The organism is Paraburkholderia rhynchosiae, assembly GCF_002879865.1.
In the GTDB taxonomy this organism is placed as follows: Bacteria; Pseudomonadota; Gammaproteobacteria; order Burkholderiales; family Burkholderiaceae; genus Paraburkholderia; species Paraburkholderia rhynchosiae.
Map to the genome: position 1 here is coordinate 1 of NZ_PNXY01000013.1, position 57468 is coordinate 57468.

At 60.9% G+C, this 57468-nt stretch carries 53 protein-coding genes (1 of these 53 only partly in view); 26 read left to right on the plus strand and 27 right to left on the minus strand.

Annotated features, from left to right (window positions below):
* From C0Z16_RS18785 to C0Z16_RS18800, 4 genes are all read left to right on the plus strand, one after another.
* Positions 1-351 (plus strand): 4Fe-4S dicluster domain-containing protein (locus C0Z16_RS18785; RefSeq protein ID WP_208638633.1); only part of this gene is annotated, 351 nt, incomplete at its 5' end.
* A gap of 12 nt (positions 352-363) precedes the next feature.
* Complete coding sequence (locus C0Z16_RS18790) at positions 364-1209, plus strand: 3-hydroxybutyryl-CoA dehydrogenase (RefSeq protein WP_102633632.1); 846 nt, start codon at positions 364-366, stop codon at positions 1207-1209.
* Positions 1210-1223: 14 nt separating this feature from the next.
* Positions 1224-1973, plus strand: coding sequence for an electron transfer flavoprotein subunit beta/FixA family protein (locus C0Z16_RS18795; RefSeq protein WP_102633633.1), 750 nt, complete (start codon positions 1224-1226; stop codon positions 1971-1973).
* A 34-nt stretch (positions 1974-2007) separates the two neighbouring features.
* Positions 2008-2967 (plus strand): electron transfer flavoprotein subunit alpha/FixB family protein, encoded by a 960-nt coding sequence (locus tag C0Z16_RS18800; RefSeq protein WP_102633634.1) that lies wholly within the window; start codon positions 2008-2010, stop codon positions 2965-2967.
* A gap of 23 nt (positions 2968-2990) precedes the next feature.
* On the opposite strand, the gene C0Z16_RS18805 is transcribed toward C0Z16_RS18800, so the two are convergent.
* Positions 2991-4043 carry a LacI family DNA-binding transcriptional regulator gene (locus C0Z16_RS18805; protein WP_102633635.1) on the minus strand — a complete coding sequence of 351 codons (1053 nt, stop codon included), beginning with the start codon at positions 4041-4043 and terminating at the stop codon, positions 2991-2993.
* 660 nt (positions 4044-4703) lie between these two features.
* Here C0Z16_RS18805 and C0Z16_RS18810 point away from each other — a divergent pair.
* The 4 genes from C0Z16_RS18810 (at position 4704) to C0Z16_RS18825 (ending at position 8115) form a co-directional block, all read left to right on the plus strand.
* Positions 4704-5996, plus strand: coding sequence for an MFS transporter (locus tag C0Z16_RS18810; protein WP_102633636.1), 1293 nt, complete (start codon positions 4704-4706; stop codon positions 5994-5996).
* Positions 5997-6049: 53 nt separating this feature from the next.
* On the plus strand, positions 6050-7027 hold the full coding sequence (locus C0Z16_RS18815; RefSeq protein ID WP_244201277.1) for a fumarylacetoacetate hydrolase family protein: 978 nt from the start codon (positions 6050-6052) through the stop codon (positions 7025-7027).
* Positions 7028-7162: 135 nt separating this feature from the next.
* Positions 7163-7492, plus strand: coding sequence for a hypothetical protein (locus tag C0Z16_RS18820; RefSeq protein ID WP_244201278.1), 330 nt, complete (start codon positions 7163-7165; stop codon positions 7490-7492).
* A gap of 35 nt (positions 7493-7527) precedes the next feature.
* On the plus strand, positions 7528-8115 hold the full coding sequence (locus C0Z16_RS18825; RefSeq protein ID WP_102633639.1) for a cytochrome b: 588 nt from the start codon (positions 7528-7530) through the stop codon (positions 8113-8115).
* 223 nt (positions 8116-8338) lie between these two features.
* Here C0Z16_RS18825 and C0Z16_RS18830 read toward each other — a convergent pair whose 3' ends face one another.
* Positions 8339-9262, minus strand: coding sequence for an ATP adenylyltransferase family protein (locus C0Z16_RS18830; RefSeq protein ID WP_102633640.1), 924 nt, complete (start codon positions 9260-9262; stop codon positions 8339-8341).
* Between the two features lie 108 nt (positions 9263-9370).
* Positions 9371-10192, minus strand: a complete 822-nt coding sequence (locus C0Z16_RS18835; RefSeq protein ID WP_175130782.1) for a LysR substrate-binding domain-containing protein — start codon at positions 10190-10192, stop codon at positions 9371-9373.
* Positions 10193-10317: 125 nt separating this feature from the next.
* Here C0Z16_RS18835 and C0Z16_RS18840 point away from each other — a divergent pair, with 125 nt between their 5' ends.
* A complete protein-coding gene (locus tag C0Z16_RS18840) occupies positions 10318-11169 on the plus strand; it encodes an alpha/beta fold hydrolase (RefSeq protein ID WP_102633641.1) in 852 nt (283 codons plus the stop codon).
* A gap of 60 nt (positions 11170-11229) precedes the next feature.
* Here the strand turns inward: C0Z16_RS18840 and C0Z16_RS18845 are convergent, their stop codons facing one another.
* The 8 genes from C0Z16_RS18845 to C0Z16_RS18880 all read right to left on the minus strand — a co-directional run bounded on the left by C0Z16_RS18845 (position 11230) and on the right by C0Z16_RS18880 (position 23369).
* Positions 11230-12453, minus strand: coding sequence for an acyltransferase family protein (locus C0Z16_RS18845; protein WP_102633815.1), 1224 nt, complete (start codon positions 12451-12453; stop codon positions 11230-11232).
* A 79-nt stretch (positions 12454-12532) separates the two neighbouring features.
* Positions 12533-13534 (minus strand): glycosyltransferase, encoded by a 1002-nt coding sequence (locus C0Z16_RS18850; protein WP_102633642.1) that lies wholly within the window; start codon positions 13532-13534, stop codon positions 12533-12535.
* 260 nt (positions 13535-13794) lie between these two features.
* A complete protein-coding gene (locus C0Z16_RS18855; RefSeq protein ID WP_102633643.1) occupies positions 13795-14811 on the minus strand; it encodes an ATP-grasp fold amidoligase family protein in 1017 nt (338 codons plus the stop codon).
* Positions 14812-15014: 203 nt separating this feature from the next.
* Positions 15015-17291, minus strand: coding sequence for an ATP-binding protein (locus C0Z16_RS18860; RefSeq protein ID WP_102633644.1), 2277 nt, complete (start codon positions 17289-17291; stop codon positions 15015-15017).
* A 204-nt stretch (positions 17292-17495) separates the two neighbouring features.
* Positions 17496-18686, minus strand: a complete 1191-nt coding sequence (locus C0Z16_RS18865; RefSeq protein WP_102633645.1) for an acyltransferase family protein — start codon at positions 18684-18686, stop codon at positions 17496-17498.
* Positions 18687-18992: 306 nt separating this feature from the next.
* Entirely contained in the window at positions 18993-20882 is a 1890-nt protein-coding gene (locus tag C0Z16_RS18870) for a feruloyl-CoA synthase (protein ID WP_102633646.1), read from the minus strand.
* 107 nt (positions 20883-20989) lie between these two features.
* Positions 20990-22441: an aldehyde dehydrogenase gene (locus C0Z16_RS18875; protein ID WP_102633816.1), complete on the minus strand. Its 1452-nt coding sequence runs from the start codon at positions 22439-22441 to the stop codon at positions 20990-20992.
* Between the two features lie 91 nt (positions 22442-22532).
* Positions 22533-23369, minus strand: a complete 837-nt coding sequence (locus C0Z16_RS18880) for a p-hydroxycinnamoyl CoA hydratase/lyase (RefSeq protein WP_102633647.1) — start codon at positions 23367-23369, stop codon at positions 22533-22535.
* Positions 23370-23869: 500 nt separating this feature from the next.
* Between C0Z16_RS18880 and mhpT the strand changes: the two genes are divergently transcribed.
* The 3 genes from mhpT to C0Z16_RS18895 all read left to right on the plus strand — a co-directional run bounded on the left by mhpT (position 23870) and on the right by C0Z16_RS18895 (position 28040).
* Positions 23870-25111 carry a 3-(3-hydroxy-phenyl)propionate transporter MhpT gene (mhpT, locus tag C0Z16_RS18885; RefSeq protein ID WP_102633648.1) on the plus strand — a complete coding sequence of 414 codons (1242 nt, stop codon included), beginning with the start codon at positions 23870-23872 and terminating at the stop codon, positions 25109-25111.
* A 69-nt stretch (positions 25112-25180) separates the two neighbouring features.
* Positions 25181-26323, plus strand: a complete 1143-nt coding sequence (locus tag C0Z16_RS18890; RefSeq protein ID WP_102633649.1) for a porin — start codon at positions 25181-25183, stop codon at positions 26321-26323.
* A 10-nt stretch (positions 26324-26333) separates the two neighbouring features.
* Positions 26334-28040 (plus strand): tannase/feruloyl esterase family alpha/beta hydrolase, encoded by a 1707-nt coding sequence (locus tag C0Z16_RS18895; protein ID WP_102633650.1) that lies wholly within the window; start codon positions 26334-26336, stop codon positions 28038-28040.
* Between the two features lie 49 nt (positions 28041-28089).
* On the opposite strand, the gene C0Z16_RS18900 is transcribed toward C0Z16_RS18895, so the two are convergent.
* Positions 28090-29274, minus strand: a complete 1185-nt coding sequence (locus C0Z16_RS18900; protein WP_175130693.1) for a hypothetical protein — start codon at positions 29272-29274, stop codon at positions 28090-28092.
* 482 nt (positions 29275-29756) lie between these two features.
* Here C0Z16_RS18900 and C0Z16_RS18910 point away from each other — a divergent pair, with 482 nt between their 5' ends.
* The gene (locus C0Z16_RS18910) at positions 29757-31391 is read left to right on the plus strand and encodes a D-alanyl-D-alanine carboxypeptidase/D-alanyl-D-alanine-endopeptidase (protein WP_102633652.1); all 1635 of its coding nucleotides are present in this window, start codon (positions 29757-29759) and stop codon (positions 31389-31391) included.
* 9 nt (positions 31392-31400) lie between these two features.
* Here C0Z16_RS18910 and C0Z16_RS18915 read toward each other — a convergent pair whose 3' ends face one another.
* The gene (locus C0Z16_RS18915; RefSeq protein WP_102633653.1) at positions 31401-33026 is read right to left on the minus strand and encodes a D-alanyl-D-alanine carboxypeptidase/D-alanyl-D-alanine-endopeptidase; all 1626 of its coding nucleotides are present in this window, start codon (positions 33024-33026) and stop codon (positions 31401-31403) included.
* A 340-nt stretch (positions 33027-33366) separates the two neighbouring features.
* Here C0Z16_RS18915 and C0Z16_RS18920 point away from each other — a divergent pair, with 340 nt between their 5' ends.
* Positions 33367-34380, plus strand: coding sequence for a DUF1254 domain-containing protein (locus C0Z16_RS18920; RefSeq protein WP_102633654.1), 1014 nt, complete (start codon positions 33367-33369; stop codon positions 34378-34380).
* A gap of 63 nt (positions 34381-34443) precedes the next feature.
* Here C0Z16_RS18920 and C0Z16_RS18925 read toward each other — a convergent pair whose 3' ends face one another.
* The 4 genes from C0Z16_RS18925 to C0Z16_RS18940 all read right to left on the minus strand — a co-directional run bounded on the left by C0Z16_RS18925 (position 34444) and on the right by C0Z16_RS18940 (position 37843).
* Entirely contained in the window at positions 34444-34860 is a 417-nt protein-coding gene (locus tag C0Z16_RS18925) for a cupin domain-containing protein (RefSeq protein WP_102633655.1), read from the minus strand.
* A gap of 32 nt (positions 34861-34892) precedes the next feature.
* The gene (locus C0Z16_RS18930; RefSeq protein ID WP_102633656.1) at positions 34893-35648 is read right to left on the minus strand and encodes an SDR family oxidoreductase; all 756 of its coding nucleotides are present in this window, start codon (positions 35646-35648) and stop codon (positions 34893-34895) included.
* Positions 35649-35810: 162 nt separating this feature from the next.
* Positions 35811-36848 (minus strand): LysR family transcriptional regulator, encoded by a 1038-nt coding sequence (locus tag C0Z16_RS18935; RefSeq protein WP_102633657.1) that lies wholly within the window; start codon positions 36846-36848, stop codon positions 35811-35813.
* Positions 36849-36955: 107 nt separating this feature from the next.
* The gene (locus C0Z16_RS18940) at positions 36956-37843 is read right to left on the minus strand and encodes an RNA polymerase sigma-70 factor (protein ID WP_102633658.1); all 888 of its coding nucleotides are present in this window, start codon (positions 37841-37843) and stop codon (positions 36956-36958) included.
* A gap of 571 nt (positions 37844-38414) precedes the next feature.
* Between C0Z16_RS18940 and C0Z16_RS18950 the strand changes: the two genes are divergently transcribed.
* A complete protein-coding gene (locus C0Z16_RS18950) occupies positions 38415-39476 on the plus strand; it encodes a hypothetical protein (RefSeq protein ID WP_146014321.1) in 1062 nt (353 codons plus the stop codon).
* Complete coding sequence (locus C0Z16_RS18955) at positions 39473-39901, plus strand: type III secretion system chaperone family protein (RefSeq protein ID WP_102633661.1); 429 nt, start codon at positions 39473-39475, stop codon at positions 39899-39901. Before C0Z16_RS18950 ends, C0Z16_RS18955 begins: the two co-directional genes overlap by 4 nt.
* A 27-nt stretch (positions 39902-39928) precedes the next feature.
* On the opposite strand, the gene C0Z16_RS18960 is transcribed toward C0Z16_RS18955, so the two are convergent.
* A complete protein-coding gene (locus C0Z16_RS18960; protein WP_102633662.1) occupies positions 39929-40858 on the minus strand; it encodes a LysR family transcriptional regulator in 930 nt (309 codons plus the stop codon).
* Between the two features lie 170 nt (positions 40859-41028).
* Between C0Z16_RS18960 and C0Z16_RS18965 the strand changes: the two genes are divergently transcribed.
* Positions 41029-41721 carry an SDR family NAD(P)-dependent oxidoreductase gene (locus tag C0Z16_RS18965; protein WP_102633818.1) on the plus strand — a complete coding sequence of 231 codons (693 nt, stop codon included), beginning with the start codon at positions 41029-41031 and terminating at the stop codon, positions 41719-41721.
* 118 nt (positions 41722-41839) lie between these two features.
* Here C0Z16_RS18965 and C0Z16_RS18970 read toward each other — a convergent pair whose 3' ends face one another.
* The 6 genes from C0Z16_RS18970 to C0Z16_RS18995 form a co-directional block, all read right to left on the minus strand.
* Positions 41840-42601, minus strand: coding sequence for an IclR family transcriptional regulator (locus C0Z16_RS18970; RefSeq protein WP_102633663.1), 762 nt, complete (start codon positions 42599-42601; stop codon positions 41840-41842).
* Between the two features lie 123 nt (positions 42602-42724).
* Positions 42725-43477 (minus strand): amino acid ABC transporter ATP-binding protein, encoded by a 753-nt coding sequence (locus C0Z16_RS18975; RefSeq protein ID WP_102633664.1) that lies wholly within the window; start codon positions 43475-43477, stop codon positions 42725-42727.
* The gene (locus C0Z16_RS18980) at positions 43474-44124 is read right to left on the minus strand and encodes an amino acid ABC transporter permease (protein ID WP_102633665.1); all 651 of its coding nucleotides are present in this window, start codon (positions 44122-44124) and stop codon (positions 43474-43476) included. Before C0Z16_RS18980 ends, C0Z16_RS18975 begins: the two co-directional genes overlap by 4 nt.
* A 22-nt stretch (positions 44125-44146) precedes the next feature.
* Positions 44147-44863, minus strand: coding sequence for an amino acid ABC transporter permease (locus tag C0Z16_RS18985; RefSeq protein WP_102633666.1), 717 nt, complete (start codon positions 44861-44863; stop codon positions 44147-44149).
* 40 nt (positions 44864-44903) lie between these two features.
* Positions 44904-45737, minus strand: a complete 834-nt coding sequence (locus tag C0Z16_RS18990; protein ID WP_102633667.1) for an ABC transporter substrate-binding protein — start codon at positions 45735-45737, stop codon at positions 44904-44906.
* Between the two features lie 245 nt (positions 45738-45982).
* Entirely contained in the window at positions 45983-46885 is a 903-nt protein-coding gene (locus C0Z16_RS18995) for a LysR family transcriptional regulator (protein WP_102633668.1), read from the minus strand.
* Between the two features lie 132 nt (positions 46886-47017).
* On the opposite strand from C0Z16_RS18995, the gene C0Z16_RS19000 reads away from it, so the two are divergent.
* The 7 genes from C0Z16_RS19000 to maiA all read left to right on the plus strand — a co-directional run bounded on the left by C0Z16_RS19000 (position 47018) and on the right by maiA (position 52626).
* Positions 47018-48004: an FAD-binding oxidoreductase gene (locus C0Z16_RS19000; protein ID WP_102633669.1), complete on the plus strand. Its 987-nt coding sequence runs from the start codon at positions 47018-47020 to the stop codon at positions 48002-48004.
* Positions 48005-48058: 54 nt separating this feature from the next.
* Complete coding sequence (locus C0Z16_RS19005; protein WP_102633670.1) at positions 48059-49315, plus strand: aromatic ring-hydroxylating dioxygenase subunit alpha; 1257 nt, start codon at positions 48059-48061, stop codon at positions 49313-49315.
* Between the two features lies 1 nt (position 49316).
* A complete protein-coding gene (locus tag C0Z16_RS19010; RefSeq protein ID WP_102633671.1) occupies positions 49317-49790 on the plus strand; it encodes an aromatic-ring-hydroxylating dioxygenase subunit beta in 474 nt (157 codons plus the stop codon).
* Positions 49791-49798: 8 nt separating this feature from the next.
* The gene (locus tag C0Z16_RS19015; protein WP_102633672.1) at positions 49799-50122 is read left to right on the plus strand and encodes a non-heme iron oxygenase ferredoxin subunit; all 324 of its coding nucleotides are present in this window, start codon (positions 49799-49801) and stop codon (positions 50120-50122) included.
* Between the two features lie 9 nt (positions 50123-50131).
* Entirely contained in the window at positions 50132-51178 is a 1047-nt protein-coding gene (gene gtdA / locus C0Z16_RS19020; protein ID WP_102633673.1) for a gentisate 1,2-dioxygenase, read from the plus strand.
* 88 nt (positions 51179-51266) lie between these two features.
* Complete coding sequence (locus C0Z16_RS19025) at positions 51267-51965, plus strand: fumarylacetoacetate hydrolase family protein (RefSeq protein WP_102633819.1); 699 nt, start codon at positions 51267-51269, stop codon at positions 51963-51965.
* A gap of 16 nt (positions 51966-51981) precedes the next feature.
* Positions 51982-52626, plus strand: a complete 645-nt coding sequence (gene maiA, locus C0Z16_RS19030; protein ID WP_102633674.1) for a maleylacetoacetate isomerase — start codon at positions 51982-51984, stop codon at positions 52624-52626.
* A 102-nt stretch (positions 52627-52728) separates the two neighbouring features.
* On the opposite strand, the gene C0Z16_RS19035 is transcribed toward maiA, so the two are convergent.
* The 3 genes from C0Z16_RS19035 to C0Z16_RS19045 form a co-directional block, all read right to left on the minus strand.
* The gene (locus tag C0Z16_RS19035) at positions 52729-53955 is read right to left on the minus strand and encodes a porin (RefSeq protein ID WP_102633675.1); all 1227 of its coding nucleotides are present in this window, start codon (positions 53953-53955) and stop codon (positions 52729-52731) included.
* A gap of 107 nt (positions 53956-54062) precedes the next feature.
* Positions 54063-55400 carry an MFS transporter gene (locus C0Z16_RS19040; RefSeq protein WP_102633676.1) on the minus strand — a complete coding sequence of 446 codons (1338 nt, stop codon included), beginning with the start codon at positions 55398-55400 and terminating at the stop codon, positions 54063-54065.
* Between the two features lie 333 nt (positions 55401-55733).
* Positions 55734-56195: a MarR family winged helix-turn-helix transcriptional regulator gene (locus tag C0Z16_RS19045; RefSeq protein WP_027802460.1), complete on the minus strand. Its 462-nt coding sequence runs from the start codon at positions 56193-56195 to the stop codon at positions 55734-55736.
* Between the two features lie 139 nt (positions 56196-56334).
* Between C0Z16_RS19045 and C0Z16_RS19050 the strand changes: the two genes are divergently transcribed.
* Positions 56335-56829, plus strand: coding sequence for a flavin reductase family protein (locus tag C0Z16_RS19050; RefSeq protein ID WP_167403547.1), 495 nt, complete (start codon positions 56335-56337; stop codon positions 56827-56829).
* Between the two features lie 68 nt (positions 56830-56897).
* On the plus strand, positions 56898-57468 hold the 5' portion of the coding sequence (locus C0Z16_RS19055; RefSeq protein WP_102633677.1) for an acyl-CoA dehydrogenase family protein. Its footprint extends 659 nt past the window's final position; 571 of the gene's 1230 nt are visible here — the first part of the coding sequence; the start codon lies at positions 56898-56900; the stop codon falls past the right edge of the window.

Genomic DNA, 57468 nt, shown 5'->3' on the forward strand with positions numbered 1-57468 from the left:
CAGTGCAAGCCGATCGAGTATCCGAAGCCGGATGGCAAGCTGACGTTCGACCGTCTTTCTTCAGTGTTCATCTCGAACACGAATCATGAAGAGAACCAGCCGGCGCATCTGACGCTGAAAGATCCCATCGTGCCGGTGAACGTCAACTGGCAGACGTATGCCGGCCCCGAGTCGCGTTATTGCCCGGCCGCGGTCTATGAATTCGTGAAGAACGATGATGGCAGCGAACGGCTCGTGATCAACGCGCAGAACTGCGTGCACTGCAAGACCTGCGACATCAAGGACCCGACGCAGAACATCGTGTGGGTCACGCCTGAAGGTGGCGGCGGACCGAACTATCCGAATATGTAATTGAAGGACAACATGCAAACCATTGGAATCGTAGGCGCCGGGCAGATGGGAAGCGGCATCGCACAGGTCTGTGCAACAGCGGGCTTGAACGTAATCATCACGGATCGCGATGACCATGCGGTGAAACGCAGCATCGAAGGCATCGCGGCGAACCTCGCGCGAATGGTGTCGAAGGGCAAAACGGCTTCAGCCGATGCTGCCGAAGCGCTGCAACGAATCAACGGAAGCACTCTGTTGACTGAGCTTGCCGCATGCGATTTTGTGATCGAGGCCGCGACGGAAAACCTTCAGGTCAAAGAGGGCATTCTGCGAACGCTCGATGCCATCGTGCGGCCGGATGCGATCATCGCGACGAATACGTCTTCGGTATCCATCACGAGGCTTGGTGCAACGCTCACTGATCCGAGCCGCTTGACGGGCATGCACTTTTTCAACCCCGTTCCGTCGATGGCGCTAGTGGAAGTGATCCGCGGCCTGCAGACCAGCGACGACGCATTCGACGTAACCATCGGGCTCGCAAAGCGTATCGGCAAGACCGCGATTTGCGTGAAGAATTCGCCAGGCTTCGTGGTCAATCGCATCCTGATACCGATGATCAATGAGGCGATTTTCGTGCTGCATGAGGGCCACACAAGCGCCGAAGAGATCGATGAGGGCATGAAGCTGGGTGCCAACCATCCGATCGGACCGCTTGCGCTCGCGGACCTGGTCGGACTCGATACGATACTGGCGATCATGAACGTGTTGTACCGCGATTTCAATGATTCGAAATATCGTCCGGCGCCGTTGCTCAAGGAAATGGTGGAAGCGGGCCACCTTGGGCGAAAGAGCGGGCATGGATTTCATAGGTATCCGTAACGTTGAGGACGAAAGTGAAGATCATTGTCGCTGTGAAGAGAGTCGTGGATTACAACGTGAAGGTCCGCGTGAAGGTGGACAACACGGGCGTCGACATTGCGAACGTGAAGATGTCGATGAATCCGTTCGACGAGATCGCCGTCGAAGAAGCCGTGCGTTTGAAGGAAGCCGGCGCGGCGAGCGAGGTCATTGCGGTCTCGTGTGGCGTGGCGCAATGTCAGGAAACGCTGCGCACCGCGTTGGCGATTGGAGCGGATCGCGCCGTGCTGGTTGAAACGGCAGAGGACTTGCAGCCGCTGGCGGTAGCGAAGCTGCTGAACGCGTTGGTCGAGAGAGAGCAAGCGCAGTTGATCATCGTCGGCAAGCAGGCCATCGATGATGACTCGAATCAAACGGGGCAGATGCTCGCCGCGTTGGCCGGCTTGCCGCAGGCGACGTTCGCATCGAAGCTCATTGTGAGAGACGGCATGGCAACGGTGTCGCGTGAAGTGGATGGCGGTTCTGAACAGTTATCGCTGAAGCTGCCTGCTGTCATCACAACCGATCTGCGCCTCAATGAGCCGCGCTATGTGACGTTGCCGAACATCATGAAGGCGAAGAAGAAGCCGCTGGAAACGATCAAACCGGAAGATCTCAGTGTCGATGTCACGCCGCGTTTGAAGACGCTCAAAGTCAGCGAGCCACACACGCGCAACGCCGGAGCAAAAGTGCCGGACGTGAAGGCGCTGGTCGAGAAACTCAAGACCGAAGCCAGAGTGCTTTGATCGCGACAAGCATGGATTTTCGGAGATCAATCAAATGAAGATTCTGGTAATTGCCGAACACGACGCCGGTGCGTCGCTTAAGGCAGCAACGTTGACCACCATGGCCGCTGCTCACGCAGTGGCCAGGCTCACAGGCGGCGATATTCACGTGCTCGTCGCCGGTCACCATGCTCAAGGCGCGGCTGATGCGGCGGCGAAACTCGCCGGTGTTGCAAAAGTGCTGTTGGCCGACGCGCCGCAACTGGCGGAAGGACTCGCGGAAAACGTCGAGGCGACAGCACTGAAAATCGCGCACGGTTATTCGCACATCGTTGCGCCCGCTACGGCTTATGGCAAGAACATCGCTCCGCGCATTGCGGCAAAGCTGGATGTCGCGCAGATCAGCGACGTGATCGCTATCCAAGGCCCGGATACGTTCGATCGTCCCATCTATGCCGGCAATGCAATTGCAACGGTGCGGTCGCAGGACGCAATCAAAGTGATCACCGTCCGGACTACGGCCTTCGATCCTGTTGCCGAAGGCGGCAATGCTGCGGTCGAGAAGATCGACGCCGCACCGGATGCCGGCATCTCGCGCCTGATCGGACGTGAATTGACGAAGCTGGATCGCCCGGAACTGACGTCGGCGAATATCATCGTCTCGGGCGGCCGCGGTCTGGGTAGCGCCGCGAACTACGCGACGGTGCTCGAGCCGCTGGCGGACACACTCGGCGCCGCAATGGGCGCATCGCGCGCGGCGGTGGATGCTGGCTTCGCGCCGAATGACTATCAGGTGGGCCAGACCGGCAAGATCGTTGCGCCGCAGTTGTACGTCGCGGTCGGCATTTCCGGAGCGATCCAGCATCTTGCGGGCATGAAGGACGCGAAGGTGATTGTGGCGATTAACAAGGATGCGGAAGCGCCGATTTTCAGCGTCGCCGACTATGGCCTTGTCGACGATCTGTTCTCAGCAGTGCCGGAGCTTGTCGCGCAAATTTCCGAAGGGCAGCATTAGGCTCAATCGCGAAGGCGTTGACTTCAGGCCGTGGCTCCGCGCAGCGAACCACGTGCCGATGTTTTTGTCGGTGGTCCTGGCTTGCGTGTGCTGCCTCGCACGATGAGTGTGGCAGGCGAGATCGACGTATACGGCGAAGCGGTGGCCGAATTTTGCCGCACGTGATGCACGAACCAGAGCCCGCATGCGGTGGCCAGGTCGTGCACGGGAAGTCCCACCGTGGTCAAGCCCGGTCCCCACCAGCGGAAGCCGAGTTCGTCGCCGAATCCGACGACCGACAGATCGTCCGGAACCCGCACGCCTTGAGCCAACAGTTCTTCAAGGATGCCTTGGGTCATCTGGACTGTACCGGCCACGATTGCCGTTGGCGGCTTGGGCAACGACAGCAGCCGGCGCGTTGCGTTGGCGCCGAAATCCATCTCGCCCGGCGCACCGAGTTGCACCAGCGCGGGGTCGCCCGACTCGGCGCCGACCAGTGCGTTGTGATAACCCTTCAAGCGTGCGGAGCCGGTGGGCAGATCGTCGGTGCCGCCGATATAACCGATCCGGCGATGGCCGAGCTGCACGAGGTGGTTGACCGCCTCGAAGATTGCCTGCGTGTCGTCGATGCCAAACCACTGGTCCCCAATTGCGGCGTGCCTGCGCAGCAGTTGCACATGCGGCGACAGCTTGACCAGGCGGATCGTTTCGCGATGAGGTTTCGCGGTCGGCACAATGATTATCCCCGCGACATTCGCGCTGGCCAGTTCTCGCACGCTCTGCAATTCGACCATCCGGTCGTCGTCGGTTTCGGAGAGCGCCAACTGATAGCCGGCTGCCTGCAGGCATTTCGACAGCGCATGGGCGATGGTCGCGTAGAAGCCGTTCCTGATGTCGGGCAAAACGAGGCCGACGAGATTGCTCGATACGCCTCGCATCATGCGTGCAGCGAGATTGGCCACGTAGCCCATTTCGTCCGCGACCTGGGCCACTTTCTGTTTCGTGGCTGCGCTGATACGTGGGTCGTCGGCAAGCGCCCGTCCGACCGTCGACGGAGAAACCTGGAGGCGAGCGGCGATATCTTTGATGGTGATCATGGGTTGTCCCTGAGCCTGCTTTTTTATAACGATAGCACAACGGCTTACAGTTCATGGACCGGTGCGCGGGATTTCATCTGACGTGACCCTCGAGGCTATGCAGGAGCACAATCCGCAAGCCACTCCGCGACACTTCCATGGGCGGCGGAACGCACCGCTGCCCAATGAATAAGTCGTTTTGTCTCGCGGTTTCGCCCCCGGCGGTGCTAACGTAAGCGTCTTTGTGTAGCCAGATTTAATTTGACGCCTCGAAAAAGCGCAACTATCATCGTGCTAACGTTAGCGCGTCGATTGGGTCATGCCGCATGCGTTGGGGAGGCGGAGCGATGTTTGAAGAGGGAACGTTGCGGTTCCATGTCGAAAAGTGGTTTGGGCGAACGGCCATCCCGACATTGGAAGTGAACCGCGTAAGACCAGCCAGGCTGGGACGAAACCGCTGTGTACAAGTTGTGTCGTCAAGAGCGGATAGCCGCGTGACGATATTTTTCTTCCAGCACGGCGACGGTAGATGGAGCGTGTCCCCGCCGCCAAACCGACGCGCAACGTTGACGATTCCGAACTGCTAGCAGCATGCACAAGCCGTACGACGCGCTGGCGTCGAGTAACGCCTGCATCGACAGGACCGGCGACTTAATAAATGCAATACAAGGAGACGTAACGATGAATGCCCCTCGACATGACGTTCGCTATGAACGCGGAACACTCGCGCTTCTCGGCATTGGCTTTGGACTGGTCGGCTTCGATCGCTGGCTGCTGGCTCCGGTGTTTCCGCACATCATGCACGACCTTGGGCTCAACTATTCGCAACTGGGCAGCCTCATCGGAATACTCGGCGTCGCATGGGGGCTGTGGTCGATCGCGATGGGGCCGCTTGCTGACCGCATCGGCCGCAAGAAAATTCTTGTCACGACGATGATCGCCTTCTCGGTGTTGTCGAGCCTTTCCGGACTCGCGACGGGCTTTCTCAGTCTGCTGTTGTTGCGGGCCGCAATGGGCGTCGCTGAGGGCGCCTTCACGCCGGCCAGCATCGCCGCGAATAGCGAGGCTTCGCTGCCGGCGCGTCGCGGACTGAACCAGGGCATACAGATCAGCATGATCCCTTTGATGGGTCTCGGCTTCGCGCCTATCGTCGCCACGCAATTGCTCGAGATCGTTCCAAACTGGCATTGGGTGTTCACGCTCTCGGCCGTGCCCGGTTTCATCGTTGCAGCGCTGATCTGGCGCTACGTGCGCGATCGCGACATGCCGGCGAGCCACATGCACATGTTGTCGCGGGAATCCGTCGTTCGGCCGCGCTGGACCGAGCTCTTTGCGAGCCGTAACGTTGTCGTCGCGACCTTCGCCATTCTGTGCGCGATGAGCGGCATCTTCGTGATTGGCGCGATGGTGCCGATGTACCTTGTTTCCATCGTTCACCTCGACATGCGAAGCATGGGATTTGTCGCGTCGGCAGTCGGATTTGGCGGCTTTGTCGGTTGCTTTGCGCTTGCGGGTATCTCGGACTACATCGGTCGCCGGCCGATGGCCTTGATCGGTTTCGTTTGTGCGGCCGCGTTCCTCTATCTGTTTTCGCACACCGGTCAGAATCCGACGATGCTGTTCGTTCTGCTGTTCGGTGTCGCGTTGTTTGCGACCGGCCTGCTGAGCCTGCTCAGTGGTCCTATAGCAACGGAAGCCGCGCCTGTAGGGCTTATTGCATCGACGATCGGTTTTGTGTCGGGCGTGGGCGAGACGTTTGGCGGTGGAGTCGCGCCGGTCATCGCGGGGTTTATTGCACAGCACTTCGGCCTTGCGCACACGCTCGATTTCGCGCTGTACAGCCTGGCGGCGGGAGCAGTGGTTGCGTTCTTTCTCCTGGAAACGGCACCGCGCAAGCGGCGTCATGGCGCCGCACAGACGCAGCGCTCAGCGGAGAACATTCACGGCGTCATCGCACCTAACGGCGACGCATGAGCCTGGATTCGCAAGAGATACCGGCGCTTGTAACCACCAGAACGACTACTGTCATGCTTCCCGTACTTATCAACGTTTCATTTGCGCATTGCACGCCGTTTCCGGCGTTGTCGACTGAAACGCATGCACTCGCGTTGGCGTATTGGGCGCCCCTGGGTTTGCGCGGAACCGGATGCATCGAAACGTTCCTGCGTGAGTGGGACGCCAACGCGGCCTTGCTAAAGCAGATATCCCACGATGCCGCGACTTTCGATGCAATCGTCGAAGACGGCATGCCGCTTTCGAGCTTCCGGATGCATGCGCCAGTCGCACCGCGCCAGGTCTATTGCACGATTGGCAACTACCGTCGCCAACTCCTGGAAGCCGCTCTCGATGCCGGCGATGGACCTGATGGTCCCGGCGCATCCGCACGCCGCGCTGTTTTACTGGATTCCATTGAGCCGCGACGCAGCGACGGCGCGCCGTACATATGCCTGAAAGGTGCCGTTTGCGTTTCGGGACCGAATGACCGGCTTTCCATTTCGCGCGATCTCACGACGCTCGATTGGGAAGTGGAGATTGGCGTGGTGATCGGCAGAAGCGTCGCGCACGTCAGTGCCGAAGACGCGCTCCATTGCATTGCGGGCTACTGCGTTGTCAATGACATCACGTTGCGCGAGCGGGTATTTCGCCAGGATGTGCCCGCAGTGGGCACGGACTGGCTGCAATCGAAATCGCGGCCCGGTTGGCTTCCTGCCGGACCGTGGATGGTCCCGGCATGGAATGTCGCCGACGCGTCACAACTCAGACTGTGGCTTCGTTTGAATGGCTCCGCGATGCAGGACGGAGTGGCCAACGACATGATCTTCAGTATCGGCGAGCAGATTGCGTATCTGTCGAGCGTCACGCGGCTCGAGCCCGGCGATCTGATTTGCACCGGCACACCGGCCGGACTCGGCAGCCACTATGGACGCTATTTGCGCCCAGGCGATCTCGTCGAAGCAGGCGTCGAGGGTCTCGGCTCTCAGCGTGTGTTGTGCGTCGACGAATAAAACCGCATAAAAATTCCCGAACCCAGGGCTTCGTAGTTTGCTGAGACCAGCAATGTACATTCAATAGAGGAGATCATCGTGCATCAATGTTCACGACAATGGGCCGCAGCCTTACTCATATCGGCCATGCCGCTTATGGCGGACGCACAGACGCAAGCGGCGAGTGCGCCCGTGCAGTCGCAGTCGGGTCCAACGGCGGCTTCGGCGAGCAGGGCCGACAGTAAGGCCGACAGCAAGGCCGACAGCAAGGCCGATACCAAGGCGCAGAAGCAGGCGCTCAAGGCACAACGCAAGGCCGAAAGAAAACAGGCGCGTCAGGTGAGAAACGCCGAATTGCAGAACCTTCAACGTAACGGATATGGACCGCAGGCCGCGCCCGATCAGTATCCCGAGAACCTGCTGAATGCGGAGCGCAAGTCCACGCCGCAAAAGGCGGCGCCATCGGCGCCCGCATCCGCGAATTAACCGGCTCGACAGGACGAACCAAAAAAGGAGTTGAAATGGAACGGAGACAATACACGTCCATCGCGAAGATCCTTCACTGGACGATGGCAATAGCGATCGTCTGCGCATGGATTGCGGGGTACTACTCCAGTACGCTGAACGTTGCGCAGAAGATTCAAGCGGACAGCATCATGCTGCACAAGTCTATCGCGACAATTACGCTATTTCTGCTGGCCGCGCGTATTCCATGGCGGCTCATGCATGGCGCACCCGAGGCTTCATGCTCGGTTCCGTCGCTCGAGCGCGCCGCAGCGCGTGTGGGCCATTTGTTTCTCTACCTATGCATGCTCGCTCTGCCGTTGTCGGGATGGCTCTGGAGTTCGGCTGCGGGATACAAGATTCCGGTGGCGGGTCTGTTCTTCTTACCGCCTTTGATGGACAAGATGCCTGCACTCGCGCCCATCTTCAAAGAGGTGCATATCTGCCTCGCGTATACGATCGCTGTTCTGGTTTGCGGGCATGTCCTGATGGCGTTGAAGCACTACTTTGTCGACCACAGCGATTCGTTGGAGTCGATGCTGCCGTCCCGCCTTATCCGCAAACACGATGACGGCGAGCGCAAACAGCGATCGGCAGCAGGCTAGATGTTGGGTGCATGTTGCTCTGCACTTCGTTCATTCGCGTGCGAGAGCGCGGATTTTTGCCCGGCGAGAGCCGGGTTTTTTTATACGCGGGCTCATGCTGATAAAAGACCGCGTCTGAGAATGCAGTCAACCGTTCGGCGGTTACCTTTGCTTCACGCATAGCGGGCTCCTCGGAGTGATGGCCACGTTTGCAACGATCGCCGCATACTGCTCCCGCATAGACCTACATTGCATTCGGCCCGGCGACTCGTTGCAGCACGGTCATTGGACCGAGCTTTCTGATCGTTTCCATCTGCATCCCGTTCCGAACGAAAAGCGATCCGGCAAATCCCAGCGCGTTGACCGCGATTCCCTCGGTGCGTTCGGTGGAGCGAGGCACGAGCATCATCCATCGCGTGGTGACAAGCAGGTTATACGGCGCCGATTGCTGTGGCTCACCGTTCACATCGATAGCGTGCAAACCGGCCGCATCGAGCAACGACATATAGCGGTCGAATGCATTGCGCGCGAGGTCCAGTGGGCGAGTTGCAAGCAGCGGGTCAAGGCGGACGAACGCATGCGGAAAGTGCAGCCCAGGCACGGTGCCGATGGCGTCGTCCATGCGCGCTATTACAGCCGCAACCAGCGGCTCAATGGGTAAAAGAGGCGCGGCGTCATCGAGCGGTAACGGCACGATCTGCAAATGCTTGTGAGGCTGACTCGCGCCGGCGGCTGGGCCGCTATTGTAGAAACCGAGGCCGTCGAATTGAGTGATGCAATTGAATAGCGCGCTAAAGTCCGCCAGATTCAGAAAATTCTCCTGAAGCTCGAAGCGACGCGTGACGATCAGAAGATGGTGGTCGATCACGTTGAACTTGTTGAGCAGCACGAGATGCGTGTCCGAGATGTTGCCGACAAACAGATTTGAATCGTAGGGGAGAAAAGGGTTGACCGCGCACTTGTCCGCCGGCTTGGCCTTGCGCCGTTGCTCGTCCTTATCTTTGCGCGCAAGACTCGAGACCTGGCGAATCAGAAAACACACGCCGCTATCTTCTATCGTTGCGCGGGTTGTCTGGATTGGGCACAGCGCGCCGCAATTCAGCGCATGCGCGGTTTGGCGCAGGACAGCGGGCCACAAGGTACCGGATTGGAGAAGGGACGTGTTCATCGAAATAAACGGCTCCGGTTTTGCACGACGCGCAGCTTCCTTTATACACTTAGCGACGCGTGCATTGCGCGACGCATTTCGCCTCTGTTCCCCGCCTCGGCTGCAAAGTTAGCGCCTCAGTTCGGCGATGATCTTCTCGGCCAGAAAATCACATGGCGGCCGCTTCGATGCCGTGCTTCGTGCGAGCACGACTTCGAGCGCCGCGATTTCCGGCAAGCCCTGCGCGTGGCCGAGAAGCGCGAAGTGCGCGGGGACAGCACATTGCGCGAGCGGGACGATAGCAAGGCCGGCTTCGGCCATCGACACCAAGCCCATCAGACTCGGGCTTTCATATGACGTGCGGTAGCTGATCTTTGCCTGTTCGAGACTGCGGATCGCGTTCTCGCGCGCGACGCTGCCAGGCAAAAAGACGGCGATCGGCAACGGCCTTTCGCGCCAGATGTCATGAGCGCTCGGCGACGCGGCCCAGACCATCGGCTCGAGCCGGAGAAACTCTCCCGACAATCCCTTGACTCGCGTCGCGCAGACGAGGTCGACCGAACCGTCCTTTACCATGGGCGCGAGCGCGACGCTCGGGAGGCCGACTACCCGAATTTCCACCTTCGGATAAGTCGCGGAAAATTTCTTGAGGATCGGCGGCAGTAGCGACGACGCGTAATCGTCCGGTACGCCAATGCTCACGCGCCCGGTCACGTCGGGCCGAACCACGGCGGCCCAGGCTTCATCGCGCAGCGCCAGCATGCGGCGGGCGTAAGTCAGCAGAACCTCGCCGTCCTGGGTCGGCACGACGCTTCTCGGCTTGCGCACGAAAAGCGGCTTGCCGAGCGCGGTTTCGAGCGTCTTGATCTGCATGCTTACCGCCGACTGCGACCGATGCACGAGTTCCGCGGCGCGGCTGATATTGCCGGCATCCGCCACGGCGACGATCATCGTCATGACATCGAGGTCGAGTGCTTTCACGGTCGCGGTATCAGAAAAATAGATGGATACCATCAATATTACGCGATTTTCTTAAATATTGACGTCGGGCATAGTTCGGTCAAAGGAGCCTGTGTATGAACGCCCGAACCGATTTCTCAGTACTTGCCGTGCCGGAACTCTCGTTTGCGACCATCGCATCGGGCATTTGCGTGCCCTACGTCGAGTGCGGAGACGGGGAGCCGCTCGTGTTCGTGCACGGTTCGCTGTGCGATTACCGCTACTGGAGCGCGCAGACGGCGGCACTGTCCGAACATTTTCGCTGCATCTCCGTGAGCCTGAGCCATTACTGGCCGGCAGTCGAGGCGTGCATTCAGGGCGAATTCGGCTGGCAGACCCACGTTGCCGAATTGGCCGAGTTTATCGAGGCGCTTGACGTTGCACCTGTGCATCTGGTCGGGCATTCGCGCGGCGGCTGCGTGGCATTCCACGTGGCACGCGAGTACCCGCGGCTCGTGAAGACGCTCACGCTGGCGGACCCTGGCGGTCCGTTGCAGATCGACGGCATGCCGGACGCGTCGTTGCCGACCGCGACGAATGCGCTGCGTGCACGCGTCGCCGAACTGATCCAGGGCGGCGAGATCGACGCGGGCCTCGAACTGTTCGTCGACTCGGTGAGCGCGCCGGGTTCGTGGCGCAAGAGTTCCGTCGCATTTCGCACGATGGCCACGGACAATGCGGCCACCTTGCCGAAGCAGTTGCGCGATCCTTTGCCCGCCTATTCGCGCGAGACGGCACGCGATGTGAAATGCCGGACGCTGCTGATCGGAGGGCAAAGGAGCCCTCGCATGTTCCGCAACAACGTCGAAAAACTCGCGGACTGGATCGAATGCGCGGACAGACAGACGATCGCTGGCGCGTCACACGGGATGAATGTGTCGAATCCTGGCGCTTTTAATCGGCTCGTGCATTCGTTCGCGAGTTTTTGAGCGGCATGATTGCGGGCCTCGCGCGAGGCCGCTGGTCATGCACCTGCCGACGCAACATCCTCAAAGACTTCCCACTTTTGCCGCCGATGCACTGGACCTTCGTCCAAGGAGCCGGCCGCGAATCCAGTCCCTCAACGGGGCAACCAGCCGCTCCTGAAAATATACAGCCGCAATGACCGTCCCGATGAGATAGAGCGGATAGGTCGCCATGCTCGGTACAACGTCTTTCGAGGTGGCGACGCACTCGGAAAAGTGCGAAGCGCACCACAGCGGCGATTTGCCAATGGAAAGCAGTTTCAGCACTTTCATCAAGACGAGAAAGATCGGTACATGAATCGCAAAGAGAGAGAGCGCTGAATTGCCCAGACGTGTCGCTATTCCCGCGAACCGGGAAGGAATCGCGGCGGCGGCAAACACCATGACGAGCACTACCTCCGCAGGCATCAACGCGCCATTGTGAATGAGGTAACGTGTATAGATGGCCCCGTACGATTCAAGCCACGCAGCCAGAACAAATGAGCTTGCAGCGACGAGCAAGGCTGCGACGAGCTTCGCACGAGTGCTGTAAAGGACACTCAAACGTCCCTCGCGGAACAGGCCATACAGGACGATGCCGACCAGGAATTCGGGCAGCCGCAACAGGGGGTTGCGCGTGATGATGCCGACTGCGGCGGGACTGTACCAGTGCATCAACGTGGCAACGCCAGGCGGGATCAGATAAAGCACCCAGAAGATCAGCAAAAGCCGATATTTATTCGCAGCTTTCAGAAGCCGCGGTGCGACGAATGGAAACGAGAGATAGAAGAAAAGCAATGTGGCGAGCGACCATGAGGGCGGATTGATCGATCCATACACGGGGTTCCATACCTGCAGCAGAAGCATATTCAGTACGAAGTTGATGGCGGTCTCTGAAGAGCTTAGCGTGACGAAATTCTCGCTGTCGTCAAGCGACATGACCGCAAACTGATCGTACCCGCGCGTGCCCGCCACTGAAACGAGAAGTACCAGTACAAGCGCGATCAGATGCACAGGGTAAAGATTGGATAGACGCTTCACGAAGAACTCACGCGTGCCACCACGCAATTCCGCGGTGCGGCCAAAGTAGACGTGCGCAAGAATGAAGCCCGACAGGATGAAGAACGAGCTGGTGGCAAATCCGCCGACGTTGGCGAGTTCAATGAACGGAAGCGTCACGTACTGCGGATACTGGTGTATCGAGTGAAACACCATCAAATACACGGCAAGGGTGAAACGGAGAACGTCGAGTCCAACAAATTTGTTCATCATGAAGTCTCATGCGAGAGGGTTACTGTGAAGCGCGTCACCAGAATACCGGCAACGATTGGCATGTTGCTTCGGATGACTAAAAGCGACGCCGGGCAAGCGGGTTGGCAATATAGCGAACGGCGAAATCGGAGAGTGCCGAAAAGGGCAGGAGGCAAAGACTCGACAGAGCGAGCGTACCTATCTTTTTCTTATAGCTCCAGAATGGATTCGCGACTATCGAGCGAAAGTAACTATGTGACTGCCGGCTGACCCATCGCCAACGCTTCCTGAAAGGTGCCTGGTACACGGCAGAGCAAAAATAGGATTTCTCGAGCGAGAAGTCATAAAACGAAAGTGGGAGGTCGATGTCCAGGCGCGAGCGCGCCATTTGCCGTAGTATCGCCCAGCGGTTCGTCAGTGCCTTGGGCGCTTTGTCGCTGCTTTCGGAGTTGGCAAAATCAATTCCCAATACTTCCGTGCGATGGACTCGATATGCGCCAAGCGATTCCGGAATCGTCGCGACCGCTCCCAGCAATGCAACGCCATAAATTGCGTAGAAGTCTGCCCCATAGCGGTTAATGTGCGCCTCGGGAACAGGAAAGATTCTCTTCAGTGCGCTCGTCCGGTATGCATTTCCGGATGCAGGCGGTGATGGGTATAACCACCCCTGGCGCAACAGTGCGCCGCAGTCGCTGGGGGCGGCGGAGTGGGGCACGTAGGCCCCCGACGGCTTGCCGGCCGAGTCGATAACGTCGAGGCGAAATTGAACCTTCACGAAGTCCGCGCCTTCGAACACTCGCATGACGCTAGACACCGCATGCGGACACAGCAGATCGTCGGAATCCAGCAGCATGACGAATTCCGTTTCGATCATATTGACTGCGTCGTTATATGCTGAAACCTGGCCGCCGTTCTGCTTATAGAGCGCTTTAACGCGGTGGCCGTAGCTCTTTATGATTTCGCGCGAGTCGTCTGTCGATCCGTCGTCGATCACCAGCACGCGCGTGGCGGCATAGTCCTGAGCAAGTGCTGAGTCGACGGCTTTCGCCAGGAAGCGACCGTAGTTGTAGTTGCAGATCACGATCGTCATGTTTTGCATGTCACTTCACCACTGTCATGAACGGGTACTGGGGCGTAGGGCGACGGCCGCGCTCATTGCGCTCGCGGTCCATGGATCGCTTATTGGGCTAACACAATTGAATTTACCTTGCCGTTCGTTGCGCCGCCAACAAACGGTAATGCGATATGTGCGGTCGATAACACAATCGGCCCGGGCCTGATTTTGCGTCGGTAACGAAGAAATCAGCGCCTATGCGTGGCGCATAATACTGAATGAATTTGCCGGAAAATCGGCAAGCATTACGCGGCTGGGGGTGAAGTTTCCGGTAAAGGCGGCCTTGCCGACAGGAACGCGTCGGGTACCAGTTTTCCCCACTCGTAATCGATGCTGTCTGGCGTGAACGGCAGCACGCCGGCGCCCGGCGTGAACGTCAGTTCACCGAAGTAGACGTGGTTATCGGGCGCGTACAGGTCGACCCGAACATAGTCGAAGTCTTCGCATAGCTTGACGGCAGCGTCCACAATGGCATTCAGGTTCTCGGGACGAGGGGCCGGTACCGGACTGCGTTTGTAATAACCGATTGCTATGTCCAGGTGATTCCAGTCGACGTCGTATACGTCGCCGCGCGTGTCGGCGCCGAATCTGTCCGCAATCACCAGGATGTAGATGACGGGTTGTCCGCTTCTTCCGCCAAAGCAGTGCAGCTTGAAGTCGGCGGGGATTTTGCCGCTCTCGTCGAGCAGCAGTTTCTCGAAGAAGATGCGCGGCTTGATGTGGCGATAGTGTCTTTCGCGAGCGATCTTGTAGAAGTCGAGAGACAACCAGTAATTCGCGAGTTCCTGTAGCGCCTCGAAAGAGGTGGCCGATTTGTCTCTCACCACCTCCACGTAGCTGCTGCCGTGATTCGCCTTCATCACGAACGAGTTGGGCAAGGCATCGAATACTTCTTGTGTGAAGACATCCGGGGCGCAGATCAAAGGTATCACGTGCTTTTCGCCCAGCTTTCGCGCGACATAGGCTCTAACTGTGAGCTTGTCGGTCAACTCCACGAACCATGGGTCCGGGCGTAAGCTCTTCTGCAGGATCTTCTCGTTGAATGTCGTGGGGCGAAGCACATTCGGATAACGGCCGATACATTTGTGATGCAGCATGCTCAGAAATAGCGGCGCCGGCAGCATCGACTTGGCCGCTTCTTTCACCTTCCGCATAGTCGATTGTCTTCGCGGAGATGTAGTACTTGCAACCACTTCGACTTCCTGCTGCGGAACAGATCTGCCGGCTTCGCTCGGGAATTGCACGGAGTTGCTCGTCGTCATTTTTATGCTCCCACAAGTTATTCGCGTTTTATGGGAGGCCGGGTCAGGCCTCCCGATGTGTCACGAGAGATTAACGTATGGAAGTCGTCGCGATTTACGACGTCGCTAAACGAAGGTGTTTTGGCCCAATCCCATGAAGGCGGCCATTTGTGCCGTATGGTTCGCCGATGAGTTACTGATTCGGCATGATCAGGCTTTTAAAGCTACAGTGGGCTCTCGGAATCGTTAGAGATAACCGGCACGCCATCGATCACATCGAGGAGATCCGCGGGTCTCAAGGGTTTGACGAAATGGTGATCGAAGCCGGCCGCACGGCTGCGTTCACGATCCGCTGTCTGGCCGTAGCCTGTCAGTGCGACGAGTACGCACGGCCAACTGCCCGATCTCTCTCGCAACTGCCGCGCAAGTTCGTAGCCGTCCATCACAGGCAGTCCGATGTCGAGAACTGAAACAGCGGGCCGGAAAATGTCCGCTTCTGCGAGTGCCGCGGCAGGATCGTAGACGGTCCTCACCGAGTGGCCATAGCTTTGCAGCAGTTCCGCCAGCGCATCCGCGGCATCGACGTTGTCGTCGACAAGCAGAATGCGTCGTTGTTGCCCACGGCCGTCGAACTGTTCGCGAGGCACGATTACCGGTCTTGCTCCCGCGATGCGAATGGCTGCCGCCGCGTCGCTGGTCATCACTTCGCGCATCATCGCTTGCGACGATGCGCGGGGCAGAACGATCGTGAACTGGCTGCCAAGACCGAGCCCGTCGCTCGTCGCCTCGACGTGTCCGCCATGCAATTTCACGAAGTTCTTGACGAGCGCAAGGCCGATGCCAAGCCCGCCCTCCGCGCGATCGATTGTCTGCTTACCCTGGTAGAAGGTATCGAAGACGCGAGCCAGAACCTCCGGTGCCATGCCGATGCCGTTATCGCACACGCGTATGCGCAGATTGTCCGCATCGATGCCCGCGGCGCTGACTGCGATTTCGCCTCCCGCTTCAGTGTATTTCGCGGCGTTGATCAGGAGATTGGCGACCACCTGCGCGAGCCGCATTGGATCGGCGACACACTTGAGCGCGGGATCCACGTCGATGCTTAACCGGTGAGAGCGTTGCTCCATGAGCACGCTCGTCATTTCCACGGCCTTGGTAACGACTTCATGCACGTCGACGAGTCGCTTGTCCAGTTCCACATTGCCGCGGATGATGCGAGAAACGTCGAGCAGATCGTCGACCAGACGCACAAGATGATCGACGTGACGCTGGATGATCGTCCGCTCACGCGTGGCCGAACCATTGTCGCGCAATTCCATCAGCTCAAGCGCGCTCACAATGGGCGCGAGCGGATTGCGCAGTTCATGTCCGAGCATCGCGAGAAACTCGTCTTTTGCGCCGTTGGCCTTGCGCAGTTCCGCGAGCAGAACTTCGCGGTCGGCGCGGGACTTCTCCAGCGTTTCGCGAGCGCGCACATATCCGGTAACTTCGACTGCACTCACAATGACACCGTCGATCTTGCCGGACGCTGCACGCAGCGGCTCGAAGTGCAGCGTGTAGTCTCGCGCGGAGATCGCGTCGCCGCTGTCTTTCCGCCCGCATCGATATTCCTCGTGCACGATAGGCAGTCCATGCGCGGACACGAGTTCGAGCGCGGCGGCGATCGGCCCGTCACGCTCGCCGGGGAATGCGTCGAGATACGCACGGCCGATCAGATCGCTGCGGCTCACCATGTCGAGGTATCGCGGGTTCGCCAATTGGAACGTATGGTTGTCCCCAAGAAGAAGTGCGGACGCGACGGGCGAGCTCATCAGCACTGCGTCGCGCTGATGCTCGGCGGTTCTTCGGCGATTCATCTCGTCTTCGAGCGATCTTGCGCGCTGCTCGGCCAATGCGAGCCTGAGGTGCAACTCCTTATTGTCCGCTTCGCGCAATGGGATGCTCGGCAACACATGCCGATGTGCGTGGCAGATGTGGCGAAAGAGTTGCGTGTCCTCCGCACCTGGGAACGCGCTGCCGGGATAGGCGCAAAACAGCGAGAATCTATGGTTCTCACCGAGGCGGTTCCACAGTTCCTCGAGACGCAGCGCCGCTTCGCCCCGCCCCTGTTCGCAGAGAATCGCGACCATCTCTCCGAATGCATGCAGCGGCCGGTCCGCCCGCGCGGCGTTTGCGACAACCGCGCCAACAGTCGAGACGAACAGTGCCTCATCGGGCCAGCCGTCGACCATGAAGAGTTCGAGCGTGGCGTGCGCGTCGAGAAGAATGAGCGCATCACGAGGCTCGCATCCCACAGTCGCTGCTTGCCGTGCATCGAGCCATGACCTTAGCGACGCGAGGTGGTTGGCGGTGGCGATGGCAATCGCACTGCCGCCCGCATTGAGCGCGCTCAGCAGAAAGACGCCGACATCTTCCGTCAAACCCGTTTCGGATTCGTAGAACTGGACGAAATGGCCGCAGTGGTGCGCGGCCTCGATAGACGGGTCTTTGCTAGTGAGCATCTTCAACTGCCATGGCGAGACGTTCCACCGCGCGAAAATTACTCGCAGTTTTGTAATGCGGAACAAGCGCTGCAATAAAACCGCGACGGCGCTCGCGCAAAGGGCGAGGCCGAGGCTTGCGGCGCGAACAGTCGGTAGTTCTAGACCATGCAACGAGCTACCGACACAAGCCGCATAGCCAGCAAGGCGCGTGCCTGGCGTTCGTCATTCCGTCAAAGCCTTCTGGCGAAAACGCTCGTCGACATGAGCAAGAAGATTGCGCGACAGACGCGTCGCGCGTCCCTGAATCATTCGGTCGGATAGGCGCGAAAACGCATAGGAGGCCGCGAGTACCGCCAGCACCGTCGCGATGAACAGTACCAGCGACGTCTCGCGGCCGCTTCGCCCGAACACGCCTTCAAAAAAGTGCAACGTCGCATAAACGCAGATGAAGTGCCACAGATAGATGCCATAGCTTTCTCGGCCGAGGGCGTCGGTGCAGCGGCGAATGAACATGCCACGCTGCTGTTCTTCGCCGCTCGCCGGACGGCTGCGCGAGCAGACGAGCAACAGAAACGCGACCGCGCTGCACGCGGCAAAGACCGGCGCAAGTTCATGCGCTTTAGCGAGCCACACGCCGAGCGCGGCGGTTATCAGCGAGAAGCCTGAGGCGAGCAGCAAAAGCAGGCACGCGGTGCGCCGTGTCACGCTGGCTGCGCCCGTCAGATGCGAGCGGAACGCGTACCAGGCCCACATCCCGACAATGAAGCATGGCCCTTGCACGGGCGGCCAGAAGTAGCTGAACGAGTTGTTGCTCACATGACAAACAAACCCGTCATGGCAGCCGTTAGTCGCCAACGCGATGACCGACAGCGCCAGCAGCAATACTGTCGCGATCAGCAGGCGGACACGGTTCATTGCGACGAAAAACAGCAGCGGCGCGATCAGATAGAACAGCATCTCCACACCGATCGACCATCCTCCGGGCACCACGTTGTTGATCGCGGTGGGTGATAGCGCGTGCAGAAAGAGCACGTTGAGCAGGATATCCGTGGCGCCATGCGCGCCCAGCACCCAGGCGCGTTCGTATCCAGACTGTGCCGCGCCGTAGCTGATGAACCCATACACTGCGATCGCCGCGTAGTACATCGGGGCAATGCGAAAGAAGCGCTTGATATAAAAGCGCAATGTGACGTGCGGTGCGCCTGTGCAACGCCCGAGTTCGGCTTCGAGTGTCATGAAGATCGTGATCGCGCTGATCACGAAGAACAGTTGCACGCCGTATTGGCCCATGCGCGCCAGGATCGCGACCTGGTGCGGCAGATTGGGAAACTGGAACGACAGGTGTACTGCAACGACACCGACGATCGCGAGCGCTCGACCGACATCGAGCGCGGCAACGCGTCTTTCTTTCATCGGCTAGATCCTCCTCGGTGTTCGAGGCCGCCAATTGGCGGCCTCGAGCTTCGTGGACAGGATGCGTTTCCTCAAGTTCCTGCTTTTTTATGCTGGAAGCTGCGCGGTCCAACGGCGCACAGGCGGCTGGAGGTTGCCGTACGGGAGGCGGTCGAAGGTCCGCTTATCGCGCGTCTGAAGGCTGAGAATCCGCAACCAACCGCATCGATGCAGCGCATGATCCAGGCCGGCGTGGCCCTGCCCGCAAGCAGATAAGCAGATAGCCAGGTAAGCAGCTAAGCAGCTAAGCAGCCGCGTTGCCCGGCTTCACGCCCAGACGTGCGGCGCGTAAATCACGGCGGGGTCTCGCTGAGTTGTGTCGTGCAGCGCTTCCACCAACGGAGCGCGCTGCGTCAGCACGGCACGCTGATTGATCGAGCCTTTGTCGGTAATCTCGCCGAGGTCGAGCGACGGCGCGACGTCGAGCAGACGCAGCCGTGCGATAGCGCTCGCACTGCCTGTCGATTCGCGGTTGAGCTGATCGAGCAGTTCAACGAAGAACTGACGCACGGCGGGTGCGTTCACAACCTCGAACGCACTCGCCGACGAAGGCAGTTGCGCGAGCCGCCGGCAATCGTCGACTCTGGGAAAGACGAGCAGGCCGACGTCGTCGCGATTCAGACCCGTGACGACCACGTCCTGCACATACGGCGCTCCCGCTGAAATGACGCGAGCGCGCATCGGCCCTACGCTGACGAACGTGCCGGAGCTCAGCTTGAAGTCTTCGGCGATGCGGCCGTCGAACATCAGGCCCAACTCCGGTTGTTGCGGGTCGACAAACTTCAGTGCATCGCCGCTACAGTAGTAGCCTTCGTCGTCGAACGACTTCGCGATGGATGCATCGTCCATTCGCCAGTAGCCGCGCATGACGTGCGGTCCGCGAAAACGGGCTTCGAGCTTGCCCGATACGGGCACGAGCTTCACTTCACAGCCGGGTGCCGGCACGCCCACGTAACCCGCGCACATGGCAGGCCGCGTCGTGAACAGACACGACGGCGAAGTCTCCGTCATGCCAAGACCCGCCATGATGCGGATGCGCTCGCCGCAGAAGCGCTCGGTGACTTGCTGCAGACGGTCCCACGCTGCCTGCGACAGTCCGGCTCCCGCGAAGAAATACACCTTCACGCGCGAGAAAAACGTCTCGCGCAACTGTGCGTCGGTTTCGAGCGCGCTGGTCAGTTCTTCCCAGCCCTTGGGCACATTGAAGTAGATCGTCGGTGCGATCTCACGAAGATTGCGCAGCGTTTCGTCGAACTTCTTGCCAACGGGCTTGCCGTCGTCGATATAGAGCGTGCCCCCGTTGTAGAGCGCGATGCCGGCGTTGTGACTGCCGCCGAAGGTGTGATTCCACGGCAGCCAGTCGACCAGAACAGGCGGCTCGTGAGCGAACTCGGGAAACGTTTCGAGCAGCATCTGCTGATTGCTGCACAGCATGCGATGCGTCGTCGGCACGGCCTTCGGCAACATGGTCGAGCCTGACGTGAAGAGGAATTTGGCTATGCTGTCCGCGTCGATGGATTCGTGCGCAGCATCGACGGTGGTTGCAACGGTGCTCAATAGCACGGACAGGTTCGTCACCTCACGCGTGCAGGAGCCCGTGGCCGTAACGACTTCGACATCGGCAGCAACGGTCGCGTCGATCGCGGCGGCAAACGCATTGGCATCGGTGGCGAACACGAGCCCGGGCGTGAGCAGGTCGAGCGTGTGGCGCAGTTTGCCGAAATCGCTGGAAACGAGCGAATATGCCGGCGAAATAGGCGCATACGGCACGCCGGCCCACATTGCGCCGAGCGCGATCATCATGTGTTCCAGATCGTTGCCGGAAAGAATCGCGACTGGCCGCTCGGCCGACAGCTTGCGATCGAGCAGCGCCTGGCCGATGGCCCGCGCGTGCTGCAACATCTGCGCGTAGCTGATGCCGTGCCATTGACCATCGGCGCCGCGGCGCGCAACGAGCCAACGGTCGGGATGCGCGCGCGCGCCGCTCGCGAGCCGGTCGGTCAGGCGCTTGGGATAGGCGCCGGGCAGGGCGGCGGACTCGATGTACCAGACATCTTCCTCGCGGCGAACGCGTGCGGGCGCCGATCCGATCCGCACCTCGCGATAGCGCACGGACGTGTCACTGTCGACACTGGATTGCGTCGGCTGGAAATTCACTTGTTGTCTCCTATATGGGCTCACGCCGTGAGCGCATGAGGCGCGGCGTGCTGTCTCCGTCTTGTGCGGAAAACGCCGGATTCGAAGATTCCGCTAACGGCGCGCCTCTAGATCGGATAATGCCGCGGTCCCGTCTGGATCGTAATCCAGCGCAGATCCGTGAACTCCGCAATCGACGCCTTGCTGCCGAATCGGCCATAGCCGCTACCTTTCACACCACCGAACGGCATCTGCGCTTCGTCGTGGACGGTCGGCCCGTTGATGTGGCAAATGCCCGACTCGATGCGCTTCGCGACCTGCATTGCGCGCGCGAGATCGCGGCTGAAAACGGCTGCGGACAATCCAAACTCGCTGTCGTTCGCCACTTGTACGGCCTCGTCGTCGCTGTCCACCCGCAGCACCGTGACGACCGGTGCGAACGATTCTTCCGCGTACAGCTTCATCGCCGGACTCACGCGGTCGACAATGGTCGGCTGCATGATCGCGCCGGCGAGCGTGCCGCCGCCGAGTATCTTCGCGCCGTGATCGAGCGCGTCCTGCACAAGCGCCGCGGCGCGTTGCGCGGCCTGTGCGCTGACCATTGCGCCGAGCACGGCGCCAGCGGCAGTGGGCGCGTCAGCAATCAATGTGCGCGTTTTTGCGGCGAGCTTGTCGACCAGCGCATCGGCCACGCTTCGATGCGCGATCACGCGTTCAGTCGACATGCAGATTTGCCCCTGATTGAAAAACGCGCCGAACGCGATCGCATCCACGGCGGCGTCAAGGTCCGCGTCGTCGAGCACGAGAACGGGTGCCTTGCCGCCGAGTTCGAGCAACGCGGGCTTCAGGTACCTGGCCGCGTGCATGGCGATAATGCGCCCGACGTGCGTCGAGCCCGTGAAGTTCACACGCCGCACGGCAGGATGTGCAATCAGCCTTTCGACGATGGCAGGCGCGTCGTCGGGCGCGTTGGTCACGACGTTGATGACGCCGTCTCCGAGCCCCGCTTCATGCAACACGCTGCCGATCATTCTGTGCACGGCCGGACACGCTTCGGATGCCTTCAGCACGACCGTGTTGCCGCACGCGAGCGGCATCGCGACGGCGCGGGTGCCGAGAATCACGGGGGCATTCCACGGCGCGATGCCGAGCACCACGCCGCACGGCTGACGAACGGCAAGCGCGATGTTGTCGGGCGTATCGGTCGGAATGACGCTGCCGTCGATCTGCGTGGTCATTGCCGCTGCTTCGCGCAGCATGTTCGCCGCGAGATGCACGTTGAAGCCGTACCAGTTCGCCATCGCGCCCGTTTCCGCCATGCCGCATTCGATGAATGCGCCGGCTCGCGCGTCCATGATGTCGGCGGCTTTCAGCAGGCGCGTTCGGCGCTCCGTCGGCCGCAACGCGGACCAGGCGGGAAACGCGGCGGCGGCGGCTTCAACCGCGGCGTCGGCGTCGGCGAGTGTGGCCGCCGGCGCGCGCGAAGCCACGCTGCCGGTGACCGGGTTCGTCCGGTCGAAGGTCGCGCCGCTGGATGCCGGACGGTCCTTGCCTCCGATCAACATACTCACTTCGTTCACGATGGCTGTCTCCTTTGCATGCTTTTCCCGCGTGCCCCGCGCAGGTACGCAGGGCACGCAGGGCACGGGATGAATATTCATTCGGCGCTCATTATTCAGTGCGCTTATACGCCTGAAGGCCCGGCTTGATCGACTTCTGGTCGAGGAACTGCCGCAGTCCTTCCTCGCGCCCTTTCTCGGGATCGCGCAGTTGTGCCTGGTCCAGCTTCGCGTACAGGTAGTCTTCGTTCTGCTCCCACGTCAGTTCGCGCGAGCGCTTGAAGCCATGCTTGGCGGCGCGCAGAACCACAGGGTTCTTTTCGAGCAGCTTCGCGGCCAACGCGATGGTTTCGTCGCGGAGCTGTTCGCGCGGGACGCTCTTGTTGACGAGACCCATTGCAGCGGCTTGTGGGCCGTCGAACGTGTCGCCGGTCATGATGTAGTACAGCGCCTGCCGATGCCCGACCGTATCGGCCATTGCCTTGCTGACCAGATTGCCCGGCGGAATGCCCCAGTTGATTTCGGAGAGGCCGAACACGGCTTCGTCGGCGGCAATCGCGAGATCGCACGCGACGAGCGGCGAGAAGCCGCCGCCGAAACACCAGCCGTTGACCATGGCGATAGTCGGCTTAGAGTACATGCGCAGCAGTTTCCACTGCCACTGGCATGCGTCGCGGCGAATCTTTTCCTGCAGGATTTCCGGGCCGGCGTCGACTTCGCGGAAGTATTCCTTCAGGTCCATGCCCGCCGTCCATGCATCGCCCGCACCCGTCAGGACCAGCACCCTCGCGTCCGCGTCCAGTTCCAACGTTTCCAGTACCTGCACCATTTCGCTATTGAGCGTGGGGCTCATCGCGTTGCGCTTCTCGGGACGATTGAACGTCACCCATGCGATGCCTTCCTGAACCTTCACGTCGACCGTTTTCCAGCGACCCTCATAACTTGCCATGTTCGTAGCTCCAGCGCGACTGTGCGCGTATCAATGTATGTCGTGATGTGCAAGCACCCGATACCGTCTGCATGAGCGTTGTTGTATCAGGTAGCCTGATACAAGTCTAGTATCAAGCGGCCTGAGACACAATCGTTGTGTGATCGGGGAAAACCCTTGAGCGCGGGCCTGCCACCACCAGTGTGCGCCGCAATCGCCACGCCGGCACGGGCTCCACGAGATTGCCGCCGTTCAATGTGCGCAAGCCGCGTGTAGCACCTGGGGTATTCACCAGACATCCTTACCTTGTTTTGTCAGGGTGCCTGATATTTAATATCCTCCATCGCGATGAGTTCTGGCGCGTTCTTACGAACGCGCTTTTGTTCACCCACAGTGTCAGGCAGCCTGACATTATGGGCGCGACGAGGAAGCATGTGGCGGCCATCGACAATAAGCAGCAACCAACTTGCATGGGACCGGAGTCAGTGCTTTGCATGAACTCTGGCCGACAGGAGACAGACATGAAATCCACCAGAACAGTACTGCCAGGAGACGGCATCACGCAGACCACCGCGCGTACCGGCGCCGTCATGACGTTGAGTCTTTGTTTTGCGGTTGCCCTTCTCGAAGGGCTGGACCTTCAATCGGTGGGCGTCGCGGCGCCACGTATGGCACGCGAATTCGGCCTGAGCGTCGCGCAAATGGGCCTTGCGTTTAGCGCGGGTACGTTCGGCCTGTTACCCGGCGCGATGTTGGGCGGCCGTCTGGCGGACCGTATCGGTCGCAAGCGGATACTGATTCTGTGCGCATGCCTATTCGGCCTGCTGTCTATTGCGACCGCGCTGGTCAGCAGCTTCGGCATGCTGGTTTTCGTGCGCGTGTTGACGGGCATTGGTCTGGGCGGCGCGTTGCCGAACCTGATCGCGCTGTCGTCCGAAGCCGTGTCGCCGAAGGCGCGCAACACAGCCGTCAGCGTGATGTATTGCGGCATTCCGTTCGGCGGGGTGATCGCTTCGATTGTCGGGATCATCAGCATCGGCGATACGGAATGGCGTCATATCTTCTATGTCGGCGGCGCTGGGCCGCTCATTCTTGTGCCGCTGCTGCTTGCATTCCTGCCTGAGTCCAGCGCGTTTCAAAAAGCGTCGCACGGCATGAGCGCGAAGCCCGCGCCGATCGGCGAGGTGCTGTTCGGCGGGAGTCGCGGTCTTTCGACACTGCAGATCTGGATCAGCTACTTCTGCACGCTGATCGTTCTGTACTTCCTGCTGAACTGGCTGCCGTCGCTGATGGCAGCACGCGGACTCGCGCGCGCGGAAGTGGGCTACGTGCAGATCTTCTTCAACATTGGCGGCGGACTGGGCGCGCTTTTCATCGGCATGTTGATGGACCGGCTGCGCGGAGGCCTCGTGGTGTCCGGCATGTACATCGGGATCATCGCGTCGCTCGCGGCGTTGTCGATCGCGCCTGGCTTCGCGGCGCTGACCGTATCGGCGTTCTTTGCGGGGATGTTCGTGATCGGCGGGCAATCGGTGCTGTATGCGCTTTCCGCCGCTTTCTACCCGACGGCGATGCGCGGCACCGGCGTCGGCGCAGCGGTAGCAGTCGGCCGCGTGGGTTCGGTGGTCGGCCCGCTCGCGGCGGGCCAGTTGCTGGCAATGGGACGCAGTTCATCGACGGTGATCGGCGCGAGCATTCCCGTCACGCTGATTGCCGCGGCGGCCGCGCTGCTGCTGATCCGCCGCCCGCGCGCCACCGACTGACGAGCAACTCTCAAAAGCCGACCCTTGAAAGCGACCCTGAAAAAAACACAACGTTTGGAGACAACGACGATGCAAACCATCACGACCCGCCTTCTGATATCCGGCGCGCTCTGCGCGCTGAGCACGACGGCACTCGCCCAATCGAGCGTCACGCTGTACGGAATCATCGATACGGGCATCGAATATGTATCGCATGCAAACGCCGCAGGCGGCCATGTGTTTCGCATGCCCGCCGTGACGGGCGAGCTGCCTTCGCGCTGGGGCTTGCGCGGCGTCGAAGATCTCGGCGGCGGCTATAGCGCCGTCTTCACGCTGGAAAGCGGCTTTAACGTCCGCGACGGCAGTTCGGGCCAGGGCGGCCGGCTGTTCGGACGACAGGCGTTCGTCGGCCTCAAGGGCCCGTATGGAACGGTGGCATTCGGCCGGCAATACACGATGACGTATCTGGCCTTGCAGGGCGCCGACATCATCGGACCGGACATCTACGGCATGGGTTCGCTCGACGCGTACGTCCCCAATGCGCGCGCCGACAACGCGGTCACCTACATGGGCGCATTCAAGGGCTTCACGCTCGGCGCGAGCTATTCGTTCGGCCGCGATTCGGCGGGCACCGGCAATTCGCCGGGGCAGGGCACCTGCACGGGCTCGGTGCCGGGACATCAGACCGAATGCCGCGACTGGTCGGTGATGCTCAAGTACGACGCGCCGAACTTCGGCATTGCGGCTTCCTACGAGGAACAGCGCGGCGGCACGAGTGCGCAGGCGAATTTCTTCGACGGTGTGGCGCCCACGCGTCTCGCCAATGCCGCCGATAAGGACGCCCGCACGCATGTCAGCGCCTATGCGCAATACGCGGGCGTGAAGCTCGGCGCCGGCTGGCTTGGCCGGCGCGTCGTGACGGATTCGCCCGCCGTGCCGAACGTGCGCTCGGATCTTTTCTTCGTCGGCGCTTCGTATTTCGTGACGCCGGCGTTTCTCGTCGATGGAGAAGTTTTCCGCATCGTCAACAGTGCCCACGACTCGCGGGCGACGATGGGCACACTGCGCACCACCTATCTGCTGAGCAAGCGCTCGTCCGTGTATGCGCAGGCGGCCTATCTCGCCAATAGCGCGAAGGCGCGTTATTCGGTGAGCGGCGGCGGTGGCGGTACGACGCCCGCTGCCGGCATCGGACAAACAGGTGTGATGGTCGGCATCAAACACGCGTTCTAGGAGACATGAAATGAGAAAGTCTGTGATTGCAATGTGCGTATCGGCCACGCTTGGAGCATGCGGCGGGTCCGCGGATAACACATCGACGCTGCCCCAGCTCAGCGCGGCGACACCCGCGACGCTCGCGGGAAGCTGCGCGGCGCTGGCGGCCAAATTGTCCTTCGCGAATACGACGTTCAGTTCCGTACAGGACGTGCCCGCCGGGACATTGAAGGTAGCGGGCAAATCCATTGCCGAACATTGTGTCGTGCAGGGACAGATGAATCAGCGCGTGAGTGCCGTCGATGGAAAGACCTATGCGATCGGCTTTGAGATGCGTTTGCCGCTTGCATGGAACGGCCGGTTCTTTTATCAGGCCAACGGCGGGCTCGACGGCAACGTGGTGACGGCGACCGGCGAGATCGGCGGCGGCGGCCCGCTCAACGATGCGCTGAACATGGGGTTCGCCGTTGTCAGTTCCGACGCCGGGCACTCGTCGTCGCAGAATCCGCTGTTCGGTCTCGATCCGCAGGCGCGTATCGATTACGGCTACAACGCGGTCACGACGCTCACGCCAATGGCGAAAGAGGTGATCCGGACCGCGTACGGCAAGGCGCCGGATCGCAGTTATTTCGAAGGCTGCTCGAACGGCGGACGTCACGCGATGGTGGCGGCGGCGAGGTCGTCGGCGGAATACGACGGCATCATTGCAGGCGATCCGGGCTTCCATTTGCCGAAGGCGGCAATCGGCGAAATGTGGGGCGCGCAGCAATTCGCGAAGGTGGCGACGGCGACGACCGCGAATGGTCTGCCCGACATCAAAACCGGCTTCACGACTGCGGAACGGCAACTGGTGGCATCGCGAATCATCGCAAAGTGCGATGCGCTGGACGGTGTCGCCGACGGCATGGTGCACGACATCAAGGCGTGCCAGGCGAACTTCAACCTCGCCAACGATGTGCCCACCTGCTCGGCCAACGTGCGCGACGGCACGTGCCTCACTACCGCGCAAAAGGACGCGATCGGCAACGTGTTTTCAGGCGCGCGCAACAGTGCGGGCACAGGGCTATACGCGAGCTTTCCCTACGATGCGGGTGTGAGCGGCGCGGGCTGGGCGGCATGGAAGCAGAGCAACTCGATCACATTGGACCCCGCTGCCGCTGCCTTCACGTTCACGACGCCGCCGCAAAGCGCTTCATTGCTGAGCCAGTTGTCGTCGTATGCGCTGAACTTCAGCATGGACACCGACGCGCCGAAAATCTTTGCGACGAGCGGTGCGTACACGGAGTCGTCGTGGTCGTTCATGACGCCGCCCGACGAGACCAATCTCAAGGCGCTCAAGCAACGCGGCGCGAAGCTGATGGTGTATCACGGCACGAGCGACCCGGTGTTTTCGTCGAACGACACAACGGACTGGTATCAACGGCTGATGACAGCAAATGGCGGCGATGCGAGCAACTTCGCGCGGCTCTATACCATTGCGGGAATGAACCATTGCGCGGGCGGGCCAGCCGCCGACCAGTTCGATATGTTGACGCCGATGATCGCCTGGGTCGAGCAGGGCAAGGCGCCAGATAGTGTTATCGCAACGGCACGCGACGCGAGCAACGCGATTCCGAACAGCGAGGTGCCCGCCGATTGGGGCGCGGGTCGCACTCGGCCGCTGTGTCCGTATCCGAAAGTCGCGCGTTACAAGGGCGGCGACGTGAATTCGGCGTCAAGTTTCTCGTGCAGTTAAAGCGTCAGTGAAACGGTGGCGGGTTGCGCGCTCGCCACCATGTTTTCGGTCACTGCTGTTCGTACCAGGAATAGGTGGCCAGCGTGCTTACCGGCGTCGTGCCGATCTGCAACGTGATGTCGCGTAGCGACGTCAACTCGATGTCGCGGATATCGCCCATATAGCGGCGCGAATCGCCGTTGTCGTTGATATACGCGACCACGGGTCCCGTGATGCCCGCGACGTTCGTGCTGGTGAGCGGTTGACCCCAGATATCGAAGAACTGGCCCAGCGTAAAGGTCTTGAACGTGGGCGTCTCGATATGGATGATGCCGGTCTGGTCGTGCGTATGCATTTCATAGTTGCACTGGGACAGTATGCCTACGTTCATGGGCAGCCCGAGCCACTGGCCGTCCTTGAAAATCGCGAGGTGCGCGTGGACGTGATACAGCTCGCTCATGCCTGACGCGCAGATCAGACCGTCCACCGCCGCGCCGGTGCCGCCCGTCGATGTATTGCCGTTCGGCCAGTACGTCGTGCCCACCACGCCCCCGTACGTGAGGGTGATCGGCTTTGGATCGAATGGCGGCGGGTCGGTCCACGTATAGCTGGGGATCTGCTTCAACGGTGTGCCGGTTACGATGGTGACCTCGCCATGCGGCGGAAGCACGAGGCTCGCGGGATCGCCCTTGTATTGCGAAAGTGCGCCTCCGTCGTTCACATAGATCGTAACGGGCGACCCGCTCAAGCCGGCGACGTTCGACGCGCCGAGCGTTTCTCCCCAGATCGCGAAGAACTGGCCAAGCGTATACGACGCGCCGGTGCTGGTATCCATGCGGATCTTGCCGCTTGCATCGACCGTGTGCAGCGGATACGCACAACCGGTCTGCGCGGCCATGGTCGGCTCGACCATGCCGATGTTGGCCGGCAGCGCCAGCAGGCGGCCATCCTGGTAGATCGACAGATGCGTGTACGTATAGGCAGTGCTGCGCAATGCGCAGTTCAGGCCGCTCACGGGCTGGCCGAGTCCGCCGGACGACGTGGAGCCCGTGGGCCAGTGCGCGTCGCCGAGCGCCGTGCCGTCGATCACCGGCGTGGCGGCGGCCAATGTCGGTGTCGTGGCGCTCGTGTCCGACGCGCCGGTTGCGGATGACGCCGCTCCGGACCCGCTGCTGCCGCCTCCGCCTCCGCCACAGCCCGCAAGAATCAGGAAGACGCCAATAGCGACGAATCGCGAACCCAGCCGTTGCAACATCGCGGACTCCATGCCGTGGTTGAAGAGGGATACATAGAGGCAGACATCACGCCGGCTTGCGCGGCATTGCCTTCTTTGCGCGGCGTAGCCTCCTCTGCGCGGAGAGGCCGCAAAGGAATGCCGCTGGCTAGCTGGCGCATTGGCGTCAGATCACAGAATCGGCTGATTTAGCGTAGCAGATGCATTCCCGAAACGAACCGTATGAATCACAACGTTTTGCGACTTTTTGTGTCGCATTTTGGCGTGTCGGGGGCGAAGGGCTATCGAGGATGGGGTGATTTACCGGCGCAATCTGCCCGGTCATATTGAACCTGGATGGCAGCGGCTTTCGCCAGCAATAGAAGTTCGACATTGCCTCGCGGATGGCCGACAATCAGCGCAATCACAATGAGCCTGCCAAGCCGGCAAAAAAGCGCGGGCGGGAATGTGCCGTGATCCGAGCTTTTCGATTCGCAAAAGAGAAATCGAACTGGAGACGTGCGATGAACGCAACAATCGAACGGCCCTGCAAACGCTGGGCCGTGATTGCAAGTGCATTTCTGCTGGCGTCGTGTGGCGGGTCGATCGATTCGAACACGGCCGTCCCTGAGCCCATCATGCGGGTGATGCAAAAGCCGGCCTATCAGAATGCGGCCTGGTCGATGCAGGTTGTCGATCTCGACACAGGGCAGGTTATCTACGATCTCAATTCCAGCGGGCAGGTGTTCATTGCCTCGGTGCGCAAGGTCTTCTCGACCGGCAACGCGCTCAACGCGCTCGGCGCGCAGCACCATTTCATTACGCCGGTCTATCGGCAGGGCACCGTTGCGGCGAACGGCGCGCTCAACGGCAATCTGATTCTGGTTGCGAGCGGCGATCTGACGATGGGCGGCCGCGCCAATGCGGATGGCACCATCGCGCTGACCAACTTCGACCACAACGAAGCCAACTCGCTTGGCAATGCGGTGCTGTCGACGCCCGATCCGCTGGCGGGCTACGACTCGCTGGCGGCGCAGGTGGCTGCCGCGGGCATCAAGACGATCAACGGCGATGTCGTGATCGACGACCGTCTTTTCGAGCCGTTCAATTTTCGCGGCGAGTTCAACGTGCGGCCGATCTTCGTCAACGACGATCTGATCGACGTCACGCTCAGTCAGAGCGCGCAAGGCGCCGCCGTTCCGTTCGACTGGCGGCCAAAGTCGGCGGCATTCTCGGTGCAATCGACGCTGACGACAGGCAGCGCGACGTCGGCGCTGGACATCGAGCTCAATCCGGAATTGCCGCTGTGCATCGGCTCGGCAAATTGTGTGGGCGAAGTGAGCGGCAATGTGCCGGCCGGTCTCGTGCCCATTCTGACCAATGCGTATCCGCTGATTCGCACGTTCCGCGTGACCGAGCCGTCCAACTACACGCGCACGGTGTTTATCGAAGCGCTCGCACGCGCCGGCGTGACGGTGACGGCGGCGCCCGTCGCGCCTAACCCCGTGCAGCTGCTGCCAGCAAAAGGCTCGTATTCGAGCGCGCAGCAGGTGGCGCAGTTGACATCCGCGCCTTATGCGCAGGACATCCGGTACGTCAATAAAGTCAGCTACAACATCGGCGCGGACGTGACGCTGATGCAGTTCGGCCTCGCGCACAATGGCTCTACGACGATGGCCGGTTCGCTCGCGGCGGAACAAGGCGAGCTGTCGGCCTCCTTCAATATTTCGCCGGCCCAATATCATTTCATCGACGGCAGCGGCGGCGGCGATACGACCGCGAATGGCCGCGCCGTCATCGCGATGCTGCGCGGCATGAGCACGAAGGCTGCGTTTGCGCCGTACTTCGATTCGATGCCCGTGCTGGGCGTCGACGGATCGCTCGCCACTATCACGGACTTCGAAGCCGACTCCACGCTTGCGGGCGCGAAGGGCCAGGTGCACGCCAAAACGGGGACGTACGTCGCGGAGAATCTGTTGGTGCCGGGCAAGCCGATCCTCAAAGGGCAAGCGCTCGCTGGTTATATCGATGCGAAGAGCGGCCGGCGGATTGCGTTTTTCCTGACGGTGAATAATGTCCCGATCACGGGCATCCCTGATGTGCTGACCGTGTTCCAGGACGAAGGCACGATCGCGGCGATGCTGTGGAAGATGCAGTGACGCCGCCTTTCAGTACTTCGAATAGACGATGCCGAGTATCCGCGCTTCGTCGTCGAAGACGTCCAGCGTGTCGGTGAGCGCGGTGACGGGGCCGGCATTGTTGACGAAGAGTGCATACGCGAGCCGGCGTCCGCTTCTTGCTTCGATGTAGCCCGCCATGTTCATCGCAACCATCTGACCGTTGGCGACGGTCGCGCCGCTTTTCACGAAGATGTGCTCCTTGCCTTGCACGTCCTTGCCGACAGCCGCAAGCGAGCCGTCGACGCCGAGGATCGACAGCGCGTCGCGATACACCGGATAAAGCGGCCGGCGGCTCATCGTGGTGAGGAGGGTCGCGGTGGTGCGAGCCGTCGCGCGGCTATCGGGCGTGCCGCTGCCGTTGGTCGGAAAATCGAACCCGGAACCGTCGAGCCCAAAGTTGCCCGTCAGGTACTTTCGCTCGGTGACGAGTGCGTCGCCGACGGTTCTCACCCCTTGCGCAAGGCCCTGATACATGAGGCTCAAGTTCGCGCCCGTGTTCAGGCTCACCTTCAGGACAAGTTTCGCAAACTGCGAGTAAGGCAGGGACGTAAAGCTGGCAACTTGCGTTGCGCTCGTGTAGGTGGCCGGCGCCGGCAAGGCGGTCGTGCGGTTCGGCTGCACGGCGGGCGCCGACACGGTCACGCCCGCGCGAGTCAATGCATCGATAAACGCCGTGCGTGCGAAGGACGGCGGATCTTCGACGCGCAGCGTGCTGACATACAGATTGTTGCCGACGAGCGGCGCCACATAGCCGAGCGGAATCGCCGCCGGCATATCGAGGCTGGCCTCGCCCGACAGCGTTCCCTTGCAGCCGGGCGCGGCGAGACAGCTTAGCGGTCCCGCGTCGAGCGCGTCACCGGATACGGCGATATCGGCCGCGCTGCCCGCTGTCATGGTGACCGACGTACCTTGCATGGTCATCGCGCTGGTGCGCGGCCGCCAGTCGAGCACGCCGGCTTGTCCCACGCTCGCACCAGGCGCAAGCGTCACATCGATCACGTTCTCGTTGACCACGATCGGCGAGATCAGCACGTTGCCGTTCGGCACGCGGAACGCATCGAAAAGGCGATCGTCGACGATCACGTCGCCGCTGATCGACGTGATGCCGGAGGCCCTGACTTGCGCCGCCAGATCGTTCAATGCAGTCAATGGATCTTCGGGCGTCAGGATCGCGCCATCGAAGCCGCGCGCATCGTTGTGATCGAAGTCCGTGAAATCGACGGTGCCATCAGGCTTCTGCCGCCCGCCGAATGTCAGATCGCCGGAGGCCTTCAGGATCAGGTCGCCCGTCAGCTTGCCAGACGCGTCGACCGTGCCGTTCCGGTAGACGGGCGTCTGGAAGCGATGATCCGCGCCGATGACATCGAGCGCGGTCGCCACAGAATACAGCTTGCGCACCGAGGCCGTTAGCACGAGGGTATCGGGTCGCAAAGCGTCGAGCACCTGGCCCGTGTTGGCGTCCATCACGATCATCGACCACTGCGACTTCGCGCTCGCATAGCGCGGCTTGTTCATGATCTGCGAAATGGGATCGGCCGAGACGTCGCTGCCACAGCCGGCGACGAGCGAGCAGCAGACGACCAACGCCAGAACACTGGGGAACTGTGCGCGCATGGATATTCCTGCCGATCGACATGAGGAAACTACAGCATAGGATCACTATGACGGGAATGCCAGGCGGCGACACCATGGGAAACGATTTTCAGCGGCGAGGTAAGTCATGCCCGATTGCCGCAGAGGCCGACCGCAGATGCCAAAGACTACTAATGGATCGGATGGTAGGGCACGATGGAAATCGTGGGCTGAGAATGTTCTTCGCCATTCTTTGCACAGTTGCAGCTAAGATGCCGTACCCACGATCGTCAGGTATCCGACTCTTGAGGCGGCATAGGGGCCACGACCCTTGGCGCGAACGATCGCGGCATTGTCACACTTAGCAATGGAAAGGACCGCTATGAAAACAGTCTACATCGCAGCGCTGGTATTCACGTGCACAACGGGGCTCGCTTTTGCCAAAGACACGGTACCTGTCACCGTCGATAATTTTGTTCGCGCCGAAACCGATCTTTACTTTAATAATTCCGTGACCGGCGGTGGCTTCGGCGGATGGCATCATATTCGCGAACTTCTGCCAATCGATCATCAGCCAGTTATCCGCGGCAATCGCGATACGTTGTATTCAACGCGCGTCTTCGATCTCGACGCAGGACCGGCCACCGTTACGCTGCCGGATGCCGGGCAGCGGTTCATGTCGCTGCAGATCATCAGCGAAGATCAGTACACCACAACTGAATACGGCGCAGGGCCGCATACGCTCGACAAGGCGAAAATCGGCACGCGTTATGTGCTTGCTGGCGTGCGTACCGTGGTGGATCCGAACGATCCCAACGATCTCGGACGGGTTCATGCGCTGCAGGACGCAATCAAGGTTTCGCAACCGGGCGGGCCAGGCAAGTTCGAGATTCCCAACTGGGACAAGACAAGCCAGACGAAGCTCCGGGATGCGCTCCTCGTTCTCGCCAGTACAGTCACCGATACCCGGCGCGCCTTCGGCACGAAAAACGAAGTGGACCCGGTTCAATATCTGATTGGCGCTGCCTCGGCGTGGGGCGCAAATTCGCCACGTGACGCTATCTATCTGAACGTTGTTCCGACAAGGAACGACGGAGCTACCCAATACGCATTGAGTGTCAAGGACGTGCCTGTCGACGGCTTCTGGTCGATCAGCGTCTACAACGCCAAGGGCTACTACGAGAAGAACCGCTACGACGCATACACGCTGAACAACATCACGGCCAGAAAGGATGACGCCGGAACGATCACGATCCGCTTTGGCGGCTGCGACGGCAAAGTGCCGAACTGTCTGCCGATCGTGAAAGGGTGGAACTACATGGTGCGGCTCTATCGGCCGCGCGAGGAAGTGCTCAACGGCAAGTGGAACTTCCCGGAAGCGAAGCCGGCAACCTGACCTATCGCGGCAGCGCGCGATGCGAAGCTGCCGTTGGTCAGCCAGGCTGTGTCGGTCTCAACCTCAATTGCCCACCGGAATGGTCAATTCCGTCTCGCTCGTGTCCACCACGAAAACCGCGAGCAGTTTGGCCGGCTTCGTCTTGCTCGCATTGGCGCTGACGGCGTGGCGGTCGCCGGGCAGTTCGGAGAAGCTCTGTCCGGCCTTGTAGAGCGTCACCGGCCCGTCGTTGACCTGACTGCGGATCGCTCCCTCGAGCACAGTCGCGTAAATGAAGGCGGACTTGGGGTGCGTATGTCCGGGCGAGTCGCCACCCGGGCCATATTCGACGAGCACGCCTTTCATGCTTTTGCCTGGAACGTTCGGCAATTCGTGCTGGTAGACGAGCGTCACCTTGGCGTTCTTCGACTGAGCCGTATCCGCGAGCGGACTGCCGAACGGCAGCGCGGCCAAAAGCAGCGTACAAAGGATGCGTTTCATGGAGCACTATCCTTCCGTTGGCGGATACGCAATCACGCGGCTGCCTGTGACCGGCGCAGCCATTCGTCCGGCGCAATGCGGCCGAGGCGCGCCTCGCCCAATGGCACGAGCGAAAGCTCGTCGACGCGGCCGCCGAAGTAGCGCGCCTCCGGATCACGCACGACCTCGCGCGGGTCGCCGATCGCCTTCAGATAGCGGGCGATGATTTCATCGAAAGGCGCCCGCTCCGGACCCGCGATTTCGACAATGCCGTTGCGCGGTGCGGCAAGCGCCACATCGGCGACACTCGCTGCAACGTCGTCCGCAGCGATGGGCTGGAACAGACCGGGCGAAAGCCTGACCGTGTTGCCTTCCGCTGCCGACGCCGCGATGCCTCCGAGAAATTCCAGGAACTGTGTCGAGCGGATGATGGTGTACGGAATGCCGGAGGCTTCGATCAGTTTCTCCTGCGCAACCTTCGCGCGGAAATAGCCGTTCTCCGGCGTCCGGTCAGTGCCCACGATAGACAGCGCGACATGATGCCTGACGCCCGCCGCGGCCTCTGCCGCATGAAGATTGCGACCGGACGTCTCGAAGAATTCGAGCACTGCCGCGTCTTCGAACGACGGCGAATTGGCGAGGTCGATCACCACCTGCGCGCCGGCCAACGTCTCCTGGAGCCCCTCGCCGGTGATGGTGTTGATGCCGCTTTTCGGCGATGCAGCAACCACTTCGTGACCGGCCTCGCGCAGAATCGTGACGGTCTTCGAGCCGATCAGGCCGGTGCCGCCGATGACAACGATCTTCATGGTCCACACTCCATAGCTGATTAGCGGCAAGGCGCCGCATGAAACATCGTAGGCGGCCCCGGGGGGTTGCGGTAGGTCCGCGCACGAACTCACCGTGTTGTCTCATGGACACCAATCCGAAATCGAACAGGCACGCTTTCGCCCGACGAAAGTGCATATCGTTTAACCGACGGCCGTCGCGACCTGGGTAGTCCCTTGTCCGGCCGACTTTGCATATGGCGCCATTGCCGCCAGGCATTGCCAATCCAGCGCTCTTGTATGCTCGGTCATATAGTCGACGAACACGCGGATTCGCGCCGGAAGATGCTTGCGGCTGAGATAGCAGATGTAGTGGCCGCCGTCGTCGGGTGCATGGTGCGCGAGACAAGCGATCAATTGGCGCGCGCCAAGCAGATCGCACACCTGATAGGCCGGCAACTGCGCGATGCCGAGGCCGTCGAGCACCGCTTGCAGGATCAGATCGGCGTCATTGAACGTGTGCTGCGCGACGGGCAGGCGCCGCTGTGCTACGCCGTCGACCTTGAACTCCCACTCCTTGATGCGGCCGGACCCGGTGCGCAAGTTGATGCAGCGATGCTCCGCGAGTGCGTCGACGTGGCGCGGCAAGCCGTGAATGCGCGCATAGGCCGGCGATGCGCAGACGATCATCTGCATCGGAAGCAAGTGCCGCGCGACGATCCCGCTGTCCTCCATGCGTCCGTCGCGAAACGACACGTCGACGCGATCGGCGGTGAAGTCGGCGGGACGGTCGTTCAGCAGCAATTCAAGCGCGATGTCGGGATATTGCGAGTGAAAGCCCTGCAGCAGCGGAGCGACGATCTTGCGGCCGAAGCAGGGCGTCGACGCGATGCGCAGATGGCCGCGCGGCGGTCCGTTGCGCAGCTCGCGCATTTCATCGAGCGCCTGGACGATGCGCTCGATGCCGGGCTGGCAGTTCTCATAGAAAAGTTGGCCCTCACGCGTGAGCGACGTGCTGCGCGTGGTGCGCAGGAACAGACGCACTTCGAGCTGGGCCTCGAGTTTCTGCACGTTGCGGCTGACCGACGAACGGCCGATGCCGAGGCGATCGCCCGCGCGGGCGAAGCTGCCTTCATTGGCGACGGCCAGGAAAGAAACGACGCCGGCGTAAGTCGTCGCAAAGCTGCTCGCGAAGGGGTCGTTGCTGCCGGTGACGGGGCGACGTGATGGGTAATCTGACATGCAGGCGCGAGTCTTGAAGTCCAAACACGGCTAGACGTATCAGCAGCGGCATCTGTGACATCGTCCGCCATTTTTGTCGGCTAAGGCGTCGCGCGGAACATGCAGGGTCAACCGTTGGCGTATGCCGCGGCAATGCGCGCGAGCTTGTCGGGATTGCGCTGCACGAGGATGCGAACAATGCGCTCATTGTCCGTTTCGACTGACTGTGCCGATTCGAGCTTGCCTTCGATAAAGCGCAGCAGCGCCCACTGGTCGTTGAGCTCCACGAGCCTGACGCTGACTTCGCTGCCGTAACGCCGCGACGACGCGTAGAAAAGCTGCGCGATGCGCCGGCCGCCCACCATCGGCTTCGGGAAGCTCTGCACTTTGCCGCCGCCGTCGCCGATCAGCATGGCGTCTTCGGCCAGCAATGCGTTGATCGCCGGGAAGTCGCCGCGCTCGACCGCGTGCGCGAACATCCGCAGCAGACGATGATGCGTCTCGCGTGGCACGGCATAACGTGGGCGCTCATCGCGTAGTTGCGCTTTGGCACGGCTCACGAGTTGTCGACAGGCCGCCTCGGTCTTACCGATGATCTCGGCGACTTCGCCGTAATCCGCGTCGAAAACTTCGCGCAACAGAAAGGCTGCGCGCGCTTCGGGCGTCAGCCGTTCCAGCAGCATCAGAAACGCCACGGAAACGTCATCTGTGCGCTCTGCGGCCTCCTCGGGAGTAGGCGTGGGTGCGGAACCGGTGATCTGTGGCTCGGGCAGCCAGATGCCCGCGTAGTGTTCGCGCTGGGTTTTCGCGGCGCGCAGACGGTCGATGGATACGCGTGTCGTGACGGCGACGAGCCATGCTTCGGCGTTTTCGATGCTTTCCCGGGCCGCCGCATGCCAACGCAGCCAGACGTCCTGCACGATATCTTCGGCTTCCGCGACGGAGCCCAGCATTCGATAGGCAATCTTCTGCAATCGCGGGCGAAGCCCGTTGAAGGCGTGCACGTCGTCGTCCATGGAGAAGCTTCCTGTTGCTTTGGCACAAGGCTCACCAGAAGAGCGTGCCGGCAGTGCGATATTGCCATGGACGGACGACGCTGAAGACATTCGGCGCCGCCTGTGGTCGTCGCCGCGCCTTTCAACCTAGGTTTCGCTACCGGCGCGACGGTTTCGCTCTATCGGGGCCATGCACGCTCATCGGTCTGCGTACTATGCGTCATCCATCTCTGAGCAAGCGTGCGCCATGACCATCCGACTCCCTACTCATTTGCCGTCGTCCGAATCCGTCGACGACCGGTCTCAAACGTCTCACGGAGAGAACACCGCCGCGCGGCCGGGAGTGGGTGGCTCGCGCTCGCGCAATGGGATTTTCCAGTCGTTGAGCCAATTGCGCGGCACGTTGCGGCAGTCCGGCGCGGCGCCTCGTCGGGCAAATCCTGCGCAGATGCCGACTGCTTCATCGGCCACTGGATCGGTGGCGGACGGGCGGAGACCGGCGGGAAGCGCCGCCGCCGTGCGCGCCGATGGGAGCGCCGCGCGATTTCGCGGCGTTGCCGGGCCTCGGCGAGGACATTCGAACAGGGGTGCTGTGACGGTGCTGAACATCGACGGCACCGGCATCGCCCGCTCGATCGGCAGCGCTGGAAGGGTGGTCCGGCGTCTTGCCGGGCGGTTCATGGAGCGTCCCCGGCCAGAGGCGCGACCGGCGCCGCCGGCCGTGGAATCGCGACCGGTTGCGCTGAATGTGCCGCTCGATTATGGCTGGCCGCTTGGCCTGATGAAACGTCAACATCTTGAGTCACTGCCGCTCGATCAGGCCTATGAAGAGGCTTTCAGAACGCATAGGGCTCGCGTCGATACGGCGGTTCATGCATCGGCCACACAGCGCTTCGGGCATGCGCACATTGACGACAAGGAACTGCGAGCGCAATTGCATGCGTGGCGCGATGGCGACGGTGGAGTGGTGGAGAACGACGACGTGCCGTGGCGGCCGGAGTCGGAATCCGAGTGGGAATCGGAGCGGGAATCCGACATCGAATCCGAAGCAGGCAGCCACAGCGTGTCGCCGAAGCGCGAATCCGAAATCCAGTCGGTGCATTCCAGCGCAGCACAGTCTGCCGCGATACCCGGCGAAGCGGGGACATCCGGGATGCGTCGCGTGCGCTTCGCACCGCAAGCCGAGGCCCGCGTGATCGACGATGAGCGCTCCACACTGAAGCCGGAAATCGAGAGATTTCCGATCCATTCGCCGCAGCGCGAGTCGGTGAAGCCGAAGCGTCATGCACCTGAGAGTCCGGAGTCGCATGCGCTCTACCGGCAACGCTCGGTCAATGGGGCGGCGTGGGACACGGTGATGCGAATGAAAAGCCCACGGTTCGGACCCGAGGACAAAAGGATGACCCAGGAGATGCTCAAACAGAACAAGCTCATATTCTCGGTCAAGCGCGAGTACAAGGTCACGTCCGAAGAAGAACCGGTGGCGGTCAAGCTCGTTCACGCATTGGATCGCGAGACGCAGGGGCCATCGTTTGGCGGGAAAGTAAAAGGTCTAATGCGGCGGCTTCGAGGCAAGGACCGGCTGCCGGCCAGAATCGCGATCCCCGGTGAAGACATCCGATACGAAACCTTGCAGCGGGCCAACAATCAATGAACCATGCCAACTACACAGCGCTGATCCACGACATCTGCGAAACCGCGGGGCTCGGCGATTCTGCGGGCCTTATCGGAAGCGGGCGGCTCGCTGTTTATGGACATGCGGTAATGCTTCGCTACGACGAGCGCAAAGATCCGCTGCACGTGCGCGTTCAGGTGGATCTGGGCGAATTGCATGCAAGCGAGCGCGAAGAGGTGCACCGCTTTGCACTGGAGGCGAACTTTCATGCCGCCGCCGCGTGGGAGGGCGCGCTCGGTCTCGACCCAGAGTCGGCACGGCTCTGCTATCTGATCTTCTTCCCGCTTGATGGCTCGTGCGACGCGGCCGACCTGCTCGGCTCGATCACAGAACTGCTGGACGAGCGCGATGACGAAGCCGGTCGTCCCGAAGAAGCGACCGTTGAAGCGCAAAGAGCGCTGTAGCGGCGGCATGAATGTCTTACCGACAACTTATAGCGGCACCTGTCGGCGACATACCGATAGCACGACTTGCCTGAGCCAACGGTGAACCGGGTCGACTTCTAAACGCGGGTGCCACATCTGCGACACGATGATGTTCTCCGTCGCGACAGGCAACTCGAACGCGTAGCTTCTATCGCTTACGGCACCTTCGTGGTGTCTGGCCTCAGTGCCCAGGAAAGATGCGGGCACGAGCGCTATCAGATCTGAAGTTCGAGCTACAGCCAGTGCAGCGGGAAAGCTCGGGACCACCGCCACGATGGTTCGCTCAAGGCCTACAACGGCCAAGGCTTCATCGACAGGCCCGGTTGCCTTGCCTCTTCGTGAAGCAACCACGTGGCCGAAAGCGACGTATCGTTCAGCGGTTATCGGCCCATCGAGTTCCAGCGGATGGCCTTTCCTGACCACACCGATGAAACGATCCCGGAATAGGGCCTGCAAGCGCACTTCCGGACCCATTTCACCCAGGACACCAATCTCCAGATCAGCCGAACCGTCTCGCAGATGCGTCGCGGTCTTGTCGGGTTTCGGGGCGAAGCGCAAACATACCTGCGGCGCAACCGCCCTTACCGCAGCGATCAGCGGCGAGCCGAAAGCTTCGACAAAGCCGTCGTTGGCTCGAATGGTAAAAGTTCGCCGCAACGTCGGGAAATCGGGCTCCGTTCTCGACGGACGAAGAACGGCGCGAGCCTCATGAAGCGCGCTTCGCGTGCGTTCACGAATTTCTTCGGCATACGGCGTCAAGACCATCTGGCGTCCCGCGCGAACCAGCAGCGGGTCACCTGTTGCCGCGCGAAGTCGCGTCAGGGTTCGGCTCATTGCAGAGGCACTCAGGCCCAATCGACGGGCAGCGCCTGCCACGCTTCCATCGGCTAGCAGCATCTCGAGCGCAATTAACAGGTTCAGGTCGGGTTCGGGCATGTCCGATCGTAACACCCAGTGGCGCGACAAGGCGTTCGGTGCAGGTTATGAATGCAGGCGTTGCGTCTTCCGCCATCTTCTACGTGCCGATATATTTTCTGGACCGATCCGCTAACGGCGAGCTTTATTCCGATGTGTTCGGACAAGCCTCATTGACAGGGATAGTTCATATGCAAACCGTATCTCGGCAGAAGACCGTTCTTCTTATCGGCGCGTCGCGTGGTCTCGGATTCGCGATGACCCAGCAATACCTGAAGCGCGGCTGGTGTGTGATTGCCACCGCGCGAGCCAACTCGATGGAAGGCCTTCGCAAGCTTTCTGGCGCACTCCAAATAGAGACGCTGGACATAACGCTTGAGGAGCAAGTCGCAGATCTACGCGCTCGTCTCGAAGGCCGGCGGCTAGACGTGCTCTTCGTGAATGCGGGCGTCAAAAACGATGATCGTGAAACCATCGCGGATGTGTCGACCGAAGAATTCATCCGTGTGATGGTGACAAACTCGCTAAGTCCGATGAGAGTGATCGAAGCGTTTCAGGATCTCGTTCAACCCAACGGCACGATTGGCGTGATGTCTTCGGGCCAGGGCAGCGTCACGAACAACGTGAACGGGAATTACGAGGTCTACCGGGGCAGCAAGGCCGCGCTCAATATGTTCATGCGCAGCTTTGCGGCACGCCACGCCAATGATTCGCGAAGCTTGTTGCTGATGGCGCCCGGTTGGGTGCGCACGGACATGGGCGGCCCTCAAGCGCGTTTAAGTATCGAAGAAAGCATTCCGAATTTGCTCAATACGATGGATGCTTACGAAGGCCGCTCAGGATTGCATTACCTGGATTATCTCGGTCGAGTCGTTCCCTGGTAAACGGCGGAGGCGGTGCTCGTCCGCGGCAGACGAGCGTGGCGGCCATCAGGCCGAATCTTTTGCGACGATCGTAAAGCCTACGTCGACTTTGCGCTGGCGCATGGAGCCTGTTTCTATCTTATTGCTGGGCGTAGGGTTGCGACAGCGCTTTCGCGGACCTGATGAGGTCTTCCAGCATCATCGCGCGCTTCTCCGGAGGCGTGTCGCGGCTCGTCATGAAACAAAGCGCGGCGACGGGTAGACCCCTGCGGTCGCGTATAGGCGCCGCCATGCAGAGTCGAAACGTGTGGGATAGACCATCCGTGCAGCAGTACCCCTGATCGGCGGCGCGTTCGACATCGCTCAGAAAGTCCTGAAATTCAACGCGTCTGCCGTTGTCGAGAATAAAGTCCTCGTCCGGGATTAACCTGTGAATTTCCTCCGCGCTCAGGTGGGCGAGCAGCAGGCGGCCGGATGCGGTCCACGGAATTGGCACCTTTACGCCAATGTCGGAACTGATGTTGAAGGGTCGGGAACTGTTCTCCGATAGAACCACCGTGTACTTGTTGCCTTCGAGCATGCACAACTGGGCGGTTTCATCGTGCGTGCGAACGAGCGCGAGAATTGCCTGGTGGGCGCGACTGATTAAATCGTTGTGGACCGCATAGTCGGAGCCGTAATAGTGCATCTCGCGGCCGAAGAACACGCTGCCGTCGGCGCTTGTCTCGAGCCATCCGGCTTCCGTGAGCATGCTAACCAGTTCGTAGATGCTCGAGCGCGGCGCGCCGGTCGCTTCAATCAGTTCGCGCATCGTCATCGGACGCCGCGCAATATGCAACTGCTTGAGAATGCCGATGACGCGGTCGACTCCCCTGGCCCTCGATGATTCTGGTGCGGACATTCATTCAACTCCGTCGGCGATAGGGTTCGCGGTTCATCTTTTTGTGCGATGCCGGTTCAGTGCGTAAAGTGCGAGCCGCCGTCAGCCTGCGAACCTGGGACGGCTGCGGTCATATCTCGCGGCTCAATGGTCGAGCACACGATGCAGGAACTGCCGCGTACGTTCGTTCTGCGGGTTCACGAAGATCTGCTCGGGGGCGCCCTGTTCGGCGATCACCCCCTTGTCCATGAACACCACGCGGTCGGCGGTCTTGCGCGCGAAACCCATCTCGTGCGTAACGACAACCATGGTCATCCCGTCGCGTGCGAGTCCGCGCATGACTTCGGTCACTTCGCCGACGAGTTCGGGATCGAGCGCGGATGTGGCTTCGTCGAAGAACATGATGCCTGGCTCCACGGCCAACGCTCGTGCGATGGCCACACGCTGTTGCTGGCCGCCGGAGAGCTGGCTGGGATAGTGCTCGGCTCGATCCGCAAGACCCACCCGATCCAGCGCTTCCATCGCACGCTTGCGTGCGTCCGCCGCACTCATCTTGCGTGCCTTGATTAGCGCGAGTGTCACGTTGCCCAGCGCGCTCTTGTGCGGAAACAGGTTGAATTGCTGGAACACCATGCCGACATGACCACGGATTTCCTTCGCCCGGCGCGCATCGTGCAGCGGCACTTCATTGACCCAGACCTCGCCCGTGTCGGCTGTTTCCAGGCCGCTCATGATGCGTAGCACCGTACTCTTTCCCGAGCCCGATGCCCCGATCAGCACAAGCACTTCGCCCGGCCGCACGTCAAGGTTGATCTCCTTGAGAACCTGCAAGGAGCCGAACGACTTGCTGACGCCGGTCAGGTTGATGACGGGTTTCGACGTGGTGACAGTGGTCATGACAACAGGCTCCTCCTACGGTCATGGTGGCGCACCCACTGCGACAGTGGAAAGCACACGATGAAATAAAGCACGGCGACGAGTCCATAGATTTCCACGGGTTTGCCGACCCGGTCGACAATCGCCTGGCCTCCATGCATCAATTCCGACATGCCGATCATGCTGACGATCGACGTGTCCTTGATAAGCGATAGATACTGGCCGATGAGCGGCGGCATCACGATCTTCCCGGTCTGCGGCAGGATCACGGAAAAGAACGCCTGAATCTTGCTGAGCCCGAGGATCTGCGACACTTCCCACTGGCCTTTGGGCACGGCTTCGATGCCCGAGCGGAAAACCTCGGCAATGTAGGCGCCTTGATAGACGCTCAAGCCCACCACACCCGCCGCGAACACATCGATTGCGTAGCCGAAGTACGACACGCCGAAATAGATGAACATCAGCGTGATCAGCACGGGTGTGCCGCGAAACAGTTCTATATAGAGTTTGGCAACGCGCGGCGTGCCCCATGGCCCGAATGAGCGCAATACGGCTGCCAGCAGGCCGATCAGCGTTCCGCCAACTATCGCCGCGGCCGACAGGAGCAGTGTCGCCAGCAATCCCTGAAACAGGATCGCCAGGCTGGTCATTAACAATTCGCTCGACATGTTCGGTCTCCGGTTTGAGCGCTCAGGTGCGATCGGCCTGTCGTGCGACGACGAGCGGCCGGCGCGTGCGTTTCTTCATGACGAGCGGCGGATGAAAGACACGCACACTGATCTGGCCGGCGAGCCACGACAGCACATTGCTCAGGAACAGATACGCAATCAGCGTGATCGTGAAAGTCTGGATATAGAGCAGCGTGCGCGCGTTGATCACCGTCGCCGTGCCACTCAACTCCGGCAACGCGATGGCCGACAGGAGCGACGTGCCTAGCAACAGCTGAATCAGGTTGTTGACGATCGCCGGATAGACCGCGCGTGCGGCTTGCGGCAGCACCACCTCGATGAAAATCTGCGAACGCTCCAGACCGAGGATCGAGGCTGCTTCAAGCTGACCGCGCGGCACGGACTGGATACCCGCGCGAAACACTTCAGCCAGATAGGCGCCGACATTCACGCCTAACGCAATGACGCCGGCCGTATAGGCGTTGAGCGTGATCCCGAGCGATGGCAACCCGAAGAACACGATAAAGATCTGCAACAGGACCGGCGTATTGCGGATCGCCTCGATATAGACACTCGCGATTGCCCGCAGCAGCCGCACGGGCGATGCGCTTGCGAGTGCGGTCAGCAAGCCGAGCAGCATCGCTAGGACAAAGGCCAGCAGCGTGACCTGGAGCGTCAGCCACGACGCGCGAACGAAATCGTTCAAATAACCCGCAAGGGTCACCCATTCGTAGCTCATGGTTCCTCCGTCCGTCGAACGGCGCAGCGCAAGCGCGGTTTCAGTACTGCGGGTTCAGCGGAAAGCGCGGTTCGGTTCCAAACCACTTCTTGTACAGCTGCGCATTCTGCTTCGATGCGTTGATATTGAAGAGGAACAGGTTCAGGTAGTTGAGCCAGACCTGATCGCCCGCTTTCACGCCGAATGCGTTGTATTCGAGCGGAACCAGAGCTTCGTTGGTGACGGTCAGATCCGGATCGAGCGTTGCCTGAAAGGCGAGAAAGTTGTTGTCCTCGATCATCGCATCGGCCTGGCCCTGCTTGACCGCGAGAATCGCAGCCTGCGAGCTGTCGAATTCCTGAATCTTCACCTGCATGTTTAGCGAGCGCACTTCGTCGCCGTTGGTCGAACCCTTGACGGTCGCGATGGTGCGATTCGACATATCGTTGATGGACTTGATACCGCTGCTCTTCTTGACCAGTAGCGCCTCGCTTGCCACTACATATGGATTCGTGAAGGCGATTTCCTTCGCTCGCTCGAGGTTGCGGGTGAAGTTGCAGAACACCACGTCGACCTTGCTGGTTTGCAGGTTCGGAATGCGGTTGGCGCTCGTCGTGTTCACGACCTCGAGCTTGACGCCCATCTGCTTGGCGAGTTCTTTCGCCAGGTCGACGTCGTAACCGTCGGCTTGACCGTCCTTGTTGTAGAAGCCGAACGGCGCAAAGGTCAGACAGTCGCCGACCCGCAGCGTGCCGCGTTGCAGCACCTGCTTGAGCGTGGAATCCGCCGAGGCGCCCTGTTCCGGCGAGGCGACCTTCGTGCAGCCTCCGAGCATCAGCAGACCGGCTACGGCGAACAAACAGGCGAATTTGGCGCTGTCCTTGACGAATCTCATGTCTCGATCCCGATCTGGTGTGAGAGCTTCATGCGCGGAGGAAACGGCGATCGACATGGCCTTCGCGGCATGCAAGATCAATGACATCGAAGTGAGATCGCGCGCTAACGGTCGGTTGTCTGGTATGTCGGACTCATGTCCGGCACAGCAGATGAAGCGCAGTGTTTCACGAGAAAAAAATAGTTGCAACGGGTCTCAGCGACCTGGATAACACGTTCCTCTGCATGCCACGGTTGACCCTGCGACTACAACGAAAACTCTTCGAACACCAACTGCCGCAGCCATTGATTGCCGGGCTCCCGATGATTCTTCGCGTGCCACAGGACATTGATGACGATGTCGGGAATCTTCACCGGGCACGCAGCCTGTTCGAGCGCGAAGGGCGCGAGCGTTCTTGTCGCATAGGCCTGCGGCACAACGGCAATCAGATCCGTCGTCTGAAGGATGTGGCCGACAGCCACAAAGTGCGGTACGCGCAGCCGTATGTTTCGCGCGACGCCTGCACGCTGGATCACATCGTCCACCATGCCGTGACCGGTGCCTTCGGCCACGATCGACACATGCTCGGCCTCGCGGAACGCGGCGAGCGTCATGCCCGCTTTGGCAACCGCATGCCCCTTGCGGAAGATGCACACGTACCGTTGCCGGAACAACCGGCGCTGAAAAAAGCCTGTCTTCAGATCGGGAATGAAGCCGATTGCCAGGTCGACGCGTCCGGTTTCCATCTCTTCCTGAAGTGTTTCCGATGTTCTGCGCACCGTGCTGATGGTGACGTTCGGCGCGATCTTGCCAAGCCGTTTCATCAACGCGGGAAGGAAATAGATTTCGCCGATATCCGTCATCGCGATAGTGAAGGTGCGGCTGCTCGAGGCGGGATCGAATGTCGTCGTCGCGTTGAGCGTGTTGTAGATTGCGCCCAGCGCGAAGCCGATGGGCTCTGCGAGCGTTTCGGCAAAAGGCGTCGGGATCATGCCCTTCGATGTCCGAAGGAACAACTCGTCGCCGAGAATGCGGCGCAGGCGGTTCAGCGCATTGCTGATGGCCGGCTGCGAGATGCCGAGCTTCTCCGCAACCGCTGACACGCGACGCTGCCGCAGCAGTTCATTAAAGACCACCAGCAGGTTCAGGTCGATGTCGTGAAGTTCCATAGCTTGTCTCCGGTGGCCGCTGGCTCGCATTATCACTGCCAGTGATGGAGCATATCAAGCATCTTCTATTCATTTATAGCGCAGCCGGCGGCATCATGGCCTCATCAAGACCAGCCCGGAGACACTGGCGCCATGAAAGTATCTATTCTGCCGCTTCAACGCGCGCTCGACGCGCGTGCGGGCGACAACCTGCTCGACCTCCTGCGGGCCAACCAGATCCCTGTTTCGTATAGCTGCATGTCGGGCCGCTGCGGCACATGCCGTTGCCGCGTGGTTTCGGGCAGCGTGCTCACGGCCGGCAGCGGCGAATCGAATGCACCAATCAACATGGGCGAGTCGGTGCTGGCGTGCCAGACGACCCTCGTCGACGATTGCGCGATCGAAATTCCGGAAGTCGACGAGATCGTCGTTCATCCCGCGAAGATACTGAAGACGACCGTGCTGTCCATCGAGGACATGACCCACGACATAAAGCGTCTGCGCCTGAAGCTGCCCAAGGCATTCGAATTCTCGCCGGGACAGTACGCGAATCTTCAGTTCACGCCGCAACATGCGCGGCCGTATTCGATGGCGGTTACGCAGAACCCCGACGAGATCGAATTCCACATTCGCGTCGTGCCCGATGGCAGGGTCACCTCTTACGTTGCAAACGAGTTGAAGGTCGGCGACAGCGTGCGCGTGAGCGGTCCTCTGGGCACGGCATATCTACGCCGCAAGACGACAGGTCCCATCGTATGCATCGCGGGCGGCACGGGACTCGCGCCGATTCTCGCGATTCTGCGCGGCATCGAGCAGGCCGGCATGGACAACGACGTGCATGTCTATTTCGGCGTGCGCTCGAAGGCCGACATCTACGGCGAACCGTGGCTCGATGAATTGCAGCGCCGGCTTGGACGTATGCGCTTTCACGTCGTCGTTGCATCGGGCAAGCAAGTGGACGACTACCGCAGCGGCGTCGTCACGCAGGCCGTGAGCGACGACTGGAGCGACATGAAGGGCTGGAGCGCATACGTGGCCGGCGCGCCGGTTATGGTCGACGCCGCTTCGATCCTGTTGCGACAGAAAGGGGTTCAGCCTGAGCGGATCTATGCCGATGCGTTTCATTCGAGTGGCGTTTGATCTGTGCGCGTGGGCACGCATCGTCGCGCCATTAATCATTCTTGGAGACAACACATGATCGAGGCACCCGTTGCTTTCAGGCAGCCGGCATGGAAGGACGAAGGCAGTAGCCGCATCCCCTTTGCCGCCTATACAGACGACGCCATCTACAGGCGCGAACTGGAGCGCTTCTTTTATTCCGGGCACTGGTGCTACGTAGCGCTGGAAGCCGAAATACCGAATCCTGGCGATTTCAAGCGCACCGTCATCGGTGAGCGTTCCGTTATCGTCACGCGGGCTGCGGACGGCGAGGTCCATGTCGTCGAAAACGTCTGTGCGCATCGCGGCGTGCGCTTCTGCCGCGAGAAGTCCGGCAACCGGAAGGATTTCACGTGCCCGTATCACCAGTGGAACTACGACCTGAAAGGCAACCTTGTCGGCGTGCCTTTCCGCCGCGGCGTGAAGCTCGACGGCAAGATCAACGGCGGCATGCCGCCGGATTTCGATCCGAAAGAACACGGTCTCACGAAGCTGAAGGTTGCCGCGCGCAATGGTGTGGTGTTCGCATCGTTCGATCATGACATGCCGTCGCTCGAGGACTACCTTGGTCCGACGATCCTCGGCTATTTTGATCGCGTTTTCGACGGACGCAAGCTCACCATTCTCGGCTACAACCGGCAACGCATTCCGGGCAACTGGAAACTGATGCAGGAGAACATCAAGGACCCGTATCACCCGGGCCTTCTGCACACGTGGTTTGTCACCTTCGGCCTCTGGCGCGCCGACAATAAATCCGAACTCAAGATGGACGAGCACTTCCGTCACGCCGCGATGATCTCGGCACGCGGCACCGGCGGCAAAGGCGACGTGACGAGCGGCGTATCCAGCTTCAAGGAACAGATGACCCTGCACGACGACCGCTTTCTCGACGTGGTCAAGGAAGAGTGGTGGGGCGCCCCGACCGCCGTCATGATGACGCTCTTTCCGAGCGTGATCATCCAGCAGCAGGTCAATTCCGTTTCGACACGGCACATCCAGCCGAACGGCCATGGTTCATTCGATTTCGTCTGGACGCATTTTGGCTTCGAGGAAGACAGCGAGGACATGACGCAGCGGCGGCTTCGCCAGGCGAACCTGTTCGGGCCGGCTGGGTTCGTCTCCGCGGACGATGGCGAGGTGATCGAATTCTCGCAGGAAGGCTTCGAGCAGAAGCCGTTTCACCGAACCGTCGCGGAACTGGGCGGGCGCGAGGTCGCCGACACGGACCACATGGTGACCGAGACGCTGATCCGCGGCATGTACCGCTACTGGCGCCGTGTGATGGAGGCTTGAGATGCTCGACTTCAATACCTATCAGCAACTGCTCGCGCTCTATGCCGACTACGCCGCCGCGCTCGACAACAACGAACTGGACAAGTGGCCGGAGTTCTTTACCGACCAATGTGTGTACAAGGTGCAGCCTCGCGAAAACTTCGAGCGCGGCTATCCGCTCGCGACGCTTTCGTTCGAGAGCCGCGGCATGCTGAAGGACCGGGTCTTCGGCGTGACCGAGACGATCTTTCATGACCCGTACTACCAGCGGCATGTGGTGAGCGTGCCGCGCATTTTCGAAGCCGACGCGCAACGGATTCGCGCGGAAGCGAACTATGCCGTGTTCCGGACCAAGCCCGACGACATATCCACTGTGTTCAACGTGGGGCGCTACATCGACACGATTCGCCGCACGGATCACGGCTTGAAGTTCGAGTCGCGCATCTGTGTGTTCGACAGCGAGATGATTGCCAACTCGCTGATTTATCCGATTTGAGGTTGCTCATGACACAGCAATGGACAAGAGTTATCGAACTGGTTGAAGTACCGAGCGACGATGTCGTCGCAGTGCAGGCCGCCGGCAAGGAACTGGCTATCTACGGCGTCGGCGGCGAAGTATTCGCCACCGACAACATCTGCACGCACGGTCACGCGCGTCTGTGCGACGGTTTTCTCGAAGGGCATGAAATCGAATGTCCGCTGCATCAGGGCCGTTTCGACATTCGCGATGGACGCGCCATGTGCGAACCGCTCACGAGCGATATCCGGAGCTATCCGGTCAGGATCGAGGCGGGCAGCGTGTTCGTCGATATCGACAATCAATCCTAGGAGACGCACATGAGCGCGCAAACGCAGCAGGACGAACGCACAGCCTATTACGAACGGATCGCCCAACAGCGGCTCACACCGCTGTGGGAGTCGTTACATAACCTCGTGCCGAAAGCGCCGCGCCCGCAAGCCCAGGCCGCCATCTGGAAGTACGCGGAGATCCGCGATCTGGTGTTGCAGTCGGGCGCGTTGATCAGCGCCGAGGAAGCGGTCCGCCGCGTGCTCGTGCTCGAGAATCCCGGGCTGCCGGGCAAATCGAGTATGACGCCGACGCTTTATGCCGGCCTGCAACTGATCCTGCCGGGAGAGATTGCGCCGAGCCACCGGCATACGCAATCCGCGCTGCGCTTTATCGTCGAAGGGCAGGGCGCATGGACGGCCGTGAACGGCGAGCGCACGACCATGAAGCCCGGCGACTTCATCATCACACCGTCATGGACGTGGCACGACCACGGCAATCCGTCAGTCGACGAAGGCGGTGAGCCCGTGATCTGGCTGGACGGCCTCGATATTCCGCTCATTGCGGCGCTCGATGCGGGATTCGCCGAGACGTACCCGGAATCGACGCAACCGGTGCTGCGCCCGGAAGGCGACAGCTTCGCCCGCTTCGGACACAACATGATGCCGGTGAGGCATCGGGCCACGGACCCCTCGTCGCCGATCTTTAGCTATCCGTACGAACGCAGTCGCGAGGCGCTCGACGTGCTCTACCGGAACGGCGAACTCGACGCCTGGGACGGCGTGAAGCTGCGCTATGTGAATCCCGCGACTGGCGGCTGGCCGATGCCGACTATCGCGACGTTCATGCAATTCCTGCCTGCGGGATTCGCGGGCCGCACCTATCGCAGTACGGATGCCACGATCTATTGCGTCGTCGAAGGCGCGGGGACGGCGCGTATCGGCGACACAGCGTTGCCGTTCGGGCCTCACGACGTGTTCGTCGCGCCGTCGTGGCAGCCTGTCGCGCTCGACGCGTCGACCGACTGCGTTCTGTTCAGCTATTCGGACCGACCCGTTTTGTCTGCGTTGAATCTGCTGCGCGAAGAACGCGTGTAGATGCTGCATGTCAGCGGCGGCGCGTGTCCACCGTGCGAGCGAGGCGCGTGTGATTTTCCACCATTTCAATCAAGCGAGTTCCCTCATCATGTCATTCGTTTTTCCTCCTGAAGCACCTGTTGCCCTGCCCGTTGTCGGCAGCGATGCCCAGTTCGCCGTGCGCCGCGTCTACTGCGTAGGCCGAAACTATGCCGCCCATGCGCGCGAAATGGGCTTCGATCCGGATCGCGAGCCGCCGTTCTTTTTCTGCAAGCCCGCGGATGCCATCGTGCCGGTCGCATACGGCGAGACGCTGGCGCTGGAGTATCCGTCGCAAACCGGCAATTATCACTATGAGGCCGAACTGGTAGTGGTGATCGGCAAAGGCGGCTCGGATATCGGCGTGGATCGCGCACTCGATCACGTGTGGGGCTATGCAGTCGGGCTCGATATGACGCGCCGCGATCTGCAGATGAAGATGCGCGAGATGGGTCGTCCTTGGGAAATCGGCAAGGCTTTCGACCGCTCGGCGCCCGTCGGTCCGATCCATCCCGTTGAAGACGTCGGCCATTTCGCCGCGGGCGGCATCTGGCTCGACGTCAACGGCGTCACGAAACAGAAAAGCGACGTGTCGCATCTGATATGGTCGGTAGCGGAGACGATCGCGGATCTGTCGAAGTTCTTCCACCTGCAACCGGGCGATGTGATCTTCACCGGCACGCCCGAGGGCGTTGGCGCGGTCAACAAGGGCGACACGATGACCGTCGGCGTTGACCGGCTTGGCGAGCTTACCGTTGCGGTCGTCTGAGACGGAGGAACGCGCGATGCAACTTCATAGTTTCTTCAACAGCTCGACTTCGTACCGCGTGCGCATCGCGCTCGCGCTGAAAGGGCTCGCTTACGACTATCAGCCCGTCAACATTCGTGTGGGGGAGCATCGCGCCGAGCGGTACGTGGCCGAGGTCAATCCGTCGGCAACGGTGCCCGCGCTGCAAGACGGGGACTTCACACTCGGCCAGTCGCTCGCGATCATTGATTATCTCGACGCGCGGTACCCCGAGCCGCTGCTGATTCCCAATGAGCCCGCGCTACGGGCGCGTGTGCTCGAGCTGTCCTCGCTGATCGCCTGCGACATGCATCCGGTCAACAATCTCCGCGTGCTCGGCTATCTGCAGACGGTGCTGAAGGTGTCGCCCGAACAGAAAGACGCGTGGTACAGGCACTGGGTGTCGGAAGGGATGAAAGGCGTGGAGCGGATTCTTGAGCGTCATGGAAGGGGCGCGTGGTGCTTCGGCGAAGCGCCGACGCTGGCCGACTGCTGCCTGATCCCGCAGATGGCGAACGCGCAGCGCATGGGTTGCGATATGAGCGGCTTCCCGTTGAGCTTTGCCATCTATGAGCGCGCGCTGAAACATCCCGCTTTCGACGTCGCGCAGCCGCAGAAGCAGCCCGATTTTGTGACGCCATAAGTTTAGGTTTCCAAACTTAAGCCCGTGCCAGGGGTTTTTCACTGCGCAACACTCGACGCGGTGCGTCCGCTGAATATCAGCCGGGCGCACCGCGTTTTGCGTTTAGAACTTGTGCCGCAGTCCGACGCGAAGCCCCAACTGTTTGTTGCTTGCCGATGGCGTAAAACCGCTGACATTGGCGACCGCCGACTGCCCGAGCGAGTCATGCCCACTCGCGCGTTGCAGCACGGCGAGCGCATACAGGTCGGTGCGCTTCGACAGGTTGTAGTCCGCGCCGAGATCGAGCTGCATGTATTTGGCGCCGCCGTCGCCCTTGACCGAATTGCGCTGCGTGTAGTCGAATGCAATGCCCGTCAGCAGCGTCGGCGTGATGCGCACGCGCACGCCCAGTTCGCCGCTCGTGAAAATGGCATTGCCCGTGTAGCCGAGCGGATTCGGTCCCGACGCCGAGCCGAGCGATTCGAAGCGCGTATTCGTCACGACTGCGCTGACCGTGGTCTGGCTCATCGTGTAGGCGATGCCCGCGCCGATGATTTCCAGCGTCTTCGCCGACGCATATCCTGCCGATCCGGGCGACGCCTCGGGCGTGGTGGCCGAGCCGAATGAGCCGATGTTGTTCGCGGAAGCAAGGCCCTTGTTCGGCGTATTGCCGTAGAACGACACGTTCGGATCGCGTGCATTCAGGTAGCCAGCGCCGAGGGCGAGCGATCCACCGTTGTAGCTGACGCCGAGCGACCATATCTGGTTCTGTGTCGTGCTGCCCGCTACGCCGCCGAGACTATACAACCCGCCTGCGCGGATGCCGTGGAAAACAGGCGTCGTGAACTTGATCGAATTGTTGATGCGATTCGTATTGCTGAGATTATCGACGTCGTTCAGATGCGACGACATGTAGCCGCCCCACACGCCCGACGCGCCGAACTGCTGCACCGACTCCACGAGCGGATCGTACTGGCGGCCCGCTGTCAGCGTGCCGTAGCTGGAAGACAGTAGACCCACATACGCCTGACGCCCGAATTCCGCGCCACCTTGTGCAAGGGCACCGCTATTGGCCATGAAGCCGTTCTCGAGCACGAAGATGGCCTGAAGTCCTCCGCCGAGGTCTTCGGCGCCGCGCAAACCCCAGCGGCTGCCGGACAGGCCGGTGGCGTGCGCATCGGTGAGGGCGAACTGACTGGCACCCTTCGGATGCCCGCCGGTCTTTCCCGTCTGCGCACTGTTGGTGTAACTGATGCCAACGTCGATCAGGCCATACAGTGTGACGCTGCTTTGTGCGTGCGCGGCGCCTGCCGAAAGGGCAAGAGCGCAGGCAGCGGCGTGCCTCTTCATAGAAGTCTCCAGGTGTTGTGCGAAAAGTAAAACGCGCCTCGACGAGGCATGCGGGAAGCGATGGCGCCGGCTTGAGCCGGCGCCCGAAGTGACAGATCAGGACGGAGTCAGGCGACGGCCGATAGCGTGCGATGACGTGCCGTGTGGACGCCGCACGCGTAGATTGCGGCGGAAGCGATCGCAGCGGGAACCGCGACGATGAGAAACAGCACCGAAAAGCCGATGTCCGCGCCGAGCAGCACGCCGCCGAAGAGCGCACCGCAGACCGAGCCGAGCCGCCCGATGCCGAGCGCCCAACTGATGCCGGTCACGCGGCTCGCGGTCGGGTAGTAGCGGGCCGCGAACGCGTTGGCGCCGATTTGCGAGCCGCTGATGCAGAAGCCGACGCCGGCAACCGCCACGGCAAGCAGTGCGCCTTGCGCAATGCCCGTCAGGGCGAGAAATAGTGCGCCGGTCGCGTAGGCAAAGCCGAGAACTGCAGTCGGCGCAAAGCGGTCCATGAGCCGGCCGATGACCAGCGCGCCAACCGTGCCGCCGATCTGATACACGACGCCGATTCGCGATGCGACAGCGAGCGACAGGCCGGCGTGATGGATCAGCGTCGGCAACCAGTTCGTCAGCAGATAGACGATCAGCAGGCTCATGAAGAACACGGACCAGAGCAGCAACGTACCCGTGCGGAAACCGGGCGCAAACAGCTGTCTCAGGGGCGAGCCTTCGGCCTTGATCTCCTGCAGGATGAAGCGCGTATTTCCGTCGACCGGCAGCGGTGCAATGCGCTTCAGCAGCGCTCCGATCTTCGACGAGGGGTAGTCTTTCGCGACCATGAAGCGCACGGATTCCGGCAGCAGGATCACCATGATGGGCACGAGCACGAGCGGCAATACGCCGCCAAAGAGGAGGACGCTGCGCCATCCATGATCGGGCATCAACTGGGCGGCCACGACGCCGCCGAGTCCCGAGCCGAGCGTGAAGCCGCAAAACATCACGGTGGTGAGGAAGGATTTGCGGCGCTCCGGACAATATTCGGAGGTAAGCGCAATTGCGTTCGGCATCGCGCCGCCCAGCCCAAGACCGGTGATGAAGCGAAGCGCGATCAGCGCGCCGACGCCGGGTGACCACGCAGCGGCCAGACTTGCTACGCCGAAGAAGGCGACCGTTGCGACGAGCGTCTTCTTTCGTCCGATACGATCGGCGAGCGGGCCGAAGAGCAGTGCGCCGACCATCAGGCCGCCAAGGCCCGCACCGAACAGCGTCCCCAGTACGGAAGCGCCGATGTGCCACTCGCGCATCAACGCGGGAGCGATGAACCCGACACAGGCGGTATCGAAGCCATCGACGGCGACGATGCAGAAACAGAGGAGCACTACTCTCCACTGGAACGAAGAGAAAGGCTGCGCGTCGAGCCAGCCGCGAACGTCGATGACGGGGGAAGGTGAATTCATGCGTTGTCTCCAGACGGCATTTATCGTTTTGCTATGCCGTGCAAGGTAAATGGCCGGTCGCCTGCTCGTCTATGGAAGCAGGTGAATAGTCGACATTCACGATAGTTATTTCACGCGTCTGGCCGACGCGTGATGCACGGGGGAGGACAACGGCGGCGGTGGGAGCGCCGTCTTTGCGACAGGCGGTCATGGCGCGGTGGATGAAGTCCGCGCCAGGGGATTCCATTACGGGAGTACCCGCTCAACGGTCTCTAATACTTGTTGTGCGCGGGTTGACCCGGCTCCCTGTAAAGCATCTGCTCGCTCAGAGCGCCAACTGCAAAAGGTCAAGATTCAGACTTCGTCGGCGGGCGCGGTCAGCTCTTCCTCCAGCCTGTCCAGCAACACGAAAATATCGGACAGATTCTTCTTCAGTGCCTTCAGCGCCGTTGGCGAAAGATTGCCGATCGCCACAGCTTCAAAGTGTTGAGCGATCGGCACGAGTTGCTGAAGCAGTTTGTCTCCCGCACTCGTCAAATTGATCGCCACCGTGCGAGCGTTGTTCTCCAGCCGACTGCGCGATACCAGCTTCATTTTCTCCATCGTCCCGATCAGCCTGGACAGTGTCGAAAGCTCGATGGTCGTCATATCCGCGAGATCGTTCAGACGTTGTCCGGGCACCTCGTGAAGCGCAGCCATAACCCGGTACATCGGCAAGGTCACGCCGTAGGACGCTATGCGGCGCGAGAAAAGCTCACCCATGCGAACGCCCACGCGGGCCAGCAGGTAAGGGAAAGAATCGGTCAGCTTGTACACGATGGGGCACCTCGTTGTCGATTGACAGATTCTATCAAGCAACAGTTTCCACCTCATTATTTTCATTGCCAACAGTTGCAAATGAAACTATAGTCGCTTCAACACGGTGCCTTGAAGCCCGGATTCCAAAGGAGACGTCATGGATACGCCCGTCGTATCGCTTCCACCCCAAACCGCTGCTTCCTTCCGGGCTGCCATGCGCCGGATTGCTTCGACTGTGACTATCGTGACTGCTTCGGACGGCGAACGCCGTCACGGAATGACGATGACGGCCGTCAGTTCGTTGTCGATGGACCCGCCCTCGATGATCGTGTGTGTGAACCAGACGACGTTCCTGCACGACATCCTGATGTCGGCGCGAGTCTTCTGCGTCAATGTCCTCAGACACGATCAGGCCGATGTATCGACTGCGTTCAGCGGGGCCACCCCGCCTGCGGAACGTTTCGATATCGGTGCGTGGAAACGCAATGAGCCCGGTATCGACTATCTGACAACGGCACAGGCGAATATCTTTTGCACCAAGGTCGCGGCTTTTCCGTTCGGTACACACACCATTTTTATCGGTAAAGCGGACGAAGTTCTCTTGAACGAAGACGACCGCCCGCTCCTGTACAGGAACGCTGCTTATTGTTGAGCGCATGGAGGCCGACCGTCTTTTCGGACCGGAACGCCATAGCGGGAATTGATATCTGGAGGGACATTATGTTTGTTGCAGAAAAAGAGGACCGCGCGACTGGCGATGCGTTGCGGCCTACAGCGGAACACATCCGTACTAGCGTGTCGGCACTGAGCGCGGTGCTGAAGTCCCGCGCTCAAACGGTTGAAGCTGAACGGCGCGTTCCAATGGAAAACATCGAGGCTTTGCGCGCGGCGGGTTACTTCGACGTGTTGAAGCCGAAGGCATTCGGTGGTCTCGAGTACGACTTCTCCACGCTCGTAGATCTGAATGTCGACCTCGCCAGAAGCTGCGCATCCACGGCGTGGGTCGCGGGCCTTCTCGCTGCGCATCAATGGTTGGTCGCGGGATTTCCTGAGCAGGCTCAGCACGACGTGTGGGGCAGCAATCCTAACGCGCTTGTTTGCGGTTCCTACGCGCCGGCCTGTCAGGCGCAGGCAACCGAAGGGGGTTACCTGATCAGCGGGCGATGGAGTTTCGCGAGCGGCTGTGAATGCGCTCAATGGTCCCTTTGCGCCGCAGTCATTCCCCCGGACGGTGACCGGGATAAGCCTGCTCCCGCTTTCCTGCTGGTTCCCGAATCCGATTACGTCATCG

Excerpts from the sequence above, each read along its gene's own strand:
- C0Z16_RS18790 (WP_102633632.1), top strand. The coding sequence starts at position 364 with ATGCAAACCATTGGAATCGTAGGCGCCGGGCAGATGGGAAGCGGCATC.
- C0Z16_RS18800 (WP_102633634.1), top strand. The coding sequence starts at position 2,008 with ATGAAGATTCTGGTAATTGCCGAACACGACGCCGGTGCGTCGCTTAAG.
- C0Z16_RS18805 (WP_102633635.1), bottom strand. The coding sequence starts at position 4,043 with ATGATCACCATCAAAGATATCGCCGCTCGCCTCCAGGTTTCTCCGTCG.
- C0Z16_RS18810 (WP_102633636.1), top strand. The coding sequence starts at position 4,704 with ATGAATGCCCCTCGACATGACGTTCGCTATGAACGCGGAACACTCGCG.
- C0Z16_RS18815 (WP_244201277.1), top strand. The coding sequence starts at position 6,050 with ATGCTTCCCGTACTTATCAACGTTTCATTTGCGCATTGCACGCCGTTT.
- C0Z16_RS18820 (WP_244201278.1), top strand. The coding sequence starts at position 7,163 with ATGGCGGACGCACAGACGCAAGCGGCGAGTGCGCCCGTGCAGTCGCAG.
- C0Z16_RS18825 (WP_102633639.1), top strand. The coding sequence starts at position 7,528 with ATGGAACGGAGACAATACACGTCCATCGCGAAGATCCTTCACTGGACG.
- C0Z16_RS18830 (WP_102633640.1), bottom strand. The coding sequence starts at position 9,262 with ATGAACACGTCCCTTCTCCAATCCGGTACCTTGTGGCCCGCTGTCCTG.
- C0Z16_RS18835 (WP_175130782.1), bottom strand. The coding sequence starts at position 10,192 with ATGATCGTCGCCGTGGCGGATGCCGGCAATATCAGCCGCGCCGCGGAA.
- C0Z16_RS18840 (WP_102633641.1), top strand. The coding sequence starts at position 10,318 with ATGAACGCCCGAACCGATTTCTCAGTACTTGCCGTGCCGGAACTCTCG.
- C0Z16_RS18845 (WP_102633815.1), bottom strand. The coding sequence starts at position 12,453 with ATGAACAAATTTGTTGGACTCGACGTTCTCCGTTTCACCCTTGCCGTG.
- C0Z16_RS18850 (WP_102633642.1), bottom strand. The coding sequence starts at position 13,534 with ATGCAAAACATGACGATCGTGATCTGCAACTACAACTACGGTCGCTTC.
- C0Z16_RS18855 (WP_102633643.1), bottom strand. The coding sequence starts at position 14,811 with ATGACGACGAGCAACTCCGTGCAATTCCCGAGCGAAGCCGGCAGATCT.
- C0Z16_RS18860 (WP_102633644.1), bottom strand. The coding sequence starts at position 17,291 with ATGCTCACTAGCAAAGACCCGTCTATCGAGGCCGCGCACCACTGCGGC.
- C0Z16_RS18865 (WP_102633645.1), bottom strand. The coding sequence starts at position 18,686 with ATGAAAGAAAGACGCGTTGCCGCGCTCGATGTCGGTCGAGCGCTCGCG.
- C0Z16_RS18880 (WP_102633647.1), bottom strand. The coding sequence starts at position 23,369 with ATGGCAAGTTATGAGGGTCGCTGGAAAACGGTCGACGTGAAGGTTCAG.
- mhpT (WP_102633648.1), top strand. The coding sequence starts at position 23,870 with ATGAAATCCACCAGAACAGTACTGCCAGGAGACGGCATCACGCAGACC.
- C0Z16_RS18890 (WP_102633649.1), top strand. The coding sequence starts at position 25,181 with ATGCAAACCATCACGACCCGCCTTCTGATATCCGGCGCGCTCTGCGCG.
- C0Z16_RS18895 (WP_102633650.1), top strand. The coding sequence starts at position 26,334 with ATGAGAAAGTCTGTGATTGCAATGTGCGTATCGGCCACGCTTGGAGCA.
- C0Z16_RS18900 (WP_175130693.1), bottom strand. The coding sequence starts at position 29,274 with ATGTTGCAACGGCTGGGTTCGCGATTCGTCGCTATTGGCGTCTTCCTG.
- C0Z16_RS18910 (WP_102633652.1), top strand. The coding sequence starts at position 29,757 with ATGAACGCAACAATCGAACGGCCCTGCAAACGCTGGGCCGTGATTGCA.
- C0Z16_RS18915 (WP_102633653.1), bottom strand. The coding sequence starts at position 33,026 with ATGCGCGCACAGTTCCCCAGTGTTCTGGCGTTGGTCGTCTGCTGCTCG.
- C0Z16_RS18920 (WP_102633654.1), top strand. The coding sequence starts at position 33,367 with ATGAAAACAGTCTACATCGCAGCGCTGGTATTCACGTGCACAACGGGG.
- C0Z16_RS18925 (WP_102633655.1), bottom strand. The coding sequence starts at position 34,860 with ATGAAACGCATCCTTTGTACGCTGCTTTTGGCCGCGCTGCCGTTCGGC.
- C0Z16_RS18930 (WP_102633656.1), bottom strand. The coding sequence starts at position 35,648 with ATGAAGATCGTTGTCATCGGCGGCACCGGCCTGATCGGCTCGAAGACC.
- C0Z16_RS18935 (WP_102633657.1), bottom strand. The coding sequence starts at position 36,848 with ATGTCAGATTACCCATCACGTCGCCCCGTCACCGGCAGCAACGACCCC.
- C0Z16_RS18940 (WP_102633658.1), bottom strand. The coding sequence starts at position 37,843 with ATGGACGACGACGTGCACGCCTTCAACGGGCTTCGCCCGCGATTGCAG.
- C0Z16_RS18955 (WP_102633661.1), top strand. The coding sequence starts at position 39,473 with ATGAACCATGCCAACTACACAGCGCTGATCCACGACATCTGCGAAACC.
- C0Z16_RS18960 (WP_102633662.1), bottom strand. The coding sequence starts at position 40,858 with ATGCCCGAACCCGACCTGAACCTGTTAATTGCGCTCGAGATGCTGCTA.
- C0Z16_RS18965 (WP_102633818.1), top strand. The coding sequence starts at position 41,029 with ATGCAAACCGTATCTCGGCAGAAGACCGTTCTTCTTATCGGCGCGTCG.
- C0Z16_RS18970 (WP_102633663.1), bottom strand. The coding sequence starts at position 42,601 with ATGTCCGCACCAGAATCATCGAGGGCCAGGGGAGTCGACCGCGTCATC.
- C0Z16_RS18975 (WP_102633664.1), bottom strand. The coding sequence starts at position 43,477 with ATGACCACTGTCACCACGTCGAAACCCGTCATCAACCTGACCGGCGTC.
- C0Z16_RS18980 (WP_102633665.1), bottom strand. The coding sequence starts at position 44,124 with ATGTCGAGCGAATTGTTAATGACCAGCCTGGCGATCCTGTTTCAGGGA.
- C0Z16_RS18985 (WP_102633666.1), bottom strand. The coding sequence starts at position 44,863 with ATGAGCTACGAATGGGTGACCCTTGCGGGTTATTTGAACGATTTCGTT.
- C0Z16_RS18990 (WP_102633667.1), bottom strand. The coding sequence starts at position 45,737 with ATGAGATTCGTCAAGGACAGCGCCAAATTCGCCTGTTTGTTCGCCGTA.
- C0Z16_RS18995 (WP_102633668.1), bottom strand. The coding sequence starts at position 46,885 with ATGGAACTTCACGACATCGACCTGAACCTGCTGGTGGTCTTTAATGAA.
- C0Z16_RS19000 (WP_102633669.1), top strand. The coding sequence starts at position 47,018 with ATGAAAGTATCTATTCTGCCGCTTCAACGCGCGCTCGACGCGCGTGCG.
- C0Z16_RS19005 (WP_102633670.1), top strand. The coding sequence starts at position 48,059 with ATGATCGAGGCACCCGTTGCTTTCAGGCAGCCGGCATGGAAGGACGAA.
- C0Z16_RS19010 (WP_102633671.1), top strand. The coding sequence starts at position 49,317 with ATGCTCGACTTCAATACCTATCAGCAACTGCTCGCGCTCTATGCCGAC.
- C0Z16_RS19015 (WP_102633672.1), top strand. The coding sequence starts at position 49,799 with ATGACACAGCAATGGACAAGAGTTATCGAACTGGTTGAAGTACCGAGC.
- gtdA (WP_102633673.1), top strand. The coding sequence starts at position 50,132 with ATGAGCGCGCAAACGCAGCAGGACGAACGCACAGCCTATTACGAACGG.
- C0Z16_RS19025 (WP_102633819.1), top strand. The coding sequence starts at position 51,267 with ATGTCATTCGTTTTTCCTCCTGAAGCACCTGTTGCCCTGCCCGTTGTC.
- maiA (WP_102633674.1), top strand. The coding sequence starts at position 51,982 with ATGCAACTTCATAGTTTCTTCAACAGCTCGACTTCGTACCGCGTGCGC.
- C0Z16_RS19035 (WP_102633675.1), bottom strand. The coding sequence starts at position 53,955 with ATGAAGAGGCACGCCGCTGCCTGCGCTCTTGCCCTTTCGGCAGGCGCC.
- C0Z16_RS19040 (WP_102633676.1), bottom strand. The coding sequence starts at position 55,400 with ATGAATTCACCTTCCCCCGTCATCGACGTTCGCGGCTGGCTCGACGCG.
- C0Z16_RS19050 (WP_167403547.1), top strand. The coding sequence starts at position 56,335 with ATGGATACGCCCGTCGTATCGCTTCCACCCCAAACCGCTGCTTCCTTC.